General features: G+C 63.7%; 56 protein-coding genes and 1 riboswitch (1 of these 57 cut by a window edge). Of the genes, 29 read left to right on the top strand and 27 right to left on the bottom strand.

All coding sequences use genetic code 11. The features are described from left to right. The first annotated feature begins 386 nt into the window (after window positions 1-386). The 7 genes from WD006_RS26990 (at window position 387) to msuE (ending at window position 7456) form a co-directional block, all read left to right on the top strand. The gene (locus WD006_RS26990; protein ID WP_008651197.1) at window positions 387-845 is read left to right on the top strand and encodes a MarR family winged helix-turn-helix transcriptional regulator; all 459 of its coding nucleotides are present in this window, start codon (window positions 387-389) and stop codon (window positions 843-845) included. 5 nt (window positions 846-850) lie between these two features. Beyond that, window positions 851-2830, top strand: coding sequence for an FUSC family protein (locus WD006_RS26995; RefSeq protein WP_375199102.1), 1980 nt, complete (start codon window positions 851-853; stop codon window positions 2828-2830). Then, on the top strand, window positions 2830-3039 hold the full coding sequence (locus tag WD006_RS27000) for a DUF1656 domain-containing protein (protein ID WP_008651199.1): 210 nt from the start codon (window positions 2830-2832) through the stop codon (window positions 3037-3039). The genes WD006_RS26995 and WD006_RS27000 overlap by 1 nt, the downstream gene beginning before the upstream one ends. Next, window positions 3036-4022, top strand: coding sequence for an efflux RND transporter periplasmic adaptor subunit (locus WD006_RS27005; RefSeq protein ID WP_024569413.1), 987 nt, complete (start codon window positions 3036-3038; stop codon window positions 4020-4022). The genes WD006_RS27000 and WD006_RS27005 overlap by 4 nt, the downstream gene beginning before the upstream one ends. Continuing rightward, window positions 4019-5509 carry an efflux transporter outer membrane subunit gene (locus WD006_RS27010; RefSeq protein WP_029306354.1) on the top strand — a complete coding sequence of 497 codons (1491 nt, stop codon included), beginning with the start codon at window positions 4019-4021 and terminating at the stop codon, window positions 5507-5509. Before WD006_RS27005 ends, WD006_RS27010 begins: the two co-directional genes overlap by 4 nt. Window positions 5510-5740: 231 nt before the next feature. Beyond that, the gene (locus tag WD006_RS27015) at window positions 5741-6553 is read left to right on the top strand and encodes a MetQ/NlpA family ABC transporter substrate-binding protein (RefSeq protein ID WP_008651202.1); all 813 of its coding nucleotides are present in this window, start codon (window positions 5741-5743) and stop codon (window positions 6551-6553) included. 339 nt (window positions 6554-6892) lie between these two features. Beyond that, a complete protein-coding gene (msuE, locus tag WD006_RS27020; protein ID WP_008651203.1) occupies window positions 6893-7456 on the top strand; it encodes an FMN reductase in 564 nt (187 codons plus the stop codon). A 54-nt stretch (window positions 7457-7510) separates the two neighbouring features. Here msuE and WD006_RS27025 read toward each other — a convergent pair whose 3' ends face one another. Beyond that, window positions 7511-8986: an amidase gene (locus tag WD006_RS27025; protein ID WP_029306353.1), complete on the bottom strand. Its 1476-nt coding sequence runs from the start codon at window positions 8984-8986 to the stop codon at window positions 7511-7513. A gap of 151 nt (window positions 8987-9137) precedes the next feature. Between WD006_RS27025 and WD006_RS27030 the strand changes: the two genes are divergently transcribed. Further along, the gene (locus WD006_RS27030) at window positions 9138-9452 is read left to right on the top strand and encodes an excalibur calcium-binding domain-containing protein (protein ID WP_011519216.1); all 315 of its coding nucleotides are present in this window, start codon (window positions 9138-9140) and stop codon (window positions 9450-9452) included. Window positions 9453-9504: 52 nt separating this feature from the next. On the opposite strand, the gene fghA is transcribed toward WD006_RS27030, so the two are convergent. The 4 genes from fghA to WD006_RS27050 form a co-directional block, all read right to left on the bottom strand. Beyond that, on the bottom strand, window positions 9505-10353 hold the full coding sequence (gene fghA, locus WD006_RS27035) for an S-formylglutathione hydrolase (RefSeq protein WP_011519215.1): 849 nt from the start codon (window positions 10351-10353) through the stop codon (window positions 9505-9507). An 11-nt stretch (window positions 10354-10364) separates the two neighbouring features. Next, entirely contained in the window at window positions 10365-11471 is a 1107-nt protein-coding gene (locus tag WD006_RS27040) for an S-(hydroxymethyl)glutathione dehydrogenase/class III alcohol dehydrogenase (RefSeq protein ID WP_011519214.1), read from the bottom strand. 110 nt (window positions 11472-11581) lie between these two features. Beyond that, window positions 11582-12943 (bottom strand): NTP/NDP exchange transporter, encoded by a 1362-nt coding sequence (locus WD006_RS27045; protein ID WP_029306352.1) that lies wholly within the window; start codon window positions 12941-12943, stop codon window positions 11582-11584. 39 nt (window positions 12944-12982) lie between these two features. After that, the gene (locus WD006_RS27050) at window positions 12983-13906 is read right to left on the bottom strand and encodes an aldo/keto reductase (protein WP_011519212.1); all 924 of its coding nucleotides are present in this window, start codon (window positions 13904-13906) and stop codon (window positions 12983-12985) included. Between the two features lie 171 nt (window positions 13907-14077). On the opposite strand from WD006_RS27050, the gene WD006_RS27055 reads away from it, so the two are divergent. From WD006_RS27055 to WD006_RS27080, 6 genes are all read left to right on the top strand, one after another. Next, window positions 14078-14941, top strand: a complete 864-nt coding sequence (locus WD006_RS27055) for a branched-chain amino acid ABC transporter permease (RefSeq protein ID WP_375199104.1) — start codon at window positions 14078-14080, stop codon at window positions 14939-14941. Continuing rightward, window positions 14938-15933 (top strand): branched-chain amino acid ABC transporter permease, encoded by a 996-nt coding sequence (locus tag WD006_RS27060; RefSeq protein ID WP_029306350.1) that lies wholly within the window; start codon window positions 14938-14940, stop codon window positions 15931-15933. The genes WD006_RS27055 and WD006_RS27060 overlap by 4 nt, the downstream gene beginning before the upstream one ends. Beyond that, window positions 15930-16682 carry an ABC transporter ATP-binding protein gene (locus tag WD006_RS27065; RefSeq protein WP_029306349.1) on the top strand — a complete coding sequence of 251 codons (753 nt, stop codon included), beginning with the start codon at window positions 15930-15932 and terminating at the stop codon, window positions 16680-16682. Before WD006_RS27060 ends, WD006_RS27065 begins: the two co-directional genes overlap by 4 nt. Further along, window positions 16675-17376, top strand: coding sequence for an ABC transporter ATP-binding protein (locus tag WD006_RS27070; protein WP_029306348.1), 702 nt, complete (start codon window positions 16675-16677; stop codon window positions 17374-17376). Before WD006_RS27065 ends, WD006_RS27070 begins: the two co-directional genes overlap by 8 nt. Before the next feature lie 233 nt (window positions 17377-17609). After that, entirely contained in the window at window positions 17610-17876 is a 267-nt protein-coding gene (locus tag WD006_RS27075) for a hypothetical protein (protein WP_029306347.1), read from the top strand. 233 nt (window positions 17877-18109) lie between these two features. Then, window positions 18110-18577, top strand: coding sequence for a GNAT family N-acetyltransferase (locus WD006_RS27080; RefSeq protein ID WP_029306346.1), 468 nt, complete (start codon window positions 18110-18112; stop codon window positions 18575-18577). A gap of 37 nt (window positions 18578-18614) precedes the next feature. Here the strand turns inward: WD006_RS27080 and WD006_RS27085 are convergent, their stop codons facing one another. The 5 genes from WD006_RS27085 to WD006_RS27105 all read right to left on the bottom strand — a co-directional run bounded on the left by WD006_RS27085 (window position 18615) and on the right by WD006_RS27105 (window position 24244). Then, entirely contained in the window at window positions 18615-19796 is a 1182-nt protein-coding gene (locus WD006_RS27085) for an ABC transporter substrate-binding protein (RefSeq protein WP_029306345.1), read from the bottom strand. Between the two features lie 134 nt (window positions 19797-19930). Then, window positions 19931-21292, bottom strand: a complete 1362-nt coding sequence (locus tag WD006_RS27090; protein ID WP_029306344.1) for a GntP family permease — start codon at window positions 21290-21292, stop codon at window positions 19931-19933. Between the two features lie 173 nt (window positions 21293-21465). Continuing rightward, window positions 21466-21858, bottom strand: a complete 393-nt coding sequence (locus WD006_RS27095) for a RidA family protein (protein ID WP_008651227.1) — start codon at window positions 21856-21858, stop codon at window positions 21466-21468. A gap of 14 nt (window positions 21859-21872) precedes the next feature. Then, window positions 21873-23336, bottom strand: coding sequence for an N-acyl-D-amino-acid deacylase family protein (locus tag WD006_RS27100; protein ID WP_029306343.1), 1464 nt, complete (start codon window positions 23334-23336; stop codon window positions 21873-21875). Window positions 23337-23338: 2 nt separating this feature from the next. Beyond that, window positions 23339-24244, bottom strand: coding sequence for a MurR/RpiR family transcriptional regulator (locus tag WD006_RS27105; RefSeq protein WP_011519203.1), 906 nt, complete (start codon window positions 24242-24244; stop codon window positions 23339-23341). Between the two features lie 132 nt (window positions 24245-24376). Here WD006_RS27105 and WD006_RS27110 point away from each other — a divergent pair, with 132 nt between their 5' ends. From WD006_RS27110 to WD006_RS27120, 3 genes are all read left to right on the top strand, one after another. After that, entirely contained in the window at window positions 24377-25648 is a 1272-nt protein-coding gene (locus WD006_RS27110) for an amino acid deaminase (RefSeq protein WP_029306342.1), read from the top strand. A gap of 57 nt (window positions 25649-25705) precedes the next feature. Next, the gene (locus WD006_RS27115; RefSeq protein ID WP_011519201.1) at window positions 25706-26641 is read left to right on the top strand and encodes a sugar kinase; all 936 of its coding nucleotides are present in this window, start codon (window positions 25706-25708) and stop codon (window positions 26639-26641) included. Between the two features lie 95 nt (window positions 26642-26736). Beyond that, window positions 26737-27378 (top strand): bifunctional 4-hydroxy-2-oxoglutarate aldolase/2-dehydro-3-deoxy-phosphogluconate aldolase, encoded by a 642-nt coding sequence (locus WD006_RS27120; RefSeq protein WP_011519200.1) that lies wholly within the window; start codon window positions 26737-26739, stop codon window positions 27376-27378. A 118-nt stretch (window positions 27379-27496) separates the two neighbouring features. On the opposite strand, the gene WD006_RS27125 is transcribed toward WD006_RS27120, so the two are convergent. The 7 genes from WD006_RS27125 to WD006_RS27155 form a co-directional block, all read right to left on the bottom strand. Continuing rightward, a complete protein-coding gene (locus tag WD006_RS27125) occupies window positions 27497-27625 on the bottom strand; it encodes an entericidin A/B family lipoprotein (protein WP_008651235.1) in 129 nt (42 codons plus the stop codon). 144 nt (window positions 27626-27769) lie between these two features. Beyond that, the gene (locus WD006_RS27130) at window positions 27770-29107 is read right to left on the bottom strand and encodes an EAL domain-containing protein (protein ID WP_011519199.1); all 1338 of its coding nucleotides are present in this window, start codon (window positions 29105-29107) and stop codon (window positions 27770-27772) included. 399 nt (window positions 29108-29506) lie between these two features. Beyond that, window positions 29507-30820 carry a hemolysin family protein gene (locus tag WD006_RS27135; protein ID WP_011519198.1) on the bottom strand — a complete coding sequence of 438 codons (1314 nt, stop codon included), beginning with the start codon at window positions 30818-30820 and terminating at the stop codon, window positions 29507-29509. A gap of 114 nt (window positions 30821-30934) precedes the next feature. Continuing rightward, a complete protein-coding gene (locus tag WD006_RS27140; RefSeq protein WP_011519197.1) occupies window positions 30935-31282 on the bottom strand; it encodes a HigA family addiction module antitoxin in 348 nt (115 codons plus the stop codon). Between the two features lie 9 nt (window positions 31283-31291). After that, complete coding sequence (locus WD006_RS27145; protein WP_011519196.1) at window positions 31292-31576, bottom strand: type II toxin-antitoxin system RelE/ParE family toxin; 285 nt, start codon at window positions 31574-31576, stop codon at window positions 31292-31294. A gap of 176 nt (window positions 31577-31752) precedes the next feature. Continuing rightward, entirely contained in the window at window positions 31753-32904 is a 1152-nt protein-coding gene (gene ppk2 / locus WD006_RS27150; RefSeq protein WP_011519195.1) for a polyphosphate kinase 2, read from the bottom strand. A 1-nt stretch (window position 32905) separates the two neighbouring features. Then, window positions 32906-33124, bottom strand: coding sequence for a YdcH family protein (locus WD006_RS27155; RefSeq protein WP_029306341.1), 219 nt, complete (start codon window positions 33122-33124; stop codon window positions 32906-32908). A gap of 309 nt (window positions 33125-33433) precedes the next feature. Between WD006_RS27155 and WD006_RS27160 the strand changes: the two genes are divergently transcribed. The 3 genes from WD006_RS27160 to WD006_RS27170 all read left to right on the top strand — a co-directional run bounded on the left by WD006_RS27160 (window position 33434) and on the right by WD006_RS27170 (window position 36076). Further along, window positions 33434-34324: a helix-turn-helix domain-containing protein gene (locus WD006_RS27160; RefSeq protein ID WP_011519194.1), complete on the top strand. Its 891-nt coding sequence runs from the start codon at window positions 33434-33436 to the stop codon at window positions 34322-34324. A gap of 66 nt (window positions 34325-34390) precedes the next feature. After that, window positions 34391-34552, top strand: a riboswitch (FMN riboswitch). A gap of 124 nt (window positions 34553-34676) precedes the next feature. Continuing rightward, window positions 34677-35363: a 3,4-dihydroxy-2-butanone-4-phosphate synthase gene (ribB, locus tag WD006_RS27165; RefSeq protein ID WP_029306340.1), complete on the top strand. Its 687-nt coding sequence runs from the start codon at window positions 34677-34679 to the stop codon at window positions 35361-35363. Window positions 35364-35485: 122 nt separating this feature from the next. Further along, the gene (locus WD006_RS27170) at window positions 35486-36076 is read left to right on the top strand and encodes a surface-adhesin E family protein (RefSeq protein ID WP_011519191.1); all 591 of its coding nucleotides are present in this window, start codon (window positions 35486-35488) and stop codon (window positions 36074-36076) included. Window positions 36077-36158: 82 nt separating this feature from the next. Here WD006_RS27170 and WD006_RS27175 read toward each other — a convergent pair whose 3' ends face one another. Next, window positions 36159-36560 (bottom strand): RT0821/Lpp0805 family surface protein, encoded by a 402-nt coding sequence (locus tag WD006_RS27175; RefSeq protein WP_017515642.1) that lies wholly within the window; start codon window positions 36558-36560, stop codon window positions 36159-36161. A 524-nt stretch (window positions 36561-37084) separates the two neighbouring features. Here WD006_RS27175 and WD006_RS27180 point away from each other — a divergent pair. Both WD006_RS27180 and mdoH read left to right on the top strand, forming a co-directional pair. Then, on the top strand, window positions 37085-38596 hold the full coding sequence (locus WD006_RS27180; protein WP_175582387.1) for a glucan biosynthesis protein G: 1512 nt from the start codon (window positions 37085-37087) through the stop codon (window positions 38594-38596). Further along, window positions 38569-41175, top strand: coding sequence for a glucans biosynthesis glucosyltransferase MdoH (gene mdoH, locus WD006_RS27185; protein ID WP_029306339.1), 2607 nt, complete (start codon window positions 38569-38571; stop codon window positions 41173-41175). The genes WD006_RS27180 and mdoH overlap by 28 nt, the downstream gene beginning before the upstream one ends. A 248-nt stretch (window positions 41176-41423) precedes the next feature. Here the strand turns inward: mdoH and WD006_RS27190 are convergent, their stop codons facing one another. Beyond that, a complete protein-coding gene (locus WD006_RS27190) occupies window positions 41424-42002 on the bottom strand; it encodes a hypothetical protein (protein WP_017513713.1) in 579 nt (192 codons plus the stop codon). Window positions 42003-42262: 260 nt separating this feature from the next. On the opposite strand from WD006_RS27190, the gene WD006_RS27195 reads away from it, so the two are divergent. Continuing rightward, window positions 42263-43489, top strand: a complete 1227-nt coding sequence (locus tag WD006_RS27195) for a Bcr/CflA family multidrug efflux MFS transporter (RefSeq protein WP_029306338.1) — start codon at window positions 42263-42265, stop codon at window positions 43487-43489. Between the two features lie 30 nt (window positions 43490-43519). Here the strand turns inward: WD006_RS27195 and WD006_RS27200 are convergent, their stop codons facing one another. From WD006_RS27200 to WD006_RS27210, 3 genes are all read right to left on the bottom strand, one after another. Further along, window positions 43520-44386 (bottom strand): mechanosensitive ion channel family protein, encoded by an 867-nt coding sequence (locus WD006_RS27200; protein WP_011519185.1) that lies wholly within the window; start codon window positions 44384-44386, stop codon window positions 43520-43522. 241 nt (window positions 44387-44627) lie between these two features. Further along, the gene (locus WD006_RS27205; RefSeq protein WP_011519184.1) at window positions 44628-45830 is read right to left on the bottom strand and encodes an ammonium transporter; all 1203 of its coding nucleotides are present in this window, start codon (window positions 45828-45830) and stop codon (window positions 44628-44630) included. A 200-nt stretch (window positions 45831-46030) separates the two neighbouring features. After that, window positions 46031-46270 (bottom strand): hypothetical protein, encoded by a 240-nt coding sequence (locus tag WD006_RS27210; protein WP_155714386.1) that lies wholly within the window; start codon window positions 46268-46270, stop codon window positions 46031-46033. Window positions 46271-46381: 111 nt separating this feature from the next. Here WD006_RS27210 and WD006_RS27215 point away from each other — a divergent pair, with 111 nt between their 5' ends. From WD006_RS27215 to WD006_RS27225, 3 genes are all read left to right on the top strand, one after another. Beyond that, window positions 46382-46663 carry an HU family DNA-binding protein gene (locus WD006_RS27215; RefSeq protein ID WP_008651272.1) on the top strand — a complete coding sequence of 94 codons (282 nt, stop codon included), beginning with the start codon at window positions 46382-46384 and terminating at the stop codon, window positions 46661-46663. Window positions 46664-46817: 154 nt separating this feature from the next. Further along, window positions 46818-47303, top strand: coding sequence for an acyl-CoA thioesterase (locus tag WD006_RS27220; protein WP_017515742.1), 486 nt, complete (start codon window positions 46818-46820; stop codon window positions 47301-47303). A 7-nt stretch (window positions 47304-47310) separates the two neighbouring features. Beyond that, complete coding sequence (locus WD006_RS27225; RefSeq protein WP_029306337.1) at window positions 47311-47787, top strand: CreA family protein; 477 nt, start codon at window positions 47311-47313, stop codon at window positions 47785-47787. Between the two features lie 65 nt (window positions 47788-47852). Here the strand turns inward: WD006_RS27225 and WD006_RS27230 are convergent, their stop codons facing one another. The 3 genes from WD006_RS27230 to WD006_RS27240 form a co-directional block, all read right to left on the bottom strand. Further along, window positions 47853-49658, bottom strand: a complete 1806-nt coding sequence (locus WD006_RS27230) for a class I adenylate-forming enzyme family protein (protein ID WP_011519180.1) — start codon at window positions 49656-49658, stop codon at window positions 47853-47855. A gap of 25 nt (window positions 49659-49683) precedes the next feature. Continuing rightward, the gene (locus WD006_RS27235) at window positions 49684-50448 is read right to left on the bottom strand and encodes an SDR family oxidoreductase (RefSeq protein WP_008651283.1); all 765 of its coding nucleotides are present in this window, start codon (window positions 50446-50448) and stop codon (window positions 49684-49686) included. A 189-nt stretch (window positions 50449-50637) separates the two neighbouring features. After that, window positions 50638-51516, bottom strand: coding sequence for an arylamine N-acetyltransferase family protein (locus tag WD006_RS27240; protein ID WP_029306336.1), 879 nt, complete (start codon window positions 51514-51516; stop codon window positions 50638-50640). A gap of 142 nt (window positions 51517-51658) precedes the next feature. On the opposite strand from WD006_RS27240, the gene WD006_RS27245 reads away from it, so the two are divergent. Then, a complete protein-coding gene (locus tag WD006_RS27245) occupies window positions 51659-52156 on the top strand; it encodes a DUF962 domain-containing protein (protein ID WP_011519177.1) in 498 nt (165 codons plus the stop codon). Between the two features lie 256 nt (window positions 52157-52412). Beyond that, window positions 52413-52886 (top strand): HU family DNA-binding protein, encoded by a 474-nt coding sequence (locus tag WD006_RS27250; RefSeq protein ID WP_008651289.1) that lies wholly within the window; start codon window positions 52413-52415, stop codon window positions 52884-52886. 124 nt (window positions 52887-53010) lie between these two features. On the opposite strand, the gene WD006_RS27255 is transcribed toward WD006_RS27250, so the two are convergent. Next, a complete protein-coding gene (locus WD006_RS27255; RefSeq protein ID WP_011519175.1) occupies window positions 53011-54003 on the bottom strand; it encodes an isopenicillin N synthase family dioxygenase in 993 nt (330 codons plus the stop codon). A 239-nt stretch (window positions 54004-54242) separates the two neighbouring features. Further along, on the bottom strand, window positions 54243-54749 hold the full coding sequence (locus WD006_RS27260; protein WP_011519174.1) for a GNAT family N-acetyltransferase: 507 nt from the start codon (window positions 54747-54749) through the stop codon (window positions 54243-54245). An 87-nt stretch (window positions 54750-54836) separates the two neighbouring features. Between WD006_RS27260 and WD006_RS27265 the strand changes: the two genes are divergently transcribed. After that, window positions 54837-55132: the 5' portion of an NnrU family protein gene (locus WD006_RS27265; RefSeq protein ID WP_011519173.1), read on the top strand. 397 nt of this gene lie beyond the right edge of the window; 296 of the gene's 693 nt are visible here — the first part of the coding sequence; its start codon is at window positions 54837-54839; its stop codon lies beyond the right edge, outside the window.

A 55132-nucleotide genomic window follows, 5' to 3' on the forward strand; every position in this document is an offset into this window, starting at 1 on the left:
GTGGGGCGCTATCAGCGCTATCTGCGCTATCAACCCAATCCCGATCAACGCTGCGAGCAGTGTCGCCAGCGTGAACCTTGCTCGGCGCCGGGCGGTCGCCATGGTGATTGTCATCGACGGTCCTCGTGGGCAGGCCATGCGGGCCTGATTGGGGCGACTGTATTTCCATGAAGTAGAGGCGGATATCGCCGATCTGCGGAAGTGCCCGTAACGTTGTTGCCGATGGATGTTTTCAGATATTTCTGAGGCGCTGTCAGTAGTGCCGAGGCGACGATTGCGTCCCATCTCCAAATTTCCGCGCAGCATTGAGGGTCTCTTGATGCACATGAACTAGTTCGCAGAGAAATCATTTGCATCCTAATAGATTCACATCTATCATTCTGCCCATGCCAAAGATCGATGCCCTTCTTTTCGCCTTTACCGGCCAGTTGATGCTGGCCGGGCGCCAGTGGCGGCAGATCAGCCAGGCCGCAGTGACCGCGCACGGGATTTCCGCCGCGGCCGCCGCGCCGCTGCTGTTCATTCGCCGTCTGGGCGGTGGTGTGCGCCAGGTGACTCTGGCCGATTACGTGGGCGTGGAAGGCGCGACGCTGGTGCGTCTGGTCGACCAACTCAGCGCGGCCGGGCTGGTGCGTCGCGAGGTGGATTCGAGTGATCGCCGGGCCAATGTGCTGTCCCTGACGGAAGAGGGCGAGCGCATGGCGGAGTTGATCGAGGTGGCGCTGAAACAACTGCGGACCGAGGTGTTCGCCGATATCAGCGAATCGGACATGGCGGCCACGTTGCGTGTGTTCGACGCCCTGGCGCGCGCGGCTGCATCTACATCGGGCAAGCAGGAGTCCTGAGCAACATGGGTAGTTGGCCGTCCGCGAGAGATTGGGTCTTTTCCATCAAGGCCTTCGTCGCAGCGATGCTGGCATTGTGGATTGCGATGTATCTCGGCCTGCCGCGCCCCTACTGGGCGATGGGCTCCGTCTATATCGTGGCGCATCCGCTGACCGGCGCCACGCGCTCCAAGGCGCTGTATCGCGTGCTGGGCACGCTGCTGGGCGCCGCCGCTGGCATTCTGATGGTCCCGCCACTGGTCAACGCGCCGCCTCTGCTGATGGGCGCCGTGGCGATCTGGACCGCCTGCCTCTTGTACGTGGCGCTGCTGCATCGCACGCCGCGCAGCTATGTCTTCATGTTGGCGGCCTATACGTTGCCGCTCGTCGCGCTGCCTTCGGTCGATAATCCAGCCGGTATCTTCGATCTTGCCGTCGCGCGGTCCGAGGAAATCTGCCTGGGCATCCTGTGCGCCAGCGTGGTTGGCGCGGTCGTGTTTCCGGCCAGCGTAGCCAATGTGCTGCGCGACAAGTCTCGCCAATGGATGGCCGATGCGACGCTGTGGGCGAGCGACATGCTGTCGGCAAGCCCCGGCAAGCAGGTGTCGCGCCACCATAGTCGCCATCGTCTGGCCGCCGATATCCTGGCGCTGGACCAACTCATCAGCCAACTGAGCTACGACGCCGAAAGTGCCCAGCGTGTGCGTGCCGCGCGTGAGCTGCGTGGCCGCATGACGATGCTGCTGCCCGTGATGTCGTCCCTGGCGACCGTCGTCGAATCGATGCAGTCCGCCGGCGGCGTGCCGGAACCCCTGGCCGCGCAGATGCGGGCGGTGAAGGCCTGGATTCAGGCGGGCGCCGCGGAAGGGGAGCGTCCCGAACTGACGTCCACGCCCGTCCAGGCGGGTTGGGATGCCGCCTTGGTCGCAGCAGCCGAAGATCGTCTGCAACAGATGGCGGCCTTGTGGCACGACTGCGTCTCGCTGTGCCGCCGCCTTGGTGAAAAGCACATCGAAGGCGAATGGCTGCCGGAGTTCCTGCGTTGGGATGTTGGCCGCGCCCGCCACTACGACCACGGCATGCTGCTGTTCTCGACCGTGACGGTGGCGCTGGCCATCTTCGCGATGGGCATGATCTGGATTCACACTGGCTGGGCCGATGGAGCTGGTGCTGTGGCGCTTGGCGCAATCTCGTGCTGTTTCTTCGCCGCGCTCGACGAGCCCGCGCCGATGATCCAGTCGTTCTTCAACTGGAACGTGGTTTGCCTGCTGATCTCGATGGTGATGCTGTTCGCGGTCCTGCCGATCGCGCACGATTTCGAGATGCTGGTGCTGATGTTCGCGGTGCCGTACCTGATCATCGGCCTGCTGGTGGCGCAGCCGCGCCTGGCGATGATCGGGATGCCGCTGGCCGTGGTTACGGCAAACGACATCGGTATCTCGGGCGCCTACAGTGCGAATTTCCAGAGTTTTTTCAACAGCAACCTGGCAGGTATCGCCGGGATCGCGTTCGCCCTGGTCTGGACACTGGCGGTGCGGCCTTTCGGTACGCGAGCCGCAACGCGCCGGCTGGTGCGCTCCGGCTGGAGTGACATCGCCGAGAACGCCGTGAGTACGCGTCCGGAGTCTCATTCGACGCTGCGCGCGCGGATGCTCGATCGTCTGGCACAACTCGTGCCCCGGCTGGCTGCGAGCGAAAGCGAAGTATCTGCCGACGGCTTCAGCGAAGTGCGTGTGGAACTCTGCACGCTGGCGCTGCAACGCGAGATGGCGGAGCTGGAAGCCGATGAGCAGCATGCAGTGAATCGCGTGCTGCGCAACGTGTCCGGCTATTACCAGTCACGTTTGAAAGGTGCCATCGATGCGCCGCCGCCGGCGTTGCTGACGCGACTGGGCAAGGCCCAGCAGAAGGTGCGTTCGCGTATCGCACTGGCGGCTCTCGTGGACCTTCAGGTTGCCCTGTTTCCGCCGGTCGTGGTGCCGGCAACCGTTTCCGGAAAAGCATGATGCCCGGTGAAATCAGTATCTATGGCGTGTACATCCCCAGCTTGCTGGTGTGGATGCTTGCCGCCTTCGTCATTACGAGCGCCGCGCGGGCGGTGCTGACGCGTGTCGGCTTCTACAAGCTCGTGTGGCACCGTTCCCTCTTCAACCTGGCGCTGTATGCGATCGTCCTCGGTGGGGTGGTTGCGTTGGTGCCCTCGCTGCAATCATGAAACTGAGACTCTCCTCGCTCGGGCCAGTCGTGCTGACGCTGGCCGTCACCGCCGTTGGCGCGGTCGTTGTCAAACACCTTTGGGACTACTACACCGTGGCGCCGTGGACGCGCGACGGCCACATCCGCGCCGAGGTGGTGCAGGTGGCACCCGATGTCTCCGGGCTGGTCACGCGGATCGCGGTCAAGGACAACCAGCATGTGAAGGCAGGCGACGTTCTGTTCGAGATCGACCACGAACGCTATGCGCTGGCGCTGCGTCAGGCGGAAGCCACGGCGGCGGCGGTGCGCGCCAATCTGGCCCAGGCACGCCGCGAGGCGAAGCGCAGCCAGACGCTTTCCGAGGTGGTCTCGAAGGAAATCGTCGAAGAGGGGCTGGCCAAGGTGCAGCAGGGCGAGGCCCAGCTGGCACAGGCCGAGGCCGCGATCGGCGTGGCGAAGCTGAATCTGGAGCGCACCCACGTGGTGAGCCCGGTGGAAGGCTACGTCAACGACCGCCTGCCGCGTCTGGGGGATTACGTCGTGACCGGCAAGCCGGTGCTGTCGATGGTCGATTCGAACTCGTTCCACGTGGAAGGCTACTTCGAGGAAACCAAGCTGAAGGGTATCCATATCGGCAGCCCCGTCGATATCCGCGTCATGGGCGAGAAGCGCGTGCTGCACGGCCATGTGCAGAGCATCGCAGCCGGTATCGAAGACCGTGATCGCACCAATGGCTCGAACCTGCTGCCGAACGTGAACCCGACGTTCAACTGGGTGCGTCTGGCGCAGCGCGTGCCGGTGCGCATCCAGTTCGACCAGATGCCCGAGGATGTACGCCTGGTGGCAGGACGCACGGCCACCGTGTCGGTGAAGGCCGATGACGAAAAGAACATCGGGGAAACGGAAGACAAGCCGACCGCGCCGGCGGCCGGCCGTAGTGCCTCGCAGGACAAGGTTGCGCTGGCCGGCAAGCGCGCGCCCTCAACCGGAGCAGTGCAGTGAAACGCTTTGCCCGTGCCTCGCTGGCGGCGATGTTGCCGCTTGCGCTGGCCGCTTGCATGACCGTCGGCCCTGATCACAAGGTGCCCGACGATGCGGTCGTGAAGTCATCGGCCGCCAATGGACCGTTTGCCGGCACCGACAGCGATGCGGTGTCGATCGGCGATGTTCCGAACGACTGGTGGCGTCTGTACGACGATCCCCGTATCGACGATCTGGTGCAGCAGGCACTGGTGGCCAACACCGACCTGCGTGTGGCCGCCGCCAATCTGAAGCGCTCGATCGCCGTGTATCACGAGGTGGAAGCCGAGAATCTCCCGGAAACGAAGTTCCGGGCCAGTGCGGAGCGCGGCCAGATCGCTGGCGAACCGCTGCTGCACGAAGAGAAGATTCCGGTCATGAACTTCGGCGACATTGGTCTCAATGTTTCGTACCTGATTGACTTCTGGGGCAAGCTCAAGCGTGCCGACGAAGCCGCCTTGGCATCGGCGCAGGCCAGCCATGCGGCGCTGGACCAAGCCCGTGTGGGCGTGGTGGCGGAGACCGTGCGTGCGTATGTGCAAGGATGCACAGCCACGCACGAACTACATGTGGCCGCGCATCAGCTCGACCTGCAGGAACGCGGCGTGAAGCTGGCGCAGAAACTGGTCGATGCTGGCCGAGGTCAGCCGACCGATCTGCTGCGCGCCGAGGCGCAAGCCGACACCCTGCGTTCGGCACTGCCGAAGTATCGTGCGGAGCAGGAAGGCGCGGCATACCGCCTGGCGGTAATGCTGGGCAAGCCGCCGACTGCGCTCGATGTCAGCGGCGTGGCATGCGAGCACGTACCGGCGTTGAAGCAGGCGCTGCCCGTTGGCGATGGCATGGCGCTGCTCAAGCGCCGACCGGACGTTCGCCAGGCCGAGCGCGAGCTGGCATCGGCAACGGCCAAGATCGGCGTGGCTACCGCGGACCTGTTCCCGCAGATCCGCATCGGTGCATCGGCAGGTTTCACCGGTATCCTCGACCACCTTGGTCAGGCGCCGACCGCGCACTGGGGCTGGGGCCCCGCGATTTCGTGGACGATCCCGACCAGCGGCACGCGCGCGCGCATCCACAACATGGAGTACGGGGCCGAAGGGGCGCTGGCTCATTTCGACGGCGTGGTGCTGAAGGCGCTGCGCGAGACGCAGACCGCGCTGTCGGCCTATACGCACGAACTGGACCGGAACGCGTCACTGCGCTCGGCGCGCGACAAGGCCAATGAGGCAGCCCGCCAGAACCGGCTGCTGTGGCAGGCAGGCCGATCGCCGTATCTGCAGAGCCTGGATGCCGACCGCACGCTGGCCAATACCGATGCCGCGCTGGCCGCATCCGACGCGCAGGTTGCGATGGATCAGATCAACCTGTTCCTGGCGCTTGGTGGTGGATGGCAGGATGCGCCGGCCATTGCCAGTCATCCGGTGGGCAAGGAGCCCGGACAGGCCACGGAACACACCGAGGAGCACTGAGGAGCGCCGAGGAACAATAAGGTAAGCTTCGGCCTCGGCCACGCCTTGGCTGCACTATCGAACTGATTCTGGCGTCGTTGCGCGGCTTCGCCGTACGATTTGTACTGGCTGCGGCCAGGCGCCAAGCCAGAACCGCTTCGCTTCAGTTTGATAGCGCCGCTTACCCGGCGAGGACCGACCGCCATGACATCTGCGCTTGGCGGCTCCTCGATTCCCAGGAAAACAAGACCTATGAAAATGCTCTCGATTTCAAAGACCCTGGCTGCCGCAACCGTGGCGCTGGGTATCGTAGCCGCCGGCAACGCGGCGGCTCAGGAACAGACGATCCGCGTGGGCACCGTCAGTGGCCCCGACGCCGAAGTCTGGCAAGTGGTGCAGAAGGTGGCCAAGAAGAACGGCCTGAACGTGAAGGTGGTCGAGTTCAACGACTACGTGCAGCCGAACGCCGCGCTCGACGCGGGCGACCTCGACGCCAACAGCTTCCAGCACCAGCCGTATCTGGACAGCCAGATCAAGCAGCGTGGCTACAAGATGACCAGCGTCGGCTACACCTATATCTCGCCGCTGGGCATCTATTCGAAGAACCTGAAGTCGTCGAAGGATCTGCCGCAGGGCGCCAAGGTGGCCGTGCCGAACGACCCGTCGAACGAGAACCGCGCATTGCTGCTGCTGGCCGCCCAGGGCGCGATCAAGCTCAAGCCGGGCGTGGGCACGAATGGCGTCAACGCCACGCCGCTCGACGTGGCCGAGAACCCGAAGAAGCTGAAGATCGTGGAACTCGACGCAGCCCAGCTTGCCCGCGCGCTGCCTGACGTGGCCGCCGCCGTGATCAATACCAACTACGCGCTGGCCGCCGGCCTGCAGCCGACGAAGGACGCGATCGCGCTGGAAGACATCCACAGCCCCTACGCCAACATCATCGTCGTGCGCACGCAGGACAAGGACAAGCCGTGGGTGAAGAAGCTCGTGGCCGCCTATCAGTCGGAAGAAGTGCGCCAGTTCATGAAGGCCCAGTACAAGGGCGCCATGGTGCCGTCCTTCTAAGAAGCCGCTTCAAAGAGATTCTGGCGTCGTTGCGGGGCCTTGCCGTACTACTTGTACTGTCTGCGGCCCCGCCCTTGCAGGGCGCGCATGTGCTTGCAGGCACATGCCGTTCCGCAGGCGGCTCGCATGCGAGCCGAAACCCCTGCTTCACCCTAGCCAGAACCGCTTCGCTTCATTTTGAAGCAGCTTCCAAGCAGCAAGGTTCCATTACCTTGGCTTGATGCGGAACGGCGGCCAATGGTCGCCGTTTTTGCATCTATCCATAGTCGAATTGCTTCGTTCGCAACGCACGGACGGGGCGCTAAGGTAGGGGACCGATTCCCGCCCCGGAGACTTACCGTGTCAACCCCGCTCAAAGTCGTTGCCGTCAATGGCAGTGCTCATCAACCGTCCCGCACGCTCGTACTGGTGCAGGCACTGCTGGCCGAACTGGATCAACGGCTCGTGCTGGATACGCAGATTGTCGACCTCAGCGAGATCGCCCGACCGCTCGGCGCGTCGCTGACCCGCGACGAACTGCCGCCCGACATCGAGGCACAACTGGCCGCGATCGAATCGGCTGATCTCGTGATTGCCGCGGCGCCGGTGTATCGCGGTTCGTTCCCCGGTCACTTCAAGCATCTGTTTGACCTGGTGGGCATGGATGCGCTGGCAGGCAAGCCGGTACTGCTGGCAGCCACCGGTGGCAGTGACCGTCATGCGCTTGTGCTCGAGCACCAACTGCGTCCGCTGTTCAGCTTCCTGCAGGCGCTGACGCTGCCAATCGGTGTGTACGCTTCCACGGCGGATTTCGATGGGTATCAGGTGGGCAGCAAGTCGCTGGCCGACAGGATCACCCTCGCGGTCGAACGTGCCGCGCCGCTGTTTGCCAATGCAGCGAGGCAGTTGCGGCGGGTGGCCTGAAGTACCGTATTGCTTTCTCCCCTCCCTGCACGACGTGAGAGGGGAGCAGAACCCTCAGCCTTCGATAGCCGGCGGCAGGCGATCATTGACCCAGTCGCGCACCTTCTCATAGGCCGCTGCCAGTTGCAGCACACCCAGATCGTCGCGCGGCCTGCCGATCAGTTGCATCCCCATTGGCAATCCGTCCGCGTTGAATCCCACCGGCACGCTGATCACCGGGCAGCCCGATAGCGTCCACGCGACCACCACTTCCATCCAGCGATGGTACGTGTCCATCTGCCTGTCGGCGATTTGCTTTGGCCAGTGTTGCGTGACGTCGAACGGAAACACCTGTGCGGTGGGCACGGCGATGTAGTCGAACTGGGTGAACGTCCGTTGCAGCGCCTGGTACCACGCACTGCGATCGGTGCTGGCGGCGTACAGATCGCTGGCCTTGAGGTCCAGCGAGCCTTCGATTTCCCATATCGCCTCGGACTTGAGCTGCGCACGCGTGGACGGATTGGTGTACAGCCCCAGACGCGAATTCCCAGTCAGGAAATGGCGATAGACAAGCCAGGTTTGCCAGATTTTCTCGGGCGGGTAGGGTGCTTTGATGGCCTCGACGTCCACGCCGAAATCCGGGAAGAAGCGCAGCGCCTGCTCGCAGAGCGACAGGATGCCGTCTTCCATCGGCAGGTAACCACCCCAGTCGCCCAGCCATGCAACACGCTTGCCGGTGAGATCCGTTTTCAGTATGTCCGCGACGTTTGCCGGTGTCAGCGAAGCCAGCATCGGATCGTGTGGCAGCGCCTGCGGCGTGCGCGCGTCGGGGCCGGATTGCGTGGCCAGCAGTAGCGCGAGATCCTCGACATTGCGTGCCATCGGCCCTTCGCTGCCCAGCTGGGGCAGAAACAACTCCGGCGTCGGGCCGTAAGGCACGCGTCCCGCTGAAGGCCGGAACCCATAGACATTGCAGAACGCAGCGGGATTGCGCAGCGACCCGCCAAAGTCGCTGCCATCGGCAACCGGCAGCATACGCAGCGCCAGCGCGGCGGCTGCACCACCACTGGAGCCGCCAGCCGAGCGCGTGGGATCGTAGGGATTCAGCGTGGCGCCATAGACGGGATTGAACGTGTGCGACCCCAGCCCGAACTCAGGCGTGTTGGTCTTGCCGATCAGGATCGAGCCGGCACGTCGCATACGCTCTACGATGACCGAATCACTGGCGGGGATATTGTCGCGAAAGATCGGCGATCCGTACGTTGTGCGAATGCCGCGCGTCATCGCCAGATCCTTCGGCGCCTGCGGGAAGCCATGCATCCAGCCGGAAGACTTGCCCGCCGCCAGCGCTTCGTCGGCCGCCGATGCCTCGCGCATCAGCGCTTCCTCGTCCTGCATGGCGACGATGGCGTTGCTGCCCGGGTTGACTCGGGCGATGTGCGCCAGATAGGCCGTCATGACTTCCCGGCTCGACACCTCCTTCTTGTGAATGGCCTCGGAAAGCTGTCGGGCAGACAGCATGACGATGGGGTCGGGACGGTAGGCGGACATCGGAGGAGGGCGCAAATTGGATGTGGCGGAAGACGGCATCATGAATGAATTGCCCGCGCTCGTGTATTGGGAGTTGACCGCGAGGCGTGTTGATCACGCCATGTCGTATCATTCCTGCCCAAAACCACAAAAATGACACTAGGGAGAAGCAATGCGCAAGCTGATATTGGTCGCCGCACTGTGCGCCGCCGGGTACTACTACTATCAGCACGACCGGCAGGCGCGCCTGCTGGCGGCAACGGAGATTGTGGCGGCAACGGAGACTGTGGCGGCCGAACCGTCTGCGCCGATCAGCCTGAGTCGGTCGAAACCGGCGGTGCAGTCATTCAGTTGCCAGGGCAAGACCAGATGCAACGAGATGACGTCCTGCGACGAGGCAACGTTCTATCTTCAGAACTGTCCTGGTACGAAAATCGATGGCGACGGTGATGGCATCCCATGCGAGAGGACGCTCTGCGGCGGCTAGAGGGATTCAGGCGTGAATGGATGCCGGCGCCGGGATGCGCCGGCATCAGTCCTTAAAGCTGCTCTGCGTGATGCCGCACGTGGTCGGCAATGAACGTCGAGATGAAGTAGTACCCGTGGTCGTACCCGTCGTGCCGACGTAGTGTCAGGGGCTGCCCGGCCTTTTCACAGGCGGCCTCGAACACTTCCGGATGCAGTTGCTCGGCCAAGAATTTGTCGGCGAGCCCCTGATCGATCAGGATGCCGGCCGGGAAGGGTGCCGACGTCTGCGCGCGCATCAGGGCACTGGCATCGTGCTGGGCCCAGCGGCTGCGATCTTCGCCAAGGTAGCCGGTGAACGCCTTCACGCCCCACGGGCAGTCCGACGGCGCCGCGATTGGCGCGAACGCCGATACCGATCGGAACCGCTGCGGGAAGCGCTGGGCCAGTACCAGCGCGCCATGTCCACCCATGGAATGCCCAAAGATCCCTACCCGTGCCGCATCGGCGGGAAGCTCGCGGGTCACCAACTGGAACAACTCATCCGCAACGTAGCTCTCCATGCGCCAGTGCATGCGCCATGGCGTTTCGACCGCATCCACGTAGAAGCCGGCGCCCACGCCGAAGTCCCACGCATCGGCCTCGCCCGGCACATGCGCGCCGCGCGGACTCGTATCCGGGCCCACCAGGATCAGGCCGTGCTCGGCGGCAAAGCGCTGCGCGTTAGCCTTGATCGCGAAGGTTTCCTCGGTGCAGGTCAGGCCGGCCAGATAGAACAGCGCTGGCAGCGGCTTCGCGCCGGGTTGCAGCGCCTGCGGCGGGAGATAGACCGAGAACCGCATCGGCAGCCCGATGGCCACCGACTGGTGCTGGTAGAAGCGCTGGACGCCGCCGTGGCAGCCGTGTTCTGACAGCAGTTCCATGGATCGCGTCCTCAGTACAGGACCACCGAGCGGATCGATTCGCCGCGCTTCATCAGGTCGAAGCCCTCGTTGATGCGGTCGAGCGGCAGCGTATGCGTGATCAGGTCGTCGATGTTCAGCTTGCCGTCCATGTACCAGTCGACGATCTTGGGCACATCGGTGCGCCCGCGCGCGCCGCCGAAGGCCGAGCCCTTCCATTCGCGGCCCGTGACGAGCTGGAACGGACGGGTAGAGATTTCAGCGCCCGCTTCGGCCACGCCGATGATGATCGACTTGCCCCAGCCCTTGTGGCAGCACTCCAGCGCCTGACGCATGACCTGCGTGTTGCCGATGCACTCGAACGAGTAGTCGGCGCCGCCGTCGGTCAGTTGGACGATGTGGTCCACCACGTTGTCAACATCCTTCGGATTCACGAAGTGGGTCATGCCGAACTTGCGTGCCATCGCCTCACGCGCGGGATTGAGGTCCACGCCGATGATCTTGTCGGCGCCGACCATCTTTGCACCCTGGATCACGTTCAGGCCGATGCCGCCCAGGCCGAACACCACCACGTTCGCGCCGGCTTCCACCTTGGCCGTGAAGATTACCGCGCCCACGCCCGTGGTCACGCCGCAGCCGATGTAGCAAACCTTGTCGAACGGTGCGTCGGGGCGGATCTTGGCCAGCGCGATCTCCGGCACCACGATATGGTTGGCGAACGTCGACGTGCCCATGTAGTGGAAGATAGGCTTGCCATCGATCGAGAAGCGCGAGGTGCCATCCGGCATCAGACCCTTGCCCTGCGTGGCGCGGATGGCCTGGCACAGGTTGGTCTTGCGCGACAGGCAGAACTTGCACTGACGGCATTCCGGCGTGTAGAGCGGAATCACGTGATCGCCCGGCTTGAGCGACGTGACACCCGGACCAACGTCGGTGACGATGCCCGCGCCTTCATGGCCCAGGATGGCGGGGAAAATGCCTTCGGGGTCCGCGCCGGACAGCGTGTAATAGTCCGTATGGCAGATGCCGGTGGCCTTGATCTCCACGAGGACTTCGCCCGCGCGCGGACCGTCGAGGTCCACCTCTTCGATGGTGAGTGGTGCACCGGCTTTCCAGGCGATGGCGGCTTTGGTTTTCATGAAGCAACTCCCGAGCGAATGAATTGAGGCGGCACGTGTCCGCGTGACAGGCCAATACCAAGGCCACGACTATAAGCCGAACCGCGCGCACGAGCCAGACCAGCGGGCGATTATCGGCTGCCGGTCTGGCCTCGGGCGAGTACAGCCGGTGAGGATTTCTCGACTGTCAGTTCGGTCAGTTGACCTTCGTGCTGGCGGCCAAGCCACCAGCCTAGCCAGCCCCACACGATGGCGAGTACCGCGCCCGCCAGCGCCACGGTTGCGGGGTGCCCGGACAAGGCGTCGATCGCCGTTTTCACCCAGGCGCTGACGGCATCGCCGGCACGATAGATTGCGGTATCGATGACGTTCTTGGCCTTGTACTTGGTTTCCGGGTCGACCACCGTAAACAGCATCTCCCGGCCGGGGCGCAGCATCGCGTACTCCCCGACGCGCCGCACGATCATGGCAGCCGCGAGCACGCCGAATGTGGGCCACATCGCCAGTAGCAGGAAGCCGCCGGTCACGGCCAGCGGCACGGCGGTCAACAGGGCGGTCACGCCGTAGCGCCGCGCCACGCGTCCTGAAAGGAAGATCTGCACGAGGATCGTTAGCGCCTGCACGGTGGCGTCGAGCGCGCTGAATACCTGTGTCTGCTGCGCACGCGAGTGGAAGGTGGCCGCCACCAGTCGTGCCTGCTCGAAGTAGAGGAACGTGCTCGATGTGGCCAGCAGGATCACGAACAGGCTGATACCGATGAGGTACCGGGAACGGAGGACCAGGGACAGACCAGCCCAGAGTCCGCCGCCTACCGGTTGCGCGGGGTCCGCCGCCGAAGCTGTCTCGCTGCCGGGCGCACCCGCTCCATACCTGCGTCGCCAGGCGAACAGGTAGCCGACCCCGGGCAGCGTCGCGGCCAGCAACGCGGCCGACAGCAACATCAGGCCAGTCAATCCGATGTGTCCCACGAGCCCGGCGCCGAGTACGGGTCCGGCGAGACCGCCTGCGCTGGCGCCTGCCGCGATGATTGCGAACAGTCGCTTGGCCTGTTCGGGCCGGAATACATCGGCCATCAGGCTCCACGCCACCGATACCACAAACAGGTTGAAGACCGAGATCCAGACATAGAACACGCGGGCCAGCCAGACACTATCGGGCAGGGCGCGGGTGACCAGCGCGAACGCCACGAGGTTGGCGATGAAGAATGCGTAGACCCATGGCACGAAGCGCCGGCGCGGCAGCCACTTGCAACATGCGCCGTAGAACGGGATGGCCACGAGCATCACCACGAACGTCGCGGTAAACAGCCACTGCAGATTCTGCACGCCGCCAGCGATGCCCATCGTCTCCCGCACGGGCCGCAGCATGAAGTAGCTCGCGAACAGGCAGAAGAAGAACAGGAAGCCCGCCACCACGGCCGGAGTTTCGCTCCGATCGATGCCAAGCAGCCCGCTGGGGCCGTCGGGATTGGGAGACGGGTCGGGTGTGTCCATGGCGAAGGCCGACGGTCAGGCCAGCAGTCAGGTCAGCAGTCAGGCCAGCGCCGCTGCGATGCGGGCGCGTTCGGGCGTATCGGGCATCCGCCCGAACGCGGCGCCTGCGTTGTCGAGCATATTGTGCGGATTGGAGGTGGCCGGGATGGCGGCGGTGACAGCGGGATGACTGACGATGAACTTCAGGAAGAGCTGACCCCAGGACTCGCAGTCGACCTCGGCGGCCCAGTCTGGCACGGGCTTGCCCTTGACGGCCGCAAACAGGCGCCCGTCCTGGAACGGGCGGTTGATCAACACGGCTACGCCGCGCTCCTGGCATAGCGGCAGCAACACGCGCTCGGCACCGCGTTCGCCCAGTGAATAGTTGATCTGGACGAAGTCGAGCCTCTCGGCCCGCACGATCTGCGCGACGGCATCCTGCGCGTCTTCCCGATAGTGGGTGATGCCGATATACCGCGTCTTGCGCTGTTCCTTCCATTGCCGAAGCAGCTTCAGGTTGTCGCGCCAGTCGATCAGGTTGTGCACCTGCAGCAAATCGACCGCATCCGTATGCAGATCAGATAGCGAACTGGCGAACTGCGCTGGCGCACTGGCTGCGTTGGCTGAGATCTTGGTGGCCAGGAAGACGCGGCGCCGCGCGTCGGCGGCTTGCAGCAGGTCGCCGGTCACCGCTTCGGCGCTGCCATAGCTCGGCGCGGTATCGACGACGGCGCTTGGCAGGCGTTGCAGCAGCACGGCCATGACTTCGGTCAGGGGCGCGCGTTCTTCGGTGCTCTTGCCGGTGTTGAACGTACGGGCCGTCCCCATGCCAATGACGGGCAATTGCACGGTCGAGCCCGGAATCTTGCGCCGCATCGGCGCGTCGACGGTTGCGGCGCTGGCCGTGTTGCCGAGCGTGAGGCCGGCTGGCAGCGCGGCCAGCGAGGCGGAGATTCCCAGAAAGGTGCGGCGGTCAATCGACATGGCGATGTCCCCGGCTGTCAGGTGCAACGACCTTAGCGCTTGTGGGGGGCGAAGTAAACCGGCACCGGGTGCTGCGCGGGTCGCGCCCGATTGCAAAAATGCGGCGAGACCTGAACAATCGGCGCCAACCTTCCCGAACCCGCGGTCATCCATGAAAAGGACCGGATTGTGATATCGAGCTTGCCTGGCGTGCTGTTCGATGGCGTGGCATACGGCAGCCTGCTGTTCCTCATCAGCATCGGGCTGTCCGTGACGATGGGGCTGATGAACTTCGTGAACCTGGCGCATGGCGCGTTCGCGATGCTTGGCGGCTACGTGGCGGTGGTGCTGATGAACCGGGCCGGGGTGCCGTTCCTGGCAGCATTGCCGCTGGCGTTCCTGGGCGCGGCGGCAGCCGGCTGGGTGCTTGAGCGCACGCTCTATCGCAGGCTGTATCGGGCCAGCCACCTGGACCAGGTGCTGTTCTCGATCGGCCTGACCTTCATGGCGATGGCGGGCGCCACGTGGCTGTTCGGCCCGGGCCAGCAGCCCGTGGTATTGCCGGATTTCCTGATTGGGCAGGTTCGCGTGGGCGGGGTCGACCTCGGCGCCTACCGCCTGTTCCTGATCGCGGTCGTGATCGCCATTACGCTGGCGCTTGGGTGGCTTGTTGCGCGTACCCGCTTTGGCGCGCAGGTGCGCGCGGCAGTCGATCATCAGCAGGCGGCGCGCGGACTTGGCATCGACGTCGAACGCGTGTTCAGCCTGACCTTCGCGCTGGGATCGGGCCTGGCCGGACTTGGCGGTGGGCTGGGCATCGACGTGTTGGGCCTCGATCCGACGTTTCCGCTCAAGTACATGGTGTATTTCCTGCTCGTGGTCGCCGTTGGCGGTGCCGGGAGTATCCGTGGCTCGCTGGTCGCCGCGATCGTGCTGGGCATGGCGGACGTGGCAGGCAAGTACTACGTGCCCGAGATCGGCGCGTTCGTGATCTACGCGATGATGGTGCTGCTGCTGGTAGCGTTTCCCGCAGGTCTCTACGGGAGGCGCGCATGAAGACCCGTGTGCATCGTCTGCCCGATGGCCGCTGGCATCCGGCGGAGATCGTGTTCTGGCTGGCGCCGGTCGTGGCGTTCTTCTTGCTGCCCGACTACCTGATCCTCGGCAGCCAGATCCTGATCGTTGGACTCTTCGCGCTATCGCTCGATCTGATTCTGGGTTATGCGGGCATCGTGTCGCTGGGCCATGCGGCGTTCTTCGGCCTGGGCGCGTACATGGCCGGTCTGCTTGGCGCGCATGGCTGGGGTGAGCCACTCACGGGCTTGCTAGCCGCAGCTGCGGTGGCGGCGCTGGCCGGATGGCTGTGCAGCTTCCTCGTGATCCGGGGCGGCGATCTGACCCGGCTGATGGTGACGCTCGGCATCGGCCTGATGTTGTTCGAGGCGGCGAACAAGGCGGCATTTCTGACGGGTGGCGTCGACGGGCTCTCCGGCGTGACGATGAACAAGCTGCTTGGCATGTTCGAGTTCGACCTGTTCGGCAAGACCGCTTATGTCTACAGCCTGGTGGTGCTGTTTGTGATCTTTCTGCTGGTGCGAAGGCTGGTGGCTTCGCCATTCGGTCTGTCGCTGCGGGGTATTCGCGAGGGTGCGCGGCGAATGCCAGCGCTTGGGACCGACGTGCCCGCACGACTTCGGGCGGTCTTCACGGTGGCAGCGGCGATTGCCGGCGTGGCGGGCGGCTTGCTGGCCCAGACCACGCAGTTTGTCGGCATGGATGTGCTCGGCTTTCCGCGCTCGGCTGAATTGCTGGTGATGCTGGTGCTTGGTGGCACTGGGCGGCTTTACGGCGCGTTGGTTGGCGCGGCATTGTTCATGATCGCGCAGGACGTCCTGGCTGGTATCAACCCCGTGTACTGGCAATTCTGGATCGGGTTGCTGCTGGTGGTCATCGTGTTGTTCGCGAGAGGTGGTGTGATGGGGGCGCTGTCGGCGCTCGGCCGGCGCAGGCATCCGTCCGAGCCAGCGCGAAAGGAGGTCGACGCATGACCGCGATCCTGCGCACGGAAGGGCTGAGCAAATCGTGGGGCGCGTTCGCGGCGAACAGCGACGTCTCGCTGACGTTCAAACCGGGCGCCCGCCATGCGCTGATCGGACCCAATGGGGCGGGCAAGACCACGTTTGTCAATCTGCTGACCGGGGCGCTGGCGCCGTCGGCAGGACGCATCTGGCTCGGCGAGCGTGACATCACCACGCTGCCGCAGCACGTGCGCGTGAAGCTGGGCATGACGCGCACATTCCAGATCAACACGCTGTTCCCCGGGCTGACGGTGCTCGAATCAGTAGTGCTGGCGGTCGCCGAGCGCACGGGGGCGGGGCGCGTCTGGAGGCGCACGGTGGCGTCGCAGGTCGCGCTCGTCGACGAGGCGATGGCAGTGCTGGCCATGCTCAGGCTCGAGGCCGACGCCGATGTCGAGACCCGGCAATTGCCCTATGGCAAACAGCGCCTGCTGGAGATGGCACTCGCGCTGGCCACGCGGCCTTCGATCCTGCTGCTCGACGAGCCCGCCGCCGGCATTCCGACCGGTGAGAGTGCAGAGTTATTCGCGGTGATTGCCGCGCTGCCCCGCGACATCACCATCGTTTTCATCGAGCACGATATGGATCTGGTGTTCCGCTTCGCCGAACGCATCACGGTACTGGTGGCCGGGCGCGTATTGATGGAAGGGACGCCGGCTGAAGTCTCCACCGACCCAAGAGTGCGTGAGGTCTATCTTGGAGAGGCCGCCCATGAGTGATCTGCTACGGCTGGAGACTGTCAGCGCCGGATATGGCGAGGCGACGGTGCTCGAGCAGATCGATCTGGCGCTGGGCGCCGGCGACAGCCTCGCGCTGCTGGGCCGTAACGGCGTAGGCAAGACTACGTTGCTGTCCACGCTGATGGGCTTCACGCGATTGCGCGGGGGCAAGCTGGTCTGGCAAGGGCGGGATCTGGCCAGGGTGCCGCCGCATCGCCGTGCCCAGAGCGGCATCGGCTGGGTGCCGCAGGAGCGCTGGGTCTTTCCCTCGCTGACCGTGGAGGAGCATCTCGGCGCGGTGGCCCGGCCCGGGCCATGGGATGTCCAGCGTGTGTATCGGACCTTTCCGAGGTTGGGTGAGCGTCGGCGTAATCTCGGCAACCAGTTGTCTGGCGGGGAGCAGCAGATGCTGGCCATTGGCCGGGCACTGATGGTCAACCCCGCCCTGTTGCTGCTGGACGAGCCGATGGAAGGGCTGGCGCCGGTCATCGTGCAGGAGTTGCAGCGCGTGATCGCAGGGCTGATCGCAGACGCGGGCATGGCTGTGATCGTGGTGGAGCAACACGCGCGGTTGGCGTTGGGCATGACCCGGCAGGCGATTGTTCTGGACCGGGGCCGAGTAGTGCACCGGTCGGATAGCGCCACACTGCTAGCCGACAAGGCGTTGCTGGATCGGCTGGTTTCGGTCCGATAGCCGAGGGGCGGGCGTTCGCATTAGCGCTCGGACGATTCCGAACGTTTTCGGAATCGTCTTATATCCGCGTGGTCTCCCGGCTTTGACAATGCATGGGTCGCTACAAGGGTGGCGACGCGGGCCACACGCCCGCCTGAACGCTTTGTCGAAAGAAAGGAGTTACGCCATGCATCGCCACGATGTCTGCATCTTACTTGCCGTTCCGGTCTCCCTCCCCCTGGGGAGGCCGGGGCATGGATAAGCCGGTACCCGGAGCCGCTTCGCGCAAGCCCGCCGGCAAGCGGCAGGCCGGGCCACCAGGGCAACCCCATGCGGGCTTTCCAGCGCCGGATGTGATGGCGTTCCGGCAGTTGCAGCGCGTCGAAGGGGCAATGGGTGTGGTGACGGTTGCAGTCGAGCACGCCGCCGCGCCGGAGTTTTCGAATGAAGGGGCTGCGCTGATCCTGCGCATGTTGAGGCAGGAGGCAGCCAGGGCTCTCGAGGAGCTGTCGCCGTACTGATTGGCGCCGGAGCGGATTCACGGTCTGTGGTATCCGCTCCGCCAATGCCCGTCAGTGCATCCGATCCGGTCTTGGGTTGAAGTTGGTAACAGGATTTTTATAAGAGGCGCTATCAAAATGAAGCGAAGCGGTTCTGGCTAGACGCGCGGGCGCAGACAGTACAAGTGGACTGGCCAAGGCCGCGCAACGACGCCAGAATCATTTTGATAGCGCCTCTAACAGGATTTTTGTCCATGGATGTTCGTACCATCGGTGTCGATGACCTCGACCTCATTTGCCAGCATCGGGAGGCGATGTTTCAGGAGGCAGGCTTTGCCCCGGGCACGTTGCGCACGATGACAGACCACTTTCGCGCCTGGCTGCGGCCACGCCTGGCGGATGGCAGCTACTTCGGCTTTCTGTTGACCGATGCGGGGCGCCCTGTAGCGGGTATCGGCCTGATGCTGGTCGACTGGCCACCGCATCCCGCGCATCCGACACAGGATCGCCGGGGCTATGTCCTCAACGTCTATGTAGCGCCAACGCGCCGGCGCCGGGGTCTGGCGCAGCAGTTGATGGCGCTGGCCGAGGCGGAGTTCGCGCGACGCCGCGTGGAATTTGCCGTTCTCCACGCTACCGAGGCAGGTCGACCGCTCTATCAACGGAGCGGCTGGAATCAGACTTCGGAGATGTCCAAGGTGATTGCCCCGCCCGCGCCGTGATGGCACGGGCGCGGCAACCACGCCGAGCGCCTTGGGGCTACTTCCCCGAGTCCTTCACGCCATCGAACTTGTCGAATTCGACGTTGTAGAGCTCGCCGTTCACCTTCTCTACCTTCCGGATATAGACCGTCTGGACCACGTCGCGGGTGGCGGGGTCAATCGTGATGGCGCCGCGCGGGCTCTGCAGTTTCATGCCCTTCAGAGCGCCAACGAGCTTGTCGCCGTCCGTCGCGCCGTTGGTCTTCTTCAGCGCATCGTAGATGGCGGCCATGCCGTCGTATGCGGCCACGGCCATGAAGTTCGGGCGTCCGGCCCCTGGGTTGGCATCGGCAAAGGCCTTCAGGAACGCCTTGTTCTCCTTCGAATCATGCGCCGCCGAGTAGTGGAACGACGTGATCACGCCCAACGTGGCATCGCCCATGGCCGGCAGCACGTGGTCGTCGGTCAGGTCGCCCGTGGCGATGACGCGGATACCGGCATCGGCCAGCCCACGTTCGCGGAAGCCCTTCATGAACGCCACGCCTTGTTCGCCTGCCGGCAGGAACAGGAACACGGCCTCGGGTTTGGCATCCTTGATGCGCTGGATGAACGGGGCGAACTCGGGATTTCGCAGCGGCACGCGGATCGATTCGACAATCTGGCCGCCACCGCCCAGGAAGTTGGTTTTGAAGGCCGTTTCGGCGTCGATGCCAGGGGCGTAGTCTGCGACCAGCGTCACGACCTTGCGGACGTTATTGCGAACGGCCCACGTCGCCATCGGTGCCGAGATCTGCGGCAGCGTCATCGACACGCGGGTGATGTAGTTTGACTTGGTGGTGATGACCGACGACGCCGCATTGAAAATCACCATCGGCTTCTTCGCCTGCTCGGCGACCGGGGCAACGGCCAGCGCCTCGGGCGTCAGGCCGAAGCCTGCCAGGATATCGACCTTGTCGCGCACCACCAGCTCCTGCGCCAGCCGCTTGGCGACCTCGGGGACCGGACCCGTGGTGTCCTTCATGATCACCTCGATCTTGCGGCCCGCCACGACGTCGCCGTTCAGCTTCTGCCAGGCCTTGATGCCGCCTTCCATCTGCTTGCCGTAGTCGGCAAAGCTGCCAGAAAACGGGGCGATCAGGCCAATCTTCACGGGATCGGCCGCAAGGGTGAGGAGGGGATACGCGAGGACGGCGAAGGCGCTGCAGGCCGTGATGGCACGCCGCATCGGACTGAACGTCATGAGAGTCTCCCGGAAGTGCAGCATCGGACGGCTGCATCGAACAGGGAGTGTAGGAGGGGTGGGGGCTTTGTGCTACCCCGGGTTTTCTCCCCCGCCGTCGGGCGGAACAGGGGAGAAAACACCGCCGCGAAGCCTCAGGTCACCGTCGCCAGTCCCAGCGTCAGTAGCAACGCCACGACCGAAATGATCGTTTCGGCGACCGACCAGGTCTTGAAGGTCTGGGTCACGGTCATGTTGAAGTACTCCTTGACCAGCCAGAAGCCGCCGTCGTTGACGTGCGACAGGATCAGCGAACCGGCGCCGGTCGTCAGCACCAGCAGTTCGGGGCGCGTGCCCGGCACGCTGGCGGCGATCGGGGCGACGATGCCGGCGGCGGTGGTCATGGCCACGGTGGCCGAGCCGGTGGCGATGCGGATCATCACGGCCACCAGCCAGCCCAATACCAGCACCGAGACGTTTGCGTGGGTTGCCACGTCGACGATGGCGGTGGAGATGCCGGAGTCGCGCAGGATGCGGCCGAAGCCACCGCCGGCACCCACCACGAGGGTGATGATGGCGGTCGGCGCCACGCACTCGTTGGTGAACTTCAGGATCGCATCGCGACCGAAGCCGCGGGCCTTGCCGAAGGTATAGAAGCTGACCAGCGCGGCGATCAGCAGTGCCATGACCGAGTTACCGATCAGCTTGAGGAAGTCGTTGGCGAAGGTCTTCGGCGTGGCAATCAGGTCCGCCCAGCTACCAATCAGCATCAGAATCACCGGCAGCAGGATCGTGAAGACAGTGATGCCGAAGCCTGGCAATTGGCGCGTGGCCTTGATGTTCTCGGCTTCTTCGGTGAACTGCGCGGCCAGCGGGTTGACCTCGGGCAGCTTCACGTGGCGGTCGATCAGCTTGGCGAACAGCGGGCCAGCGATGGCGGCTGTCGGGACACCGACGATCAGCGCGTACATGATCGTCTTGCCCATGTCAGCGCCGTAGGCCTGCACAGCCAGCAGCGCGGCAGGGTGCGGCGGAATCAGCCCGTGCACCACCGAGAGGCCGGCGACCATCGGGATGCCAACCAGCACCATCGAGGTATTGGTGCGCTTGGCGACGTTGAAGGCGATCGGGACGAGCAGCACGAAGCCCACCTCGAAGAACACCGGCAGGCCGACGATGAAGGCGATGACCACCATCGCCCAGTGCACGTTCTTCTCGCCGAAGAAGTCGATCAGCGTCAGCGCGATGCGCTCGGCGCCGCCCGATTCGGCCATCATCTTGCCAAGCATCGTGCCGAGCCCGATCACGAGCGCGATATGCCCGAGCGTGCCGCCGACACCCGCTTCGAACGACTTGACGATGTCGCCCATCGGCATCCCCACGGCGAAGCCCAGCGCCACCGAGACCACCACGAGCGTGATGAATGGATTCAGTTTGAATTTGGCGATCAGGATCACCAGCGCGATCACGGCGATCAGCGCATAGACCAAGAGCGTGGTTCCTGTAACGGCACCCATGTCGTCTCCTTTTTGCGGGTGCCGCCGGTCCGGACGGTCCGCTTCCGCGTGTGAAAAAGCCGCTATGCCTTGTGTCGCGTAGCGGCGGGTTGAGAAAGCTGGAAAAGCTAAAAAGCTATGAAGCTGTGGCCCTGGCTCGGCTGGCTCGCCGACCACGCCCACGCCGGCCGGGTTCAGGCCGCCGGCTTCTTGTAGGCGATGCAATCCACTTCGACCTTGCAGTCGACCACCATGCTCGATTGCACGCAGGCCCGGGCCGGCGGATTGGCGCCGAAGTATTCCTTGAAGATCTTGTTGAACGACGTGAAGTCGCGGGCATCGTCCAGCCAGACGCCGCAGCGAACCACATGCTCCGGGCCGTAGCCGGCTTCCGCCAGGATGGCCATGACGTTCTGAATGGCCTGGTGGCTCTGCGCGACGATGCCGCCGTCGATGACTTCGCCGTTGACCATCGGTACCTGGCCCGACACGTAGAGCCAGCCGTCCGCTTGCACGGCGCGTGCGAACGGCATGTGCGAGCCGCCCTGGCCGGTGCCACCTTCGACGCCGAATCGTTTGATATCCATGGAAACTCCTGTTTTCAGTGTTGTTGCTGGGTGCCGCGTGGCAGGAAGCGGCCGGCGCGTACGCCGGTGGCGGCGCGTTGCCGCCATGTCAACTCGCCGTTGACCCAGACGGCCGCAATGCCTTCGGCCGGTTGCTGCGGATCGGTGAAGCTCGCCGCGTCGCGGATCGTGGCGGCGTCGAACAGAACGAGATCGGCCCAGTAGCCTTCGCGCACGAAGCCGCGACCGGTCAGGCCGAAGCGCTCGGCCGACATGCCAGTCATCTTGTTGACGGCCACCGCGAGCGGGAACAGTTCGCGATCGCGCGCGTAGTGGCCCAGCACGCGTGGAAATGCGCCCCAAAGGCGCGGATGCGGTAGCGGGTCGTTGGGTAGCCCGTCGGACCCAACCACGGTGGCAGGATGGCTCAGGATGCGATCGACGTCCGCATCCTCCATGCAGTGATAGACGGCGCCGGCAGGCTGCAGGCGCCGTGCCGCCTCAAGCAGGTCGACGTTCCACTCGGCGGCGATATCGGCCAGCAGCCGGCCACCCATCGTGGGATGCGGCTCGGACCAGGTGACCTGGATGTCAAAGTCGCTGGTGACCTGCTTGAGATCGAGTGTCGACGAACTGGCGGTGTAGGGGTAGCAGTCGCAGCCAACCGGTTGCCAACGCTCCGCGCCTTCGAGCGCGGCGAGCACCTCGCCGCTACGGCCCCAGTTCGACACGCCCGCGCATTTCAGGTGCGAGATCACCACCGGCACGCGCGCGTGCCGGCCGATGCGGAAGGCTTCGTCCATCGCGTCCAGAATCTCCGCGAACTCGCTGCGCAAGTGGGTGGCGTAGATCGCGCCTGCCTTGGCCAGCGGTTCGGCCAGCGCCAGCACTTCGTCGGTGGGAGCGTGGAATGCGTTGGCATATGCCAGGCCGGTGGAAAGCCCAAGCGCGCCATGATCCAGGGCTTCCTGAAGCTGGCCGCGCATTGCGGCGGTCTCGGCCTCGGTCGCGGGCCTGTCGAGCCTGTCCATATGATTGCTGCGCAGCGCGGTATGGCCGACCAGTGCGGCCACGTTTACGGCTGGTTTCGCGGCGTTGACGGCTGCCACATACGTTTTGAAGTCGGGGTAGCGAAACGCGTCGGCGCGGCCCAGCAGGTTCATCGGGTCGGGTGGATCACCGGCCAGCGTGACGGGTGCGGCGCTGATGCCGCAGTTTCCGACGACCACAGTGGTCACGCCTTGCGAGATCTTCGGTGTCATCGCCGGCTCACGCACGACATTGGTGTCGTCGTGCGTATGGACATCGATGAACCCGGGGGAGAGCACCAGACCGTGACCTTCCACGACGTTTGACGCGGAATCGGGGTCGATCGCGCCAGGCTCGTCGATGCGGGCGATGCGGCCATCGCGGATCGCCACGTCGGCCAGGCGCGCCGCGGCGCCCGAGCCATCGAGCAGCAGCACGCAGCGGATCAGGGTATCGAACAGGTGTGGCATTGTCAGTCTCCGAGCGGCTGGCGGCTGTCCGGCCCGTCGCTGTCCTGGCTGACGCCTCGGTGGGCATCCAGCACGTATTTCAGCCGGCGCAACTTTTCCTTGCTTTGCTCCTGTTGCAGCAGCGCAAAGCGGGTGGACAGTACGTCCAGCACCATCAGCATCGCGTAGCGCGAGGCCGACGGCTTGAAGATGAAATCCGTTTCCAGCGTCCGCACGGGCAGGAGCACGTCGGCGCGCGCGGCCAGCGGCGAGCCAAGCGCGGTCACGGCAATCAGCCGCGCGCCATACTCGCGCGCGATATCGCAACTGGCCAGTATCTCCGGCACGCTGCCGCTGGCCGAGAACGCCAGTACCACGTCATCGCGCGTCAGTGTTGCGGCGACCATCTTCTGCAGCAGCGCGTCGTGATACGTGGCCACCGGGTGCCCCAATCGCGCCAGCCGATACCGCGCCTCGTCGGCCATGAAGGTCGAGCCTCCACCCATGCCAAAAGCGTAGACCATGCGTGCGTTGAGTAACAGGCGCGCGGCAATGTCAATCCGCTCGGGATCGATCAGCTTTCGGTTGACTTCGAGCGTGGCGAGAACGTCGGCGTGGATGCGCTCGGCCAGCGCGGCCGGTGCGTCAGTATCGACCGGGCCCGGCGCCGGTTGCAGGAAACGCGATCCGACTGCCGTGGCTTGTGCCAGGCGCAGTTTCAGATCGCGGACGTCGCGGCAACCGATGGCCTTTGCGAAGCGCGTGACACTGGCCTCGCTGACCGCCGCCTTGCGTGCCAGTTCGTTGATGCTGGCAGCCGCCGCCCCTGCAAGATCTTCAAGGATCACCTGCGCCACTTTCTGCTCGGCCAGTCGCAATGACGGGCCACGCTCGGCGATGCGGGTCAGGATGTCGAAGGGCGCGGTCATGGCGTACGGTGGGTGGGCGGGCCCCGCCGGTCACCTCGGCCGACGAAGCATGTTACTTTATAACAAGGATGAAATATCGTAGTTTCAAGGCTATCATTACGTCAATTGAATTTTGACGGGGTGATGTCAGTCATGCGTGAAACAAAGTACCAGACCGGTATGATCGATCCGCTGAACAAGGCGATGGGGCGTCTGGACGCGCCGCTCACGCCGTCCGAGGCGGGGCAGCCGGGCTGGCGTCTGCTGGCCGAAGAGCTCAGTCTCCCGGCCGCAGTGCTCTATGAAGACCGTCTGACGCACAACCTGCAGTGGATGCGCAATTTCATGGGCGCATACGGCGTGCAGCTGGCACCGCATGGCAAGACAACGATGGCGCCGAAACTGTTCGCGCGTCAGCTTGCCGAGGGCGCTTGGGGCATCACGCTGGCCACCGCCCATCAGACCGCGGCGGCAGCCGCGCACGGCGTCAAGCGCGTGCTGATGGCCAACCAGCTTGTGGGGCGGCGCAATATGGAGATCGTTGCCGATCTGCTGGCCGCCGATCCGTCATTCGAGTTCTTCTCGCTGGTCGATTCGGCCGCGCTCGTCGACCAGCTTGGCGCGTTCTTCGACGCGCGTGGTCAGACGCTGCAGGTGCTGCTGGAACTGGGTGTGGAGGGCGGCCGGACCGGTGTGCGCGATGCCGCGCAGCAGGCGGACGTGCTCGATGCGCTGTCGCGCTGGCCGAACGCCCTGAAGCTGGCTGGCGTCGAGATCTATGAAGGCGTGCTGCAGCAGGAAGCCGATATCCGCAAGCTTTTGCAGCGCACGGTGGCCGTAACGCGCGAACTGGCCGCGGCGGGGCGTTTCGGACGCAGCCCGGTGGTGATGTCCGGCGCGGGCTCGGCATGGTACGACGTGGTGGCCGAAGAGTTCGCGCGCACCGATATCGGGATGCCGATCGATATCGTGCTGCGTCCCGGGTGCTACCTGACGCACGACGTCGGCGTCTATCGAGCGGCGCAGGAACGCATCCTGGCGAGCAATCCGGTGGCGCAGAAGATGCGGGAGGGCCTGCTGCCCGCGCTGCAGCTCTGGGCCTATGTGCAGTCGATTCCCGAGCCAAACCGCGCCATCATCGGCATGGGCAAGCGGGATGCCGCGTTCGATGCGGGCATGCCGATACCAGCGCAGATGTATCGTCCGGGTGCGGCCGGCCCCGTTGCCACGCCCGCGCGCTGGAAAGTGACGGGCATGATGGATCAGCACGCCTATCTGGAAATCGAAGCTGGCGATGACATCCGCGTCGGCGATATGATTGCCTTCGATATCTCGCATCCTTGCCTGACCTTCGACAAGTGGCGCCATATTCCCGTGCTGGACAGCCAGTTCCAGGTCATCGACATTGTTCAGACGTTCTTCTGACCCCGGTGTCAGTCCCTGTGGCCAGACCGAATGGAATGAAGAGGAGATGAAGCCGAGATGAGTATCGATATCCTTGCCTATGGCGAACCGCTGATCGAGTTCAACCAGCAGCCCGACGATCCGTCGCGTTACCTGCAGGGCTTTGGCGGCGATACCTCCAATTTCTGCATTGCCGCCGCGCGCCAGGGCGCGACCACGGGCTATATCACCGCAGTAGGGGCCGACAGTTTCGGTGAGCGGTTGCTGGCGTTGTGGACACGGGAACGTGTCGATACCCGACACGTGGTGGTCAATGCCTCTGCGCCCACCGGGGTTTATTTCGTCTCCCACGACAACCACGGCCATCGCTTCGACTATCTGCGCGAGCGTTCCGCGGCCAGCCGCTATCACCATGAGCAGTTGCCGCTGGCAACCATCGCGCAGGCGCGCTTTCTGCATCTCTCCGGTATCAGCCTGGCAATCAGCACCAGCGCCTGTGATGCAGGACTGGCGGCGATGGAACATGCGCGCAAGGCCGGGGCGAAAGTATCGCTCGACACGAATCTGCGATTGCGGCTCTGGTCGCTGGCCCGCGCGCGCGGCATCATGCGCGAGGCATTCTCCCTGACCGACATCTGCCTGCCGAGCTGGGACGACATCACGATCCTGACCGGGCTCGATGACCGCGACGCGATCGTCGACTATCTGCTGGGTTGCGGTGTGGAACTGGTTGCGCTGAAGCTCGGAGAAGAGGGCAGTTACATCGCCACGCAGGAGTCGCGCGCGCTGGTGGCGCCGTTCCCCGTACGTCCGGTCGATGCCACCGGCGCGGGCGACTGCTTCGGCGGCAGTTTCATCGCACGGCTGGCTGCGGACGCTGATCCGTTCGATGCGGCTCGCTATGCCAACATTGCCGCCGCGCTGTCGACCACGGGTTATGGGGCCGTGGCGCCTATCCCCCATGCCGAAACCGTGCGGGCCCGGCTGGAGCAGGGCGTCACAGTGATTGCCTGATGCATTCGGCAACAGCCTTGTCCCGTTTTACGACAATTCGGCCCCTTGCACCAACGCACCAACGCACCAACGCACCAATTTATCGAAGATCTGTCATGCCCATCCACGCTTCCCCTCTGCTCGAACGACTGACCAATGTGCCGGTGATTCCGGTGCTCGAATACCACTCCGTCGACGACGCGCTGCATATCAGCGAGGCCTTGGTGGCCGGAGGCCTGCCGCTGCTTGAGATCACGCTGCGCACACCGGTGGCATTGCAGGCGATGGAAGCCGTCGCCAAGGCCTTGCCGGAAGCAGTGGTCGGCGCGGGAACCGTCCTGACGACTGACCAACTCCAGGCGGTACGTGATGCTGGCGCTCAGTTCGCGGTGTCGCCTGGGCTGACGCAGAAGCTGGCCGATGGCGCTCAAGATGCGGGTATTTCGCTGCTGCCGGGCGTGGCGACTGCGAGCGAGGCGATGTTCGCGCTCGAAGCGGGCTTCTCATTCCTGAAGTTCTTCCCGGCGGAGGCAGCCGGGGGCGTGCAGATGCTGAAATCGCTGCACGGGCCGTTCTCTCAGCTCAAATTCTGCCCGACTGGAGGTATCGATCTGGCGAAAGCGCCCAACTATCTGGCCTTGCCCAACGTTGTGTGCGTAGGCGGTTCGTGGGTGGTGCCGAAGGATGCGGTTGCGGCGAAGGATTGGGGGCGAATCCGCAAGCTGGCCGAAGAGGCGGCCCAGTTGCGGAAGGTCTGAGCCTGACGGCAGTCGTCGATAGGATGCGGCACTGGCAAGCCGCAACAGGAAAAAGAAAAGGGGCGCTGGAGCGCCCCTTTTTCATGCTTCAGTTGGACAACCTGAGCGCTCAGCCGTCTTACTTGCGCTCGGCCGAATTCTCAAGCTTCTGACCGCCCTTCTGAATGTCCTGGCCAAGTCCTGCCATGGTATTGCAGCCTGCCAGCAATGTGGCGACCAGTACGCACCAGATCCATCCTTTCTTCACGAGGGGCTCCTTTCAGGGATAGTAATCAACGGGCACATTTTATCGCCGCGCCGATACTTGTCGATGCAGGATATGTGCCAAAGTGTAAGTCCATCTGTACTGCAATTGATGTGATCCGCGCGTTGCGCCTCACCTCAATGCCGGTTAGACCAAATTGGTTGGCCGCAGGAGCTGGCGAGCGCGCTCGGCCACGGCTGCGTGGGTCTGCACCAGCCATTGCGCGGGAAAGGGCTGCGCCAACAGATAGCCTTGCACGCCATCGCAACCCCAATCGCGTACGGCCTCAAGCTGGGCGCGAGTTTCCACACCCCGGGCATGGACCGCCACGCCCCGCGACCTGGCGAACACACATGCCGCGCGCAACAACGTGGCAGCATCGCGCGCCTGCGCCGAACTGCCCAGATGCCGTGCATCGAGCATCACCATGTCCGGTGCGACCAATGCCAGCGCGTGCCGGCTGACCTGGTCATCTGTGAAATCCGAAAGGGAAATCTGGATGCCGCAGTCATGTAGTCGTGCGGCTTTCTGCGTGGCATCGGCAACTGCGCTGATGCACTGGACTGGCACCTCCACGCAGAGACGGTCCGGGGAGATACCGGATGTCTCCACAGCGCGCTGCAGCATGGTGATCGCATCGTCGGCCAGGAGCTGCGGGCTGGACGCCAGCAGCGTGAACTGGACCTTTGCCACATGTTTGGATTCCTGGATCAATTGCAGCAATTGCTGCACCAGCCAGTGGCCGACCTCGCGCATCATGCCGAGCGCTTCGACGGCTGGCAGGAAGTCCTGCGGCGAAATACGCCCAAGCACTGGGTGATGCCAGCGCAAGCGCACCGTATAGGCGGCAATCTCCGCTGTGTCGAATAACGCACGAGGCTGTAACTGCAGGCTGAATTCGCCGCGTGACACGGCCTCGGGCAGCGCCGCCAGCAGGGTCACCATGCGCGGGCTAACAGGCTGGCTGGCATTGGCAATACCACCACCGCCACGCCGATTGATCTGCAGCATCGCATCGAACGCCTGCTGCAGATTGCGTTCGGTGGCGCTTTCCGGGCTGTCGATGGCGGTGCCGATGCTGCACGAGAGGAATAGCTCGAATCCGTCGACGGAGTAGGGGAGCCGCAGCGCTGTGGCAATGCTCTGGCTCAGTTCGGCCATCTCTTCGGCGGTTGCCGGCAGAAGGCAGGCGATGCCAAGGTCGGCCGGACTCAACCAGTGCATCACGGCGGGCATGACGCCGACACCGGCTATGCGGGATTTGACCTCAGCCCGCAGCAGGCGGGTGCGCCGGCTGCCGATCGTTTCGCAGGCAAACTGAAAACGGTCCAGGCGGACGATCACGATCGCCAGCGGGTGTGCGGTTCCAATCTCCGCGCGATGCCCGGCAAGCGCTGCCAGAAAGGCGGCGGGCTGGGACTCGGACAGCGCAGGCTCGCGGGCGCGGTCATCCCCCCAATGCGCGTCTTTGGCTTCAGAGTCCATCGAATACGTTTGCTGGCAGCAAGTTCATGTTAGGCAATAGCCGCCGGCGATACCGCGACTGCGTTCCGTCCTGATGTACTCGCGCCCGGCGCGCCCCGGTGGTGCGGCAGGGTCTATGGGGTGTGCGCGGTCGCACTACCTATGCACGGCTGGTCAGATAATACGGCAGGAACCTGCGAGATCGTAATTCGACGATGTTGGCACAGGCATATCGTCGCAGCGAAAGTTGATCTTGAGCAATATCGGGATTGCCCGGCTGTCGCGTATCTTGAACACGGCAGTGGCGAGCGATAAACACACTCGGCTTGAAACAAGTGAAAACGGACACCGAAGTGTCCGTTTTGATCGATCAATCGAAATGATCGGTACCGGTCAGGTATTGCCGATCAGTATTGCCGATCAGCCGGTGGTATCGGGCTCGGGGCCGTCCTCCGCCGGCACGCGGGAGGCCAGCACCTTGTCGATGCGCTTGCCGTCCATGTCGACAATCTCGAACTTCCAGTCCTCCCACTGCACGGCGTCGGTGGTTTGCGGCAGTCGACCCAGAAGCAACAGGAGCATGCCTGATAGCGTGTGATAACGCTCCTTGGCCTCTTCCGGCACCGCCCGCAGGCCGATGCGGTCCTTGAGTTCGGGAATCGGGATCAGGCCGTCCAGCAGCCATGATCCGTCGTCGCGCTGCACGGCCCATTCGTCGCCAGCCGCATCCGGCTTGAACTCGCCGGTGATCGCTTCCACGAGATCCTGGAGCGTGACGAGGCCCAGTACTTCGCCGTACTCGTCGATTACGAAGGCAACTTGCCCGCCGGACGAGCGGAAGTTCTCGAGCAGTTCCATGCCGGTCACGCTTTCGGGCACAAATACCGCCGGCTGCAGCACGGCTGTCAGCTCGGCCTTTTCGCCGCGCAGGCGCTTGGCCAGCATTTGCCGGGCGCTGACTACGCCGAGAATGTCGTGCATCCCGCCGCGTACCACCGGAAAGCGGGCGTGGTCCGATTCCTCGATGCGGCGCAGGTTCTCGTCCTCGCTCTCCTCGACATCCAGATAGACCACATCGCCACGGGGCACCATCAGCGAAGCGAGTTGGCGGTCGTCGAGGCGGAACACGTTGCGCACCATCGTGTGCTCCTGCTGCTCGATGATGCCGGCCTCCGAGCCTTCCACCAGTAGCGCGTGGATTTCCTCCTCGGTAACTGCCGGGCCGCGATTGGTTTTCACACCAAGCAGGCGCAGCACGAGGCGGGTAGAGCTCGACAGCAGCTTGACGAAGGGGGTGGAGGCAACGGCGAGGAACGAAATCGGGCGGGCGGCCATCCGGGCGATCGCTTCCGGCGCAAGCTGACCCAGCCGCTTGGGCACGAGTTCGCCCAGCACGATGGAGAAATAGGTCAGGCCGGCCACCACGATCGCGGTGGCAACGTATCCAGCAGTAGTGGCCGAAATACCAAATCCCTGAAGCCATACGCCAAGTGGCGCCGCCAGCGTGGATTCACCAACCACGCCGTTCAGCACGCCGATCGACGTAATGCCGATCTGGACAGTCGAGAGGAAACGGGTAGGGTCCTCGCCCAGTTTCACGGCAGCCATGGCGCCCCGGTCGCCTTCGTCGATATGGCGCTGAAGGCGGGCCTTGCGAGCCGTCACAAGCGCGATTTCGGACATGGCGAACAGCCCGTTCAGCAGAATGAGCGCCAAAAGTATGGCAATTTCCATCAGGGTGCGCGCCCTGTGCGCGCGGGAATTGAAAAGTCAGAGCATACCATCGGCATGTGACGGGGTACGGCCTTGGTGGCGTAAGCATCACTGTCGTGGTGGCGCAAGGGCAGGTCATGCTGTCAGCGGCTGGATGTCGCGCTCGATGTTCGCCCCTGCAGTCGCGCGCGCCAGCCGCAGTGCATATGCGGTCTGGAGGCCCGCCCAGAATTCCGCACTAGTGCCGAAATAGCGGGCCAGCCGCAGGGCGGTGTCTGGCGAGATAGCTCGCTGACGCCGCACGATATCGTGAATTCGTTGCGGCGCCATATGCAAGGCCACCGCCAATGCTTCCGCCGACAGTTCGTTTGGCGCCATGAACTCGGTTTCCAGTACATCGCCGGGGTGTGCCGGCGGAATCGGCTGGCCGGTGGCAATGCTGCGAAAATCCGCGCGCCGCAAGTCTTCGCGGTTGATTGTCATGCGCGCTCCTTATTCCTCGTATTCGGCGATGCCGACGTCCCAGGCTTCGCCGTTGATGAAGCGAAAACAGAGATGCCACGGACCTTTAATGCGGACGCGCCAGTGTCCGCGGCGCTTGCCAAGAACTGGTTCCAGCCGGTTTGCGGGTGGGGCGACCATATCGGGAAGAGACGACGCAGCGTCGAGGATCGCGAGCTTGCGCAGCGCGTCGGCCTGAATGTGAGCGGGCAGTGTGTGAACGGACTGGCCGCAATAGATGGCGGCCGTTGTCTTGTCGGAGAGCGAGCGGATCATGATGGTTGGCGGTACGGTCAGTCATTGGTTCCGGGATGGAGCCATCGTACGAATCGCGCGCCATTACCAATATGGGATGAATCTGAAACCCCGGATTCCCGAGGTTCTGAATCGTGGATGCGAAAACGCCCACCGGTAACGGTGGGCGTTCCGAGGCCGCCGCTATCCCGTTGCGCTCAACCTGCCAGCGCACGGCCTACGACCAGCGGGTCGACCAGGCCGACATGCTCCGGGCTGCGATTTGTATAGGCAAAGCGGTGGAGCACGACGCGCATCGCGTTCAGGCGCGCCCGTTTTTTGCAGTCCGAACGGATCACGGTCCAGGGGGCGTCGGCGGTGTCCGTACGGGCGAACATCGCTTCCTTGGCCTGGGTGTAGTCTTCCCATTTGTCGAGAGAAGCAAGGTCGACCGGGCTCAGTTTCCACTGCTTGAGTGGATGGACCTGACGCTCCTTGAAGCGGCGCCGTTGTTCCTTCTGGCTCACGGAGAACCAGAATTTGAACAGATGGATGCCGCTGCGGACGATGTGCCGCTCGAACTCGGGTGCCTGATACAGGAAGTCGTGATACTCGGCATTGCTGCAGAAGCCCATCACGTGCTCGACACCTGCACGGTTGTACCAGGAGCGGTCGAACAGCACGATCTCGCCAGCCGCCGGCAGGTGCTGGATATAACGCTGGAAGTACCACTGCGAACGCTCGGTGTCCGTGGGCTTTTCGAGCGCCACCACGCGCGCGCCGCGTGGGTTCAGATGCTCCATGAACCGTTTGATCGCGCCGCCCTTGCCGGCCGCGTCGCGTCCCTCGAAGACGATCACCACGCGCTGGCCCGTTTCGCGCACCCACGCCTGAAGCTTCAGCAACTCCACCTGCAGGAGGTACTTCTGCTTTTCGTAGTTGCGGCGCGACATCAGGTTCTGATAGGGATACGTGCCCTGGCGCCAAGTGGGTGACAGTTCTTCGTCAGGATGGCGTTTTTTGCCGGCAGGCCACGTCGAGGGCTCGCCCTCGAGGATCAGGCGACGCAGTTCGGCGGCCTCGTCGGGCGACAGGCCGTCCATGACCGTGCGGACGGTGGCAAGGACAGTATCCGGGTCCTTGCCGGCGACATCGGCCAGCACGTCGCGTAAGCCACTGGCCACGAGCACCCTGGCGGCTTCCGCGCCATCGCGCACAGCGTGAAGTTCGGCCGAACGCGCCGAGTTGGTGGGAAGAACGTCCCCCTTGTTGACCGGACGCTCTTCGGCACTGGAGCCTGCAAGCGGTTGCGCGGCGTCGATGGACTGAAGCCCTTCGCTGGCCGCTGTGTTTTTCTTGCCAATGGCCATGTTAGTTTCCGGCGGTCTTGCGAAGAATCACGTACAACTGATCCTTCAGGCGCAGCTTCTCTTTCTTCAGGTTTTCGATGGATTCATGGGTTCCGACGACGATGCCGCTTTCCATGTTCTTGATCTGATGATCGAGATCGTTGTGGAGGTTGAACAGACGCGAAAAGTGGGCGTCTTCAGTCTTGAGGCGGGAGATTTCTTCGCGGTATTCCGGGAACATGTTGTGTCCTGTTAAGCGGGGGGAGGGCGAGAGACTGTGCCGATTGATTACATTTTGTGTAGCTGGCGGCAGCTTGGAATTGACGTGGGTCATGCTTGTTGCGGCGCTCACGAAGAATCAGACATTTCCTTGTGAAGACAACGAAGCCCGCTGTGGGCTGGTCTCGGAACCCCTCACTATCACTGTCGATCGTCGATAGTCCGCGCGTTCGTGGCAGCAATGGCAGTGTTTGCATGGTGGATGATTGAATTACAACGATTACCTCGAAGGTAGTCGCCCGGGCATGGCCGGCGTGCTGTAATCCGTCCCATGGATACGCTAACTCCCGGCTCCGAAGCCGCCCTCGATTTCCCCGGCCTGCTGCGCTACTGGCGCGGAAAGCGCGGCTATAGCCAGCTTGCCCTGTCGTTGGCGGCCGGCGTGTCGCAGCGCCATATCAGTTTTCTCGAGTCAGGCCGCGCCCGGCCCAGTCGTGAGATGGTGCTGGCGCTCGCAGAACGCCTGGGCGTGCCCTTGCGGCAGCGCAACCGGCTGCTGCTGGCCAGCGGCTATGCCCCAGCGTATAGCGAGCACGCGCTGGCCTCGCCTCCGATGCAGATGGTGCGGCACGCCATCGCGCTGATCCTGGCCAAACAAGAACCGTATCCGGCCGTGGTGCTCGACCGTTTCTGGCACCTGGTCGATGCCAATCAGGCCTACCGGCGCATGCTCGACAAGCTGCTGCAGGGCCGCAAGCCAGCCATGCTGGACGAAGGAGGGGGGCGACTGAACCTGATGCTGGCGGTGTTCGATCCCAAGGGTCTCTGGCCTGTGATCGAGAACGCGCGGCAGGTGGGCCGCTATTTGCTGCGGCGCGTCTGGCAGGAACTGCAGGTACAGGCGCAGGACCAGACCGCGCGCGAGATCCTGCGGCGAATCGCCGAATGGCATCCGGACATGGTCGGGCCAGGAGGCGTCCTGCTTGTCGAGGATGATCCGGCCGAAGGCACGCCGCCGCCCGTGCTGCCGGTGGCGCTTCATGCCGGGCGATTCCGTGCCTCGCTGTTCTCCACGCTGACCACGCTGGGTATTCCACAGGATGTCACCCTGCAGGAACTGCGGATCGAATGCTTCTATCCCGCTGACGACGCCACAAAGGCGGTATTCGAAGCGCTTGCCGAGGTGCCAGCAAATCCGTTGGCAGCGTCGACGAATCGCTGAACAACTAAAAAAGCACAGTCGTGCTAAGATCCTCGGGCCGCTGCGAGGTCTCTCGCGGCGGCATCGTTACGTCTTCAGGGCGGGGTGTAATTCCCCACCGGCGGTATGTGGCCGGCGCCAATGGCGCATTGTCACGAGCCCGCGAGCGCCCACGCTCTCCGCGTGGGGTCAGCAGATCTGGTGAGAGGCCAGGGCCGACGGTTAAAGTCCGGATGAAAGAAGATGGGCGGAATTCGCATGACCCCATGCGCGCGCGATGTCGTCCATTGCGTGCTGTCGGGGTGTCTTTGCCGTTCTCGCTGATCATCCCCTGAAACGCCCATCCATGGAAATCCACGCACGGAGCGTTTCAATGCTGACCCTTACCAAATCCACCAGCCTTCCTGATTCCACCGCCGCACTGGCGCCATCCGATGCCGACGCGCGTCCACTGGCCGAGCGCATCGCGCAGGCCCTCGATGCGATGCGCGATGGCCGTCCGGTCGTACTGCTCGACGATGACGACCGCGAAAACGAGGCAGACCTGATTCTTGCAGCGGAGCGGCTGACGAACTCGAACATGGCCATGATGATCCGCGAATGCAGCGGCATCGTCTGCCTGTGCCTCACGCCGGAGAAGGTGCGGCAACTCGGCCTGCGGCCGATGGTCGAGAACAATCGCAGCCAGTACGGCACTGCGTTCACGGTATCGATCGAGGCACGTGAAGGCGTGACCACCGGTGTCAGCGCGGCGGACCGGATCACGACCATTCGCGCAGCCATCGCCGATGAGGCGGGCCTTGATGCCGTGGTGAGCCCCGGACACGTGTTTCCGCTGGTAGCAGTGGAAGGGGGTGTGCTGGCGCGTCGCGGGCATACCGAGGGCTCGGTCGAGCTCGCGCGCATGGCGGGACTGTCGCCGGCCGCGGTGTTGTGCGAGTTGATGAATCCCGATGGCACGATGGCACGCAGGCCCGAAGCGCTGGCGTTTGCCGAGATGTATCAGTTGCCAGTACTGACGATCGCCGATCTGGTGGCGTGGCGGGAAATTAACGGCTGACCAGCCGCAAACAAATGACGCGGCGGGGATCTCAAAACGATGCAGATCGATCAAGATCATCGTCGCGCGCGAACGCTGTGCGAAAATGCGGGGACTTTTTCCCGTCCTTACGAGGGTTCCCAATGTTCTCCCGCTTTATTTCGCGCGCGGCCCTGCTCGCCGGCGCGTGCCTTTGTCTTGCCACGCCGATTGCCTATGCGGAATCGGATGGCATGGGTCCAATGACCCCTCCGATGCCCAATCCTGCGGTGCGCCCGGTAGCAGCCGGTGCTCTGTATCAATGCCAGGGCCCGAATGGTGGCACCGTGTTTCGCGCTTCGCCGCGTGAAGGGTGCACATTGGTGGCCTCGCCCGATCCGGCCGCACCAGACCCGCAACGCTGGATGCCGCTGATGGGCGCCACTGGCATGGTTTCCTATCTCGATCAGACGGCCATCCGCCGGCGCGGCACCGAAGTGGGTGTGGTGCTGGTGCATAACGCACCGGCTGGTGTCATCAAGACCGCCAGTGGCGACACGATCCGCTCATCGCTCAAGCGCATGGTGCTTAACTGCGCGACGTCGATGTATGCAGTGATCGAACAGACCCTCTACAACAAGCGCTACGCGCGCGGCGAATCGCTCTATACGATTCGTGGGCCTCAGGCCGGGATGCCCCAGCCGGCGGCCCCCGGCACGCTGGCCGGTGAACTGATCGGCCGTCTCTGCCACTGAGTATTCGCGCTGAGTATTCGTCTACCGGCCGACTGCGGGAGTGCCACCCGGCACTCCGCGTCGGCCGGTGGCCTATCAGGCGTCAGTCCTGGACTTGACGCGCCTTCCAGGTGCCATTCGACTGCTTGCAGAACCAGCCTGACCAGGCCTCGGTGGCGCTTCCCCGCTTCAGTTCCGATTTCAGCCGGCGGCAGGATTGGCCCTTGTCCGTCTTGGTGGCGATCGGGCTGACCGTGCCATCCACGGCCTGACGACGACCCTCGCCGGGGAAATGCCATTCCACGACCTGGTTGTCTTCCGTGTCGTTGAGTGCCTTGCGCACGGTTTGCTGGAGTGAGGCAACTTCCTTCTTGTTCAACGTGCCCACGATGCTGCCGGACAGGTAATTGTCAAAATAGGCCAGGGCCGGCTGGCTGGCGCCAAGCAGCAGGGCGCAACCCGCGGTGGCTGCAATGGCAAGGCGGAAATGACGCCGGAAGGACATGACGGTTCCTTGTGAAATGACGTTGTCGATGGGCCGATTGTAAGCGCGTGGTGACGGATTGCGTGCAAAGGAAGGGCGTCCGCGGCACATTCTTCGATGCGGCCGTTAACGCCCGGCGCCACCTTGTCAAACCATGACCTATGCTTGACTTCAACCCGCAAACGCTTGTCCGGAGCGGCTTTCAGCCCACAGGTGTGACATTTTGTTGCAAACGTTGCGACACCGAAACGTGACTTTTAAGGCTCGAATTGTTAAGGTTTCGCATCGCAATGCAACAAAGCCATCAAACCTGTCCTGCGGTGGGCCTATCTGGCACTGGCACGGATATGCCGACGCGGGCGTCGTTGCGCAGCACCCTGGCTCATCTCTTGCTGCTTCCGCATGTTGAAGATTCACGATCCGGCCACATGATCGGGTCGCTGCTTCCGTTAACCCACTCCCGGGCCTTCATGACCGCCATTACACCTTCAATTCGCCACGACCAGATTCCGACCGCCGCGCCTGCGCGGCGCTTATCGGCGAGGATGTCCGGTCTTGGGCGATGGATTGGTGGCGGCCTGCTGGCGGCGATGGTGGTGACTGCGCACGCGTTCGACTTCGAGACCGTGGCGGCGCGCGCGCGTCAGTTGTCGGCGTCGCCGTACAAGCCGGTGAAACACGACTTGCCGCGCGAACTGAAGGATCTTCCCTACGAGCGTTATCGCGAGATCGAGTACAAGCCCGAACGCTTCGCGTGGCGCGGCCAGCGGCTGCCGTTCGAGGTGTCGTTCTTCCACGAGGGCATGGTGTTCGACCAGCCGGTGAAGATCAACGAGGTGGTCGGCAATAGCGTGCGCGAATTCCGATTCGATCCTTCCGCGTTCAACTATGGCTCTCACCGGGTGGATCCGGCCAAGCTCAAGGGACTCGGGTTTGCCGGTTTCAAGCTGCTGTATCCGCTGAACCAGGGCAAGCGCAAGGATGAGCTGGCGTCGTTCCTGGGCGCGAGTTACTTCCGCGCGCTGGGCAAGGACCAGTGGTATGGTCTGTCGGCCCGCGGCCTGGCGGTCGACACGGCCTTGAACTCGGGCGAGGAGTTTCCGCGCTTCGTCGAATACTGGATCGAGCGACCGGCGGCCAACGACAAGCAGCTGACCATCTACGCGCTGATGGACTCCCGCCGCGTGAGTGGCGCGTACCGGTTCGTCATCAAGCCCGGCAACGAGACCGTGATGGAAGTGAAGTCACGTCTCTTCCTGCGTGAGAACGTGACCAAGCTGGGTCTGGCGCCGCTGACGAGCATGTATCTGTTTGGCGAGAACCAGCCGTCTCAAGACACCGACTACCGGCCCGAGGTGCATGACTCCGATGGCCTGTCGGTGCAGCTTGGTACCGGCGAATGGATCTGGCGTCCGCTGGTCAACCCCAAGCGACTGTTGGTGACATCGTTCGCCGCCACCAATCCGCAAGGGTATGGCCTGATGCAGCGCGATCGCAGCTTCGACAACTACCAGGAGATCGGTGCCTGGTATGAGCGCCGTCCGAGTGCCTGGGTGGAGCCGAAGGGTAACTGGGGTTCGGGCCGCGTGGAGCTGGTGCAGATTCCAACGCCCGACGAGACCAACGACAACATCGTCGCGTTCTGGGTGCCCGACAGCCCGCCGAAACCCAAGCAGGCATTCGATTACGAGTACCGCCTGAAGTGGCAGAAGGATGGCGAGAACTTGCCGCCGCTGTCATGGGTCACGCAAACGCGCCGTGGGCAGGGCCTTACGCGCAAGCAGGATGACACCAGCTTCTCGCTGATGGTGGATTTCGAAGGTCCGGCCTTCAAGAAACTGCCCGATGACGCGAGACTGGATGCAGTGATTTCGGCGGACGCCAATGGCGAACTGCTCAAGACAACAGTCCAGCGCAATGAGGCCACGGGTGGCTGGCGCATGACGATGTTCATGCGGCGCAAGGACGAGAACAAGCCGGTTGAGTTGCGCGGCTATCTTCGCAACGGCAATACAACCCTTTCCGAAACATGGAGCTACATCTTACCCCCAGGCTAAAGCAGTTACCGGCCCAGGCGGCGGCAGTATGCGAGCGCTATGTCGATCGTCTGCCGGCTTCGCCCGAGGTACGTAGTGAACTGCTGGCCGATGCCCTGTCTCCGGCTGTGTCGAGCCTGCCGGCTGAGGGCATTGAAGTGCCGTCGGCGATGACGGAGTTGCAATTGCGCCTGGCTGGGCGTGACCCGAAGGAGAAGGACATCGCGGATCTGAATACGCGGAATACGGCCGGTGGTGCTGCATATGCCTCGGTGCCCCGACGCTTCGCGATGGCGTACGGCAATCCACAGGTCGATGGCGCCCCGTTGCTGCAGCGTCGGGATGATGGCACCGTGCGCGTGGACACGGGCCCGGAGCCGCAGCGCGCGTCCATGGTGCCGCGTCAGTGGCCACCGCATGTGATCTCGGGCTGGATTCGCAATACCTGGCGCAAGATGCTGGGCCGGCCGCCGGTCCCAGAAACCTGGGATACGCTGCACGACGGCCCGGATGCCGAAGGCAAGTGGCATCCCGCTGGGTCGCATCGCCGTTGGTTCCTGCTGGCGCTGGTGGTCTTCCAGACCGCGCTGGCCACGTATTTCATGGCGAAGGTCCTGCCGTATCACGGCGCGGATCCGCTCGAAGTGGCGATCCTGGTGCTGTTCGCCGTGCTGTTCTCGTGGGTGTCGGCTGGTTTCTGGACGGCGATGATGGGCTTTCTGGTGCTGGCCAAGGGCGGCGACCGCCATCTGATATCGCGCAGTGCCGCGAGCGATGCGCCGATCGATCCCGCAGCGCGAACGGCCGTGATCATGCCGATTTGCAATGAAGACGTGACGCGCGTCTTCGCCGGTTTGCGCGCGACCTACGAATCCCTCGAGCGCACCGGCGAGTTGCAGCATTTCGATTTCATTGTCCTGTCCGATAGCGGCAATCCCGATCTGCGCACGGCCGAACATGACGCGTGGATGGAAGTGTGCCGCGCCGTAGGCGGATTCGGCCGCATCTACTACCGCTGGCGTCGCCACCGTGTGAAGCGCAAGACCGGCAACGTGGCCGACTTCTGCCGCCGCTGGGGCAGCAAGTATCGCTACATGATCGTGCTTGATGCTGACAGCGTGATGAGTGGCGACTGCCTGGCCACGCTGACGCGGCTGATGGAGGCCAACCCAGGTGCAGGCATCATCCAGACCGCGCCGCTCGCGGTCGGCCGCGACACGCTTTACGCGCGCGTGCAGCAGTTCTCCACTCGCGTCTACGGCCCGCTGTTTACGGCTGGCCTGCATTACTGGCAACTTGGTGAATCGCACTACTGGGGCCACAACGCAATCATTCGCATCAAGCCGTTCATGGAGCACTGCGGCCTGGCGCCGCTGCCGGGTAAGGGTCCGCTCTCTGGCGAGATTCTGTCCCACGACTTTGTCGAGGCAGCGGTCATGCGCCGCGCGGGTTGGGGCGTGTGGATCGCATACGACCTGCCGGGTTCGTTCGAGGAATTGCCGCCGAACCTGCTCGACGAGGTCAAGCGAGACCGCCGCTGGTGCCAGGGCAACCTGATGAACTTCCGGCTCTGGATGAAACAGGGCTTCCACGCGGTGCACCGCGCGGTGTTCCTGACCGGCATCATGGCCTACGTGTCGGCGCCGCTCTGGTTCCTGTTCCTGCTGCTGTCCACGGCCGCGCTGGCGAAGCACGCGCTGGTGCCGCCCGAGTACTTCACCAAGCCGTACCAGATGTTCCCAACCTGGCCGGAGTGGCATCCGGAGAAGGCGCTCGCGCTGTTCTCGGCAACGGCCACGCTGCTGTTCCTACCCAAGCTGGCCAGCGTGTTGTTGCTGCTCAAGGACGCCAAGCAGTATGGCGGTGTGGTGCGGCTGTTCATTAGCATGTTGCTGGAGATGACGATGTCGGCCCTGCTGGCACCGACGCGCATGTTGTTCCACACGAAGTTCGTGATCGCAGCCTATAGCGGCTGGGGGATCTCGTGGAAGTCGCCACCGCGCGAGGACGCCGAGACCACCTGGGGCGAGGCATTCCGTCGCCACGGCTGGCATACGCTGCTGGGGCTGGTGTGGGGCGCAGGCGTCTACTGGATCAGCCCGGGCTTCATCTGGTGGCTGCTGCCAATCGTTGGGTCGCTTGCGCTGTCGATTCCGTTGTCCGTGATGCTGTCGCGGGTTTCCCTGGGTCGTGCCGCGCGTCGCGCGGGCCTGTTCATGATTCCCGAGGAAACGGTCGTGCCGCGCGAGATCGTGGAGACGCAGCAGCACGTGGAGAATGCACAGGAGGTGCCGGGCTTCGTTGATGCCGTGGTCGATCCGGTGACCAACGCGCTGATGTGCGCCACCGGTACCGCGCGCAAGGTCCAGCCGGAAGCGGCACGGCTGCAACACGCGGCGCTCGTGCAGCACGCGCTGACGAACGGGCCGAAATCGCTCTCGGCTGCGCAGAAGCACGTGTTGCTGGGCGATCCGTTCGCGCTGGCCAGGCTGCATGAGCTGGTTTGGGGTTCGCCACTGGCGGACAGCGCCTGGAAGGAAACGCGCGTGTTGATGCGCCGGGCGCCGAACGTGTTGCCATTGCGTCCACGGGCGGCCTGAGGGACGCATCGCTGGAATCAAAAACGGCAGGCTTTGAAGCCTGCCGTTTTTGTTTGTCCGGCATCCGAACGCGAAGGGGAGACCGGCGCTTTCCTGCTATGCCGTGGCGCGATATTCGCTCGGGCTGCGCCCCGACACTCCATGGCATCTTCGGGCGAAGGGACCACGACAGCATCGGTTTGAGGATGGCACTCTGGCCGATGCCGAATCCGCCTGCATGCAGGCGTGTGGCACTTGTTTGAAACGGGTTATCGCAACGCGGCGGTACAGATCGGGGCGTTGATATAGACGTCGCCGACACGACGCTCGCCGCGATCGTTGCGAGTCATATAGCGGAACATCATGCTGATGCCGAGCTTGGTCAGGATCTCGACGTCGCGGTTAGCGCAGATGTTGCGCTGTAGCGGCGCCGCGTAGTTGACCTCGAAGCTGGCGAGGTCGAGCATCGGGCCACGGTAGTTGGTCAGTTCCAGCTGAAACAGGATGTGCTTGCCTGGAATCGACTGACAGCGCCGCAGGCGAGTCTCTCCGTCGATCTCGATCGGCAGCGCATCGTTGAGCTGGCGGCAGGCGCGCGCCAGCACGCTGTCAGGGCGATTGGTATTGCGCAGGAGTTCCGGCACGCCGGCGGCGCCCGTGTTCTGACCGGTGGCGGCACCCTTGAGCATTCTCGCCAGGGCGTCGGCTTCGTCCACCGCCACGGGCGCGGAAGACGGAGCCGGCGTCGCGGTCGGCCTGCCCGGCGCGGCCCATGCGGGCAACGGCGGCAGGGCTGCGATCGCAACCAGGCTCAGCGAGGCAATTAACGGCTTATATCGTATGGTCATGCAGGATAACGGTGCCGGGGACGGTTCCCGTGATCCGTCTCCCGCGATGCGTCTGACTGCGTGGTCGGTGCAACATCCGAGCCGACAGGCAGGCATTGTACCCTCCACCCCGCCGCGCGTGAAAGCCAGTCCAACAATGTTCCGCACCGGTGGCGGGTTGCCTGGCGGTCGATGCCAACATCCTTGCTTCCCCGACGGGTGGGCCGGTGCGCATTTGCCGGCTGTGCAACAATTGCGCCTTGCGTTTCCGGAACCCTTTCATGACGTCGACCAAGGGCGCGCCATCGTCCTCCCGTTTTCCCCTCTGGCTTCTGATTTGCGCATCGCTGACCGCCATCGCGCCGCTGTCCATCGATATGTACCTGCCGAGCTTCCCGGCGTTGGCAGCAGATCTGCATACCGACATCGGACAGGTGCAGCTGACGCTTGGCACGTTTCTGGTTGGGCTGGCGATTGGACAGGCGTTTTACGGCCCGATCAGCGATCGCTTCGGCCGCAAGCCGCCACTGTACGTCGGACTCACGATCTACGGCGCGGCGGCTGCAGGCTGTGCGATGGCGTCGACCGTCGATTCGTTGATGCTCTGGCGGTTCCTGCAGGCGCTTGGCGGCTGTACCGGCCTGGTAGTCTCGCGCGCGGTGATTCGTGATCGGATGGAAGCCCATGAGTCGGCGCGGGCGTACTCCTCGCTGATGCTCGTGATGGGCCTGGCGCCGATCCTGGCGCCGCTGATTGGTGGCGCGGTGCTGGCGGCTTCCGGCTGGCGTGCGATCTTCTGGATTCACTGTGGCGCAGCGGTGCTGCTGCTGTGGTTCGTCCACGTACGCATGGAGGAGTCGCTCGACGTGCAGCGCCGCCGGACACTGCATCCGGTTGCAGTGCTGCGCAGCTACTGGGAGTTGCTGCGCGATCGCGAATTTCTCGGCTATTCGCTGGCGGCGGGATGCGTGCAGGGCGGCATGTTCGCCTATATTGCGGGGTCGCCGTTTGTGCTGATCGAACTGCATGGCATCGATCCCTCCCACTACGGCTTTGTTTTCGGGGCGAATGCGTTTGGCCTGATCGGCATGTCGCAGGTCAATACCCGCCTGGTGCGGGCGCGCGCGCTTGACGATGTGTTGCGCGTGGCGCTGTTCGCGCCTTGCGTGGCAGGTCTCGTCCTGGCCGGCACAGCCCTGATCGGCTGGGCAACGCTTCCGGTACTGCTGGTCTGCTTCTTCGCATTCCTGTCGGGCCTTGGCTGCATCACGCCCAACGCCTCGGCTTTGGCGCTATCCCATCAGAGTCATCGCGCCGGCACGGCTTCGGCGTTGATGGGCACGTTGCAGTTCGGCTTCGGCACGCTGGCAGGCGCGGCGGTCAGCCTCTGGCACGATGGCACCGCGTTGCCGCTGGCCGTTGTCATGGCTGTCTGCGGCAGTGGCGCGGTCGTGCTGCGTCTCTACGGGCGGGCAGGTATGCGGCAGCGCTCCCAATCCGCAACCTGATCCCGCCGAGCTTGCCTGGCCGGATCAGGCTCAGGCCGCCTGGTTTGCCGGCGTGCCCGATGCTACCGATACGGCCGGCGCGTTCTGCATCACCACAACCTGGGCCGGCATCGGCGCCTGGAAGCCCGCTTGGCCGAAGCTGTCGCGAATCGTGCGGTTGGTATCGAAATAGACCTGCCAGTAGTGATCGGTATGGCAGTAGGGGCGGACGGCCAGGACCGGGCCAACCAGCGTGAATTCGAGGATCTCGACATCGACGGGCGGTTCGGTCAGCACGTTCGGAATGGCCGCGATCTTTTCCTTGAGCAAAGCCGTGGCGGCTGCCACGTCAGTCGACCCGGCAAGTTGCGCCTTCAATTCGACCCGGCGGAACGCATTGGCCGAGAAATTCTGGATCGTGTCGCTGAAGATCTTGTTGTTGCCGACGACCGTCATGACGTTGTCGGGCGTGTCGAGCGTGGTGGAGAACAGGCCGATCTCGCGCACCGTGCCGGTGACACCACCGACGGATACGAAATCTCCGACCTTGAACGGGCGCAGGACCACCAGGAACGCGCCGGCTGCGAAGTTCGACATCAGGCCAGACCAGGCCATACCGATAGCAACGCCGGCTGCGGCGATCAGCGCTGCAAACGTCGTAGTCTGGATGCCGAAGTAGCCGAGGATGCCGATGACCAGCACGACATTCAGCGTGACGGTAACGATCGAGCCAACGTAGCGCAGCAGCGTCGGGTCTACCTTCTGCCTGGCCAGCGAATTCTGGACCATGCGCACCACGAAATGAATCAGCCAGCGGCCGACCACCCAGAAGGCGAGGGCGGCAAGGATCTTGACGCCGAAAACAGTGGCATAGCCATAAATCACATCGCGGATGCTTTGCAACGAAGAAGTATCCATGGGGGCACGCTCCAGTTCTTTATGGAAAAGTGAAAATCAGGCACGTCAGAATCAGCGCAAATCGGTGTGGATGGTGCCAGGGCTGCAAGACACGCCTGTGTCGGCGTTTCTTCGGGAGTCCAAGGGCATTATTGGGCGCGTCGAGATCAAAGTTCAAGTTAATCTTTGTGAACACAAAGTAAAACGGCCGGATGATTCCGGCCGTTTTATTTGGGGCGATTCGAGGCTGCAAGCGCGTCGATTACCAGCTCGTTTCGCGCTCCGGTGTAGCGGAGATGCGGTGCAGTGTCAGGTCGGCGCCGTTGTACTCCTCCTCAGCGTCCAGGCGAATGCCGACGACCTTCTTCAGCGTGCCGTAGACCACGGTGCCGCCCACCAGGGCAATCACGATCCCCATGGCCGTGCCGATAAGCTGGGCCACGATCGAGACGCCGCCGATACCGCCGAGCGCGTGGCTGCCGAAGATGCCCGCGGCGATGCCGCCCCAGGCGCCGCACAGGCCGTGCAGGGGCCAGACACCGAGTACGTCGTCGATGTGCCACTTGTTCTGCGCCAGCGTAAACAGATGAACGAACAGCACACCCGCCACCGCGCCGGTAATCAGCGCGCCCAGCGGATGCATCAGGTCCGAGCCCGCGCAAACGGCGACCAGGCCTGCCAGGGGGCCGTTGTAGGCAAAGCCCGGATCGTTGCGGCCGGCCCACCACGCGGCCAGCGTGCCGCCCGCCATTGCCATCAGCGAGTTGATCGCGACAAGGCCGCTGATCTTGTCGACGGTCTGCGCGCTCATGACATTGAAGCCGAACCAGCCCACCGCCAGTACCCAGGCGCCCAGCGCGAGGAACGGGATATTCGAAGGCGGGTGCGCGCTGATGCGGCCATCCTTCTGATAGCGGCCGCGGCGTGCGCCCAGCAGCAGCACCGCCGGCAGCGCGATCCAGCCGCCGACCGCGTGGACCACCACCGAGCCGGCAAAATCATGAAACGGCGCACCGGTCACGGAGGCGATCCAGTCCTGGATGCCGAATCGGTTGTTCCACGCGATGCCTTCGAAGAAGGGGTAGACGAAACCGACCAGCACGAACGTGGCTGCCAGTTGCGGGTTGAATCGCGAGCGCTCGGCAATACCGCCCGAGATAATCGCCGGGATGGCCGCAGCAAATGTGGCCAGGAAGAAGAACTTCACCAGCTCATAGCCGCTTTTTTGCGCCAGTACATCTGCCCCGGACATGAATTGCACACCGTAGGCGACCGTATAACCGATAAAAAAGTATGAAATCGTCGAGACCGCGAAATCGACCAGGATCTTGACCAGGGCATTGACCTGATTCTTCTTGCGGACGGTGCCAAGCTCCAGGAATGCGAATCCCGCGTGCATGGCTAGCACCATGATCGCGCCAAGCAGGATGAACATTGCATCCGTACCGGTTTTCAAGTTGTCCATCGTTGCCCCATGCTCAAAATGGGAGCATGGGTATGCAAAAGCCGTTCCAGATCTGGGCATGAACGCCGAAAAACCGCGCAAACTCAGTGCGTGGCGCACTTGGATGGCGTTTCGGGTCACGCTGAGCCGCGGAATGCCAACGCCCAAAAAGAGGGAATATGGCGTAAATGCGCCGTGATGGCGCACGTTGTGTTGTCAAATCAGACCCGAAACGGTGCATTGCACCTGAACTGGGCGTTGTTGAGTCTGGACGGACTGATGCCTGGTAAATGGGAGCCGAGCGTTCCGGTGACGGGTACGGCAATTTCTCCGGGAATGCCGATGTGCGATATTCGGTACAGCAGGCAGCCGCAAAAAGTGATGTTTCGATTCTCGGAAAAGAGGGGGAGAACGCCCGCTAAGTCTTGCCACAGAACGATTTCCGGCAGTTTTCGTTGCATTGGTGCCACTGGGGATTGCCCAAGGCACAAAGGGCAGATTAGACTGCGCCGATCGGACTTCTGCCATGCGGTAAAAAGTCCGGTGACGACGACCAACAAGGGAAATCAGCCATGAATAAAGGTGAACTGGTATCGGCCATCGCCGCGGAAGCAGAACTCAGCAACGCCGCCGCCGAGCGCGCGCTGAACGCTGCGCTGGACAGTATCAAGAAGGCAGTAGCCAAGGGCGACTCGGTCACTCTGGTGGGTTTTGGCAGTTTCAGCTCGGGCAAACGTGCTGCCCGCACCGGTCGTAATCCGCGCACCGGCGAAACGATCAAGATTCCTGCGGCCAAGACCGTGAAGTTCTCGGCAGGTCAGGGTTTCAAGGACGCTGTGAACAAGAAGAAGTAAGCACATCGCGTCTGAGAAGCAAAGAAAGCGGCCTGAGGGGCCGCTTTTCTTTTGTCGGAAGTTTCTTGCATGGCTGGGGTGGACCGGGCTCCCATTCACGCACGCGGCGAGTTACACTGCCGGCGCCTGAATGCCCGAATCTGGATTTCCTGCGATGAACGATCTGTCCCACCAGCTTTCCATGACCGTGCTGATGACGCCGGACATGGCCAATTTCTCCGGCAATGTCCACGGCGGCACGATCCTGAAATACCTCGATATGGTGGCCTACGCCTGCGCCAGCCGCTACGCCGGCCGCTACGTGGTTACGCTGTCGGTGGACCAGGTGATGTTCCGCCAGCCGATCCATGTGGGCGAACTTGTGACGTTCCTGGCTGCCGTCAACTTCACGGGCCGCAGCTCGATGGAGATCGGTATCAAGGTGGTGACCGAGAATATCCGCAGCAAGGTCGTGCGCCATACCAATAGCTGCTACTTCACGATGGTCGCCGTTGACGACAACGGTGCGCCGGCCGAAGTGCCGCCGCTGCAGCCGCGTGACGAAGTGGAGCGCCAGCGTTTCGAAGCCGCCAAGCAGCGACGCGCGCTGCGCCAGGAAATGGAACGTCGCCACGACGAGATCAAAGGCTCCACGCCGTGACCCCGACATGACCAGACTTCGTATCAGCATGGCCGCAGGCCTTGCCATCGGTATGCTTGCCTGCGCGGCACAGGCCGAAGAGATCGGCAGTGTTTCCACCAATTTCCGCATGACCGGATCGGATAAAGTCGTTATCGAGGCTTACGACGATCCGCAAGTCGACGGGGTGACCTGCTACGTCTCGCGCGCCCGGACCGGGGGCATCAAGGGCACGTTCGGCATGGCCGAAGATCCGCCAGAGGCGTCGATTGCCTGCCGCCAGGTGGGGCCGATTACGTTCAAGGGTCCGGTGAAGGCGCAAGAGGATGTGTTCTCCGAGCGCATGTCGATCCTGTTCAAGACGCTGCACGTGGTGCGCGCAGTGGACCGCAAGCGCAATACGCTGGTCTATCTGACGTATTCGGATCGGATCGTGTCCGGCAGCCCGCAGAACTCGGTCACTGCCGTGCCGGTGCCGGCGGGGACGCCGATTCCGGTGAAGTGATATTCAGAGACTGACGGTTTGCGCCCCTCTCCCGTTTGCGGAAGAGGGGGCGTCACCTCAGACAATCAAGCCGCGAACAGCTTCCTGAGGTTCGACTTCAGGATTTTCCCGTTCGGATTCCGCGGCAGCATCTCCTCCAGCACGATCACGCGCACCGGCACCTTGAAGGCCGCCAGACGCGCGCGCACGAACTCCTGCAGTTCGGCCTCGGTTGCCTTCATGCCAGGCTTCAGGCTGACCACCGCGCCGGGCTCCTCCCCCAGCGTGCGGTGCGGAATGCCTACCACCGCCGCATCCATGATGGCCGGATGATCGTATAGTGTGCTTTCCACCTCGATGCAGTAGATGTTCTCGCCGCCACGGATCAGCATGTCCTTCATGCGGTCGACGATATAGAGGAATCCGTCCTCGTCGATACGCGCCACGTCGCCAGTGTGCAGCCAACCGTCGACGAAGGTCTTCGCGGTTGCTTCGGGCTTGTTCCAGTAGCTGTGGACCACATTGGCGCCGCGCACCAGCAACTCGCCGACCTCGCCGGGCGGGAGTGCCCGGCCGAATCCATCGTCGATCTTCATCTCGCAGATCGGCAGCGCCGGGCCGGCACTGTCGGGACGATGGATGTATTCCTCGGCGCTGTGGCTTGTGAACGTGGCTGACGTTTCCGTCATACCCCAGCCGATGCCCGGTGCGGCATGTGGGAATACCTCTTTGATCCGGCGCACGAGTTCCGGTGAGGCGGGGGCCCCACCATAGTTCATGTTCTCGAGCGACGACAGATCGAACTCGCCGCGCTGAGGGTGCTCCAGAATCTGCCACGCGATGGTCGGCACGCCACCCGCGCCGGTGCAGCGCTCCGCCTGAATCAGTTCCATGGCGCGCAGCGTGTCCCAGCGATAGAGCAAGACGATCTTTCCGCCGGTGGCGAGCGTGCCATTCAGGATGGACATGCAGCCGGTGACGTGAAAGAACGGCACCGCCAGCAATCCCCCTTTCTGTGGGGCGTCCGGATTCGGTTCCGGCACCGGCTCGCCACGGCGCAGCAGGTTGCGCAGCGGGCTGAATTGCGCGCACACGGCCACCGTGCAGGCGTTGCGGTGCGTGCCGACGGCGCCTTTCGGCTTGCCCGTGGTGCCGGACGTATAGAAGATCGTCACGTCATCGTCCGGATCCAGGGGGACGACCGGGAGCGATTGCGAGGGGAGTGCCGGCCACGCATCCGATTCGCCGATTACCGATGCCAGCGGCACGATACGCGGGTCGTCGAAGGTCGCATTGGCGGGGGCGCGCACGACGTAGATCCGTTCGAGATCGGGGCAGGCTGCCAGATGCTCCGTGATGCGATCCAGCCGTTCGTAGTCGACGATGGCAACGCGGCTGCCCGAATCGGCCAGGCCATATTCCAGCTCGGGACCGGTCCACCACGCATTGAGCGGGGTGACGATGGCGCCGGCGAGAATTGCCGCGTAGAACGCCACAGGCCACTCGGGCAGGTTGCGCATGGCCACGGCCACGCGGTCGCCCTTGTGGATGCCGTCGCGTACCAGTTGCTGGGCCAGCGTCGTGGCCGCCTGCGCGAACGCGCGATAGCTGACGCGCTCCTCTTCGTAGACCACGAAGGTCTTGTCGCCCCAGGCTGCCGCGATCAGGAACAGATCGCGCAGCGTCGGTGGCGCATTCTTCCAGACCGTGGTCGGGATGCCCCGGATCACGCGCGTCTCGGTTTCGAACGGCGCGCCCGGCGCGGTCAGCCGGGCGTGCGCTTCGGCCAGGGACATGACCGGCCATTGGCCGGCGCCGGCCTCCGGCGGCCGGGATTGCTGCGTCTGCTGCTGGTGCTCTTGGTGCTGCTGTTGCTGCGGTTGTTGCGACATGCATGGCCTCCCGCAAAAACAATCGTCAGATGGTAACGCCCCCGTCAACAACCAGTGCCTGGCCCGTCATGAACGTGCTGGCGGCGGAAGCCAGATAGCAGGCCGCGCCCGCGATTTCCACCGGTTCGCCGATGCGGCGCAGCGGCGCGTTCTCGGTGGATTGCTTGTAACGCACCGGATCTTCCCAGAGGGCACGTGCGAAATCGGTCTTGATCAGGCCCGGGGCAATGCAGTTCACGCGTACGTTGTGCGGCCCGAACTCCACGGCCAGATTGCGGGCCAACTGGAAATCGGCGGCCTTGGACACGTTGTAGACCCCGATCGTGGGCGAGCCGCGCAGGCCACCGATCGACGACACGATGATGATCGAGCCCTCGCGGCGTTCGATCATCTGCGGCGCCACCATCTGGATCAGCCAGTGGTTCGAGATCACGTTGTTGTCGAGCACCTTGCGGAATTGCTCGTCGCTCACGCCACTCATCGGGCCGTAGTAGGGGTTCGATGCCGCGTTGCAGACCAGCACGTCGACCTTGCCGTAGACGCGATTGGTTTCGTCCACCAGATGCTGCAGTGCATCCTTCGACGAGATATTGGCGGCCACGGCCAGCGCGGTGCCCGCGCCGTGCTTGGCGTTGATGGCGTCGACGACTTCCTGGCAGGCCTCGATCTTGCGCGAGGAGACGACGACCTTCGCGCCCTGGATGGCAAGCTGCTCGGCGATGGCCCGGCCGATGCCGCGCGAAGAACCGGTAATGATGGCTACCTTGCCCGACAGATCGAACAATGACATGGCGTCTCCTGTTGTTTGACAGCGGTCATTGCCGCTGTCTGGATGGGTGATTGGCCGGGACATTATGGGCAGGCGCCAGGACTCAGTCCATAACGAAAGCGGTGCCAGGATGCCTGTATCAGCAAACTTTCTGCGGGCAATTCACGCGATGCATGGCGTGTGCCGCTGCGCGGAATGGCGGCCGGGTCTCTATCCGAGCACCGCTGGCAGTCGTGCCGCCAGCGCGGCGCGCAAGGCGGGATCGAGCCGGATCTGGAAGCGCGTTGCCAGCGTGTCGATCACGGCGTCGGCCGACGCCAGGGCGGTTTTTCGCACGCTGCCGTCGGGCGAGCGCTCGCTCAGGTTGCCATTGGCGAGCGCGAGCCGGGTGTCGCCGTCGGTACGCGCGGCCATCAGCGTACGGGTGAAGTGGCTGTCTGGATGCGTGGAGACGTACCAGTTCCGCGCGATGAAATCGATCCAGGGCTGCGGGGTCAGGTCGAAACGGTAGATCGGTTGCCAACCCGAAGCGTCGTCGGTGACGTCGGGCACCGTCAGATCCAGGCAGTGAAAACCCGTACCCGTCAGCGCGTTTGCCGGGGAGGGATGCAGACGATAGGGCGTGTTTTCATCCGGCGGCAGCGATAGCGACAAGGCGCGGTCCGGCGTCGGCCCGCCGAAGCCCACATCGGCGATATAGCTTTCGTGCGCCACTTCTACGCGCAGGAGCATGTGCGACAGCCCCGTCGGCGTGGCTTCCGGCACATGCCAGCGCACGCGCGCTGCAAGCGGCGTCACTGCGTAACCGAGTGCCTTGAGGCCGGCGCAGAGCAGGGTGTTCTGCTCGAAGCAGTAGCCGCCGCGGCCCTGCGCCACGAGTTTTTCGAATACCGAGGGCAGATCGATCGACACCCGGCGGCCGAGCAGCGCGTCGAGATTCTCGAACGGGATGTGCGCGAGTTGGGCCGCGATCAGCGTGTTCAGCACCGGTAGCGTGGGGGCGTCGGGAACCTCTGCGATGCCGATGCGTCGCAGCCAGGCGACCAACTGGTCGGGGTGGAGAGCGGGGATTTCGTCGGCGGCAAGCATGGTGGGGGGCTGGCGGGAATTAGTGGGGGCGCTCGAACGGAAGGGGGAACGCTACCGAATCGCACGGGACGTGACTACTATAAGGCCGCAACGGCCGCGATGCGAACCTTGCGCCAAAGCATAAAAAACTACGGAGACGCCCGTGAAAACCCTGATCGATCACCTGTCGAACTACGCTGCCTATCACCGTGATACCCGCAACGTCGTGACGCATTTCATCGGCATCCCGATGATCGTCCTGGCCGTGACGGCGCTGCTTGGCCGGCCCGCGCTGCCGCTTGGTGACGGCGCTCGATACCTGACGCCGGCGATGATCGTCTACGCGCTTTCGTGCCTGTTTTACCTGCGCCTGTCGTTCGCTTTCGGCGTGGTAATGGCCGTGATTCTGGCGTTTTTCGTGTGGGCCGGCGCGTGGCTTGCGGCGTTGCCGACGGCCGCGTGGCTGGCATCTGGCATCGGTCTGTTCGTCGTGGGCTGGGTCATCCAGTTCGTCGGGCATTACTTCGAGGGTCGCAAGCCGGCGTTCGTCGACGATCTGGTTGGTCTGCTGGTGGGGCCGCTTTTCCTCGTCGCGGAGACGGCTTTCGCACTTGGCCTGGCGCGTGAAACGCGCGATGCGATGCTGGCGCACGCGCATTGAATGACCCGAAAACGCGCCGTCGCGCGACGCTCGCGGAATGCGAAAGTGGGGGGACGTAACGCTCCGCAGCGTGTTTGCTGATGCAAACCAGCTACAAAACACGGGGTTTTCACTTGGTTTGCCCTGCGGCATGTACGAAAACCCCTTTACTTCTGGCCGTTTCCGCTATGATTCAGTGCGTACCGGCACTGACGTTCAGCAACATGCCAAACGTTGCGATCGGCCGGTACACTATCTTCAACTCTCGTATATAGACATGGCGACCAAAGCGAAACCGACCGCGAAGACCGCAACCAAGCCCGCTGCCAAGAAGGCCGCGGCACCCAAGGCACCCGTGAAGGCACCTGTGAAGGCTGCTGCCAAGAAGGCCGCTCCGGCCAAGAAGGCTGCTCCCGCCGCTGCCGCACCGACTCCGAAGCCGCTGAAGGACACCTTCAACAAGTCGAGCCTGGTCGCTCACCTGGTAGCCCAGACCCAACTGGAAGCCAAGGCCGTGAAGACGGTGCTGGCACACCTCGAAAACACCATCGTCAGCGCACTGAACAAGAAGGGTGCTGGCGAATTCACGCTGCCGGGCCTGCTGAAGGTGACCGCACAGCAAGTGCCGGCCAAGAAGAAGCGCTTCGGCAAGGATCCGTTCACTGGCGAAGAGCGTTGGTTCCCGGCCAAGCCGGCCAGCGTCAAGGTCAAGGTGCGTCCGCTGAAGAAGCTGAAGGACGCTGCGGCCTGATCGCCCGCATCTTTGGTAGTCGTCAGTCCGGTGCCGATCGCTCGGCGCCGGGCGACTTGAAACCCCGTGCCCGAAAGGCCCGGGGTTTTTTGTTGGGCGGGCGGGATCGAGCGGGATCAGTGCCTCAGTAGGCCTTGAAGTTCGCCGCGACTCTTTGCCGCAGGAAATCACCTGCCGTAATCGCCGGATATCGCTTCGACGGCCCTTCGATCACCGCATCGCGGTTGGCCTGGCAGAAGAACGCAAGGCTGTAGCGCGGGCCCATGTACTCTCCCGGCGCGGGATTCCGGACGCGATGGAAGTTCGACGGCAGATGGTCGTCGCTCCAACGCATCAGCATGTCCCCGATGTTGCAGGTGACCACGTCCTCGATCGGCGCGATCGGGGTCCAGGCCTGGGCATCCATCTCCTTGCCGGGACACACCTGCAGACCACCCTGGCCTTCGCGCTGGAACAGTAGCGTCAGGCAGTCGAAATCGGTATGGGCGCCGGCGCGCCACAGGTCGAGCTTGTCCTGCGCCTCGGGTGGAATCGCGTAGTAATGCAGCAGCCGTAGCGTGCTCTGGTAATCCGGCGCGGCCGGGTCATGCGCGCGCGAGAAGAAGTCGGTGTCGAAGCCGAGTCTGTCGGCGAAGCAGGACAGCACCTTCATTCCCACGTTCCAGCATTGCGCCTCGAATTCGAGCATCGTCTGCCGGAACCCGGGCAATTCGGTCTCCGAAGGCCAGAGTGGCGCCATGTGTGGGCGCGTGATCTGATAGGACTCCTTCTGGTCCGGCGTGCCGGTGGATGGCCTTACCTGCGCGCGCGATTCCCAGCCCGCGTTGTTGGCTTTCTGCAATGGATACCGGGCTTTTACCGTCTCCGGCAATGCGAAGAATTGTTCGGCCATGGCAAATGCCTGCCGTATGGCGGGCAGGTCGATACCGTGGTGCCGCAGTTGGAAGAAGCCGATGTCGGTGGCGGCACGCCAGAGCTGATCGGTAATCTCTGGCTTGCGGGTGTCGAAGTCCGACAGGTCGATGCAGCGGATCTCGCGCGTGTCGGTTTCGGAGCCATGGGCGCCCATGCGTGATTCGCGGGCAAGCTCGTGGAGGGGAAGGGTGGCGTTGGTCATGGGTGTCCGGGTTCGGGAATGTGGGCCGATCGGTCCGTCCCGGGAGCAAGACACACGCATATCGCGGCAATGCGGCTCTCGACTTCCGGGATGGACACGGAACTCAAGAGCAATTTCCTGCCGCCCCGGTGCCTGGAAAGGGCGGGGCGGTTGAACGCTTCTACTCTTCGATCGTAGGTGACGCAGGATTCGGGCCAGCCGGCGCGCGCCCCGATTCACCAGATTGGCGCGGGCGACGGCTACTCCGTGGCGTCGAATGCATCGTGATAGCGCACGGTGCCTACCGGCACGTCGGGCCCGAAGGCAAGGGTCTGGAAATACTCCTGCGGTACGCCGGGCAACACCAGCCGGGAATCGGCCTGGAAGCCGAATCTGCCGTAATAGGCAGGCTCACCTAGCACGACGCAACCGCGTGCGCCAAGGCGTCGCAACTCATCAAGCGCCGCCAGCATCAGCACCGAGCCAATGCCCCTGCGCTGCCGATCTGGCAATACCGAGACTGGCCCAATGCCATACCAGCCCGAATTGCCGGAGGAAATGGTGACGGGCGAGGCTGCAACGTGGCCGACGATCCCGCTTTCATCCTCCGCCACCAGCGAGAGCGTCAGGCATCCGGCACGACGCAAGCCGTTGATGATGAAGGCTTCGGTGTGGCTCGAGTGGGTCTCGCCCCTGAACGCCGCTTCCGTGAGTTGGGCGATGGTTTCAACATCCTCGGGACGCTCGGTCCGGACGGAGATGGTCATGCAGTTTTCCTCATTGATGCTCTCGCGGTGGACATCAACCATACTGCAATACGGTCAACCAATCATCCAGATCGTGGGAGGCGGGCAATGGGAAGTATTGGTGCGGTGGTGGTGGCGTCAGTCGCCTTCGTGGGCAGTCATTTCCTGCTGTCTCATCCGTTGCGGGGAGCGCTGGTTCGCGCGGTCGGCGAAAAGGGGTTTCTCGGCATCTATTCGCTGGTCGCCTTCCTGACGCTTGGGTGGATGGTGATGACCTACAAGCGAGCGCCGGTTTCGTCACCGCTGTGGGTGCCTGGCGACGGGATCTGGGCGGTGGTGACGGTGGTCATGCTGATCGCCTCGATCCTGCTGATGGGATCCCTGATCCGAAATCCGGCGTTGCC

Source organism: Cupriavidus sp. Met-2, from assembly GCF_049843575.1.
Taxonomy (GTDB): domain Bacteria; phylum Pseudomonadota; class Gammaproteobacteria; order Burkholderiales; family Burkholderiaceae; genus Cupriavidus; species Cupriavidus metallidurans.

Excerpts from the sequence above, each read along its gene's own strand:
- WD006_RS26990 (WP_008651197.1), top strand. The coding sequence starts at position 387 with ATGCCAAAGATCGATGCCCTTCTTTTCGCCTTTACCGGCCAGTTGATG.
- WD006_RS26995 (WP_375199102.1), top strand. The coding sequence starts at position 851 with ATGGGTAGTTGGCCGTCCGCGAGAGATTGGGTCTTTTCCATCAAGGCC.
- WD006_RS27000 (WP_008651199.1), top strand. The coding sequence starts at position 2,830 with ATGCCCGGTGAAATCAGTATCTATGGCGTGTACATCCCCAGCTTGCTG.
- WD006_RS27005 (WP_024569413.1), top strand. The coding sequence starts at position 3,036 with ATGAAACTGAGACTCTCCTCGCTCGGGCCAGTCGTGCTGACGCTGGCC.
- WD006_RS27015 (WP_008651202.1), top strand. The coding sequence starts at position 5,741 with ATGAAAATGCTCTCGATTTCAAAGACCCTGGCTGCCGCAACCGTGGCG.
- WD006_RS27025 (WP_029306353.1), bottom strand. The coding sequence starts at position 8,986 with ATGTCCGCCTACCGTCCCGACCCCATCGTCATGCTGTCTGCCCGACAG.
- WD006_RS27030 (WP_011519216.1), top strand. The coding sequence starts at position 9,138 with ATGCGCAAGCTGATATTGGTCGCCGCACTGTGCGCCGCCGGGTACTAC.
- fghA (WP_011519215.1), bottom strand. The coding sequence starts at position 10,353 with ATGGAACTGCTGTCAGAACACGGCTGCCACGGCGGCGTCCAGCGCTTC.
- WD006_RS27040 (WP_011519214.1), bottom strand. The coding sequence starts at position 11,471 with ATGAAAACCAAAGCCGCCATCGCCTGGAAAGCCGGTGCACCACTCACC.
- WD006_RS27045 (WP_029306352.1), bottom strand. The coding sequence starts at position 12,943 with ATGGACACACCCGACCCGTCTCCCAATCCCGACGGCCCCAGCGGGCTG.
- WD006_RS27050 (WP_011519212.1), bottom strand. The coding sequence starts at position 13,906 with ATGTCGATTGACCGCCGCACCTTTCTGGGAATCTCCGCCTCGCTGGCC.
- WD006_RS27060 (WP_029306350.1), top strand. The coding sequence starts at position 14,938 with ATGAAGACCCGTGTGCATCGTCTGCCCGATGGCCGCTGGCATCCGGCG.
- WD006_RS27065 (WP_029306349.1), top strand. The coding sequence starts at position 15,930 with ATGACCGCGATCCTGCGCACGGAAGGGCTGAGCAAATCGTGGGGCGCG.
- WD006_RS27070 (WP_029306348.1), top strand. The coding sequence starts at position 16,675 with ATGAGTGATCTGCTACGGCTGGAGACTGTCAGCGCCGGATATGGCGAG.
- WD006_RS27075 (WP_029306347.1), top strand. The coding sequence starts at position 17,610 with ATGGATAAGCCGGTACCCGGAGCCGCTTCGCGCAAGCCCGCCGGCAAG.
- WD006_RS27080 (WP_029306346.1), top strand. The coding sequence starts at position 18,110 with ATGGATGTTCGTACCATCGGTGTCGATGACCTCGACCTCATTTGCCAG.
- WD006_RS27085 (WP_029306345.1), bottom strand. The coding sequence starts at position 19,796 with ATGACGTTCAGTCCGATGCGGCGTGCCATCACGGCCTGCAGCGCCTTC.
- WD006_RS27090 (WP_029306344.1), bottom strand. The coding sequence starts at position 21,292 with ATGGGTGCCGTTACAGGAACCACGCTCTTGGTCTATGCGCTGATCGCC.
- WD006_RS27095 (WP_008651227.1), bottom strand. The coding sequence starts at position 21,858 with ATGGATATCAAACGATTCGGCGTCGAAGGTGGCACCGGCCAGGGCGGC.
- WD006_RS27100 (WP_029306343.1), bottom strand. The coding sequence starts at position 23,336 with ATGCCACACCTGTTCGATACCCTGATCCGCTGCGTGCTGCTGCTCGAT.
- WD006_RS27105 (WP_011519203.1), bottom strand. The coding sequence starts at position 24,244 with ATGACCGCGCCCTTCGACATCCTGACCCGCATCGCCGAGCGTGGCCCG.
- WD006_RS27110 (WP_029306342.1), top strand. The coding sequence starts at position 24,377 with ATGCGTGAAACAAAGTACCAGACCGGTATGATCGATCCGCTGAACAAG.
- WD006_RS27115 (WP_011519201.1), top strand. The coding sequence starts at position 25,706 with ATGAGTATCGATATCCTTGCCTATGGCGAACCGCTGATCGAGTTCAAC.
- WD006_RS27120 (WP_011519200.1), top strand. The coding sequence starts at position 26,737 with ATGCCCATCCACGCTTCCCCTCTGCTCGAACGACTGACCAATGTGCCG.
- WD006_RS27130 (WP_011519199.1), bottom strand. The coding sequence starts at position 29,107 with ATGGACTCTGAAGCCAAAGACGCGCATTGGGGGGATGACCGCGCCCGC.
- WD006_RS27135 (WP_011519198.1), bottom strand. The coding sequence starts at position 30,820 with ATGGAAATTGCCATACTTTTGGCGCTCATTCTGCTGAACGGGCTGTTC.
- WD006_RS27140 (WP_011519197.1), bottom strand. The coding sequence starts at position 31,282 with ATGACAATCAACCGCGAAGACTTGCGGCGCGCGGATTTTCGCAGCATT.
- WD006_RS27145 (WP_011519196.1), bottom strand. The coding sequence starts at position 31,576 with ATGATCCGCTCGCTCTCCGACAAGACAACGGCCGCCATCTATTGCGGC.
- ppk2 (WP_011519195.1), bottom strand. The coding sequence starts at position 32,904 with ATGGCCATTGGCAAGAAAAACACAGCGGCCAGCGAAGGGCTTCAGTCC.
- WD006_RS27155 (WP_029306341.1), bottom strand. The coding sequence starts at position 33,124 with ATGTTCCCGGAATACCGCGAAGAAATCTCCCGCCTCAAGACTGAAGAC.
- WD006_RS27160 (WP_011519194.1), top strand. The coding sequence starts at position 33,434 with ATGGATACGCTAACTCCCGGCTCCGAAGCCGCCCTCGATTTCCCCGGC.
- ribB (WP_029306340.1), top strand. The coding sequence starts at position 34,677 with ATGCTGACCCTTACCAAATCCACCAGCCTTCCTGATTCCACCGCCGCA.
- WD006_RS27170 (WP_011519191.1), top strand. The coding sequence starts at position 35,486 with ATGTTCTCCCGCTTTATTTCGCGCGCGGCCCTGCTCGCCGGCGCGTGC.
- WD006_RS27175 (WP_017515642.1), bottom strand. The coding sequence starts at position 36,560 with ATGTCCTTCCGGCGTCATTTCCGCCTTGCCATTGCAGCCACCGCGGGT.
- WD006_RS27180 (WP_175582387.1), top strand. The coding sequence starts at position 37,085 with ATGTCCGGTCTTGGGCGATGGATTGGTGGCGGCCTGCTGGCGGCGATG.
- mdoH (WP_029306339.1), top strand. The coding sequence starts at position 38,569 with ATGGAGCTACATCTTACCCCCAGGCTAAAGCAGTTACCGGCCCAGGCG.
- WD006_RS27190 (WP_017513713.1), bottom strand. The coding sequence starts at position 42,002 with ATGACCATACGATATAAGCCGTTAATTGCCTCGCTGAGCCTGGTTGCG.
- WD006_RS27195 (WP_029306338.1), top strand. The coding sequence starts at position 42,263 with ATGACGTCGACCAAGGGCGCGCCATCGTCCTCCCGTTTTCCCCTCTGG.
- WD006_RS27200 (WP_011519185.1), bottom strand. The coding sequence starts at position 44,386 with ATGGATACTTCTTCGTTGCAAAGCATCCGCGATGTGATTTATGGCTAT.
- WD006_RS27205 (WP_011519184.1), bottom strand. The coding sequence starts at position 45,830 with ATGGACAACTTGAAAACCGGTACGGATGCAATGTTCATCCTGCTTGGC.
- WD006_RS27210 (WP_155714386.1), bottom strand. The coding sequence starts at position 46,270 with ATGCAACGAAAACTGCCGGAAATCGTTCTGTGGCAAGACTTAGCGGGC.
- WD006_RS27215 (WP_008651272.1), top strand. The coding sequence starts at position 46,382 with ATGAATAAAGGTGAACTGGTATCGGCCATCGCCGCGGAAGCAGAACTC.
- WD006_RS27220 (WP_017515742.1), top strand. The coding sequence starts at position 46,818 with ATGAACGATCTGTCCCACCAGCTTTCCATGACCGTGCTGATGACGCCG.
- WD006_RS27225 (WP_029306337.1), top strand. The coding sequence starts at position 47,311 with ATGACCAGACTTCGTATCAGCATGGCCGCAGGCCTTGCCATCGGTATG.
- WD006_RS27230 (WP_011519180.1), bottom strand. The coding sequence starts at position 49,658 with ATGTCGCAACAACCGCAGCAACAGCAGCACCAAGAGCACCAGCAGCAG.
- WD006_RS27235 (WP_008651283.1), bottom strand. The coding sequence starts at position 50,448 with ATGTCATTGTTCGATCTGTCGGGCAAGGTAGCCATCATTACCGGTTCT.
- WD006_RS27240 (WP_029306336.1), bottom strand. The coding sequence starts at position 51,516 with ATGCTTGCCGCCGACGAAATCCCCGCTCTCCACCCCGACCAGTTGGTC.
- WD006_RS27250 (WP_008651289.1), top strand. The coding sequence starts at position 52,413 with ATGGCGACCAAAGCGAAACCGACCGCGAAGACCGCAACCAAGCCCGCT.
- WD006_RS27255 (WP_011519175.1), bottom strand. The coding sequence starts at position 54,003 with ATGACCAACGCCACCCTTCCCCTCCACGAGCTTGCCCGCGAATCACGC.
- WD006_RS27260 (WP_011519174.1), bottom strand. The coding sequence starts at position 54,749 with ATGACCATCTCCGTCCGGACCGAGCGTCCCGAGGATGTTGAAACCATC.